Here is a 57,671-nt window from a genome sequence, read left to right on the forward strand (position 1 = left end):
CTCCAGTACCGGAAATACTTCAAAATCATCTTCATCGAGCGTGCGCAACAATTCCATATCCCAAAATTCCAGAACGGTCAATGGAGTGGTCCGGTATTTGTTCATGAGTATTCCCAGATGTCCGTACATCTCAATGGCACAGAGCACCCGCTGGGCTTCGAGGGCATTTGAATAGCCCGTAATAGATGCATCGCCTCCTTGTTGCAATAACCGGGCACCATCTATCACGTTATAAAAAGATTGAACGGTATTACCTAAAGCGATTAAAGTAGGATCACCGACATAAGTTGCCAGCTTTTCATACAAAGTTTTTACCGCAATGATTCGCGTTTCATAAGTTCCTTTTTGGAAAGGCATTCGGCGGTCGGGAAAAATATTTTTTTCCTGTTCGCTGCCTTTGGGATAGGTAGCAAAGACCGGCCCCTCCCATATATTCAGGTTCACATTGAGCAGACTGAACAGATTGGTGATACTCAGCGTCTGGCTTTCGTGGCTGCCCTCAGATCCTTGCCAATTTGAATAGAGTTGGACGAACGCCAGATGTATCGGTTCATAGGCGGCTCTCAATGCCTCAATATCAGGATCGCTGGGGGCCAACTGCACTAAGCGGCCATAGTGATCGTTGTCAAGGCTCAACATTTTTTTAAAGTTTCCCTTGGTTTGATTATTAAACTGGTTTTGCAGATAGTGCCAAGGATATTTATTTGATACGCCCATAATGGATTGATTTATTGGTGATTAAATATTCTTTACTATACTGTTTCCAAGCCTGTGCTTTCTTTTCCTGTTTCGAAATTTAATAAGCAGCTTCCGATTTGTCCGTCCCCATCACCTCCTGCGCCAAGCAGGAACTAATCTGACCGTTCATATTACTTCTTGCGTCAAGCATCAAGCCATCTGACCGTTCATATTAGCTCATGTGCCAAGCATAAAATAATCCGACCATCCATATTGCTTCATGCGCTAAGCACGGAACGATTTGACCGTCCACATCGCTTCATGCGTGGAGCATAGAACGGCTTGCTCGTCTAAGTTTGATGATGCTGATTTCCGCTTAATCATTTTCCAAAGAACTTTGATAGTGCGAAAATATAGAGCAGGTGGGAGAAAGAGAAGAACTAAAGTTCGGATTTTGGTTCCAAATCTGGCTCTGGCTTCACTTTAATTTCGTGTAGCCAGGGAGCCATCTCGCAGAGGCGTTTACATTCACGGGCATTGAACAGCGGCTGCCCCCGGAAGCATCCCTCTTTGTCAAAACCCATGTGCAGTGCTTCATAACTCAACATAGGGGTGGTCTTAATGCCTAATTTGTTTCGAACCGCAAGCCGGAGCTTTTTACCGGCCTTTGGTTTCTTGCTGATAAAATCGCCGACCATTTCGTCGGGCATAGCGAATATAGACATCGCGATGATTTTGGCATCTTCTTCATATATCACCACTTGCGGTGTTACCACAAAAAAAATCTGCTCCATGTGTCAAACTTTGCGTTGCATAAAATTAAAATAGATTTATGAAATGGCAAAATTGAGGGAGGGCGAATGCTGAGTTTGGAATGCTGAGTGCTGAATGGAATACAGAGGGGGGCTATTTCATTCAGCACTCAGCACTCCCAATTCAGAATTACCAATATCTTTACAGACAAGACATCACGATATGAAAAGAGCGCTACTTCTATTTCTCCTGTTAAGTTTATTTTGCTTTGGCTATTCGCAATCATCTTGCTTTTCTATAGATATAGGAAGTGATACTACGTTGCCTTGTGGAAGCAATTGTGTCTCACTTTCAGTGTCAGGGGCTATTCCGCGCGCTACAGATTCATACTCGGTAAGTCAAATCGCCTATCAACCATTTCCTTATGACACAGGCACAGAAGTTTTGATCAATATTGACGACTGGTGGTCTTCCACCATTCCGATTTCTTTTCCTTTCTGCTTTTTTGATAAAACCTATACTCATCTTCTAGTAAGTTCAAATGGGGCTATCTCTTTTGACACTTCGTATGCCAACCAGTATGCAACCTACGTGATAAATGACTCAGTTCCTTCATCAGGTATCCCAGAAGGCTACCGAAATTCTGTCATGGGGCCTTTTCAGGATATAGATCCGCACTATCAGGGTCATTATTACCACAACGTTATTGGCACCGCGCCTTGTAGGAAGTTTGTGTTTTCATGTTTCGATATCCCCTATTTCGGAGATCCGAATAGCGGGACCAATGGATTTTGTTCCAGCGCTATGTTTGCAACGAATCAAATCGTGTTGCATGAGGGAACTAATATCATTGATATAAACATTGCAAATAAGGACACTTGTCCAAATTGGAATGGAGGGGTCGCAATAGAAGGCATAATCGGGCAGAATGGTACAAAAGGATACGCTGTTCCGGGCAGGAACTATCCGTCTTCCTGGACCGCCCAAAATGATGCGTGGCGCTTTGCCCCGGCAGGTAATTATTCAGGCACCATATCGTGGTATCAGAACGATGTTATTATGAGTGGCAGCGGTCCTTTTACGCTGTGTTCACTACCTCCACAAACAAAATTTTCCGTTCAGGGTACTTTTCTTACTTGTACGGGCGATCAGATTGTTTTAGAAGATTCTTTCAAGGTTACATTGTCTGGAACGCTAACCATCGGGCCCGATAGTTTAAAGCATGTGTCCTGTTATGGGGGAAGCAACGGAGGAGTAAAAATGAAATTGGAAGGTGGCATCCCACCGGTTGCGTATGGATGGAATACCGGAGATACTTCACTACAGCTTCAAAACCTTATGTCGGGCATTTACATTTTTACGGCCACCGACGGAAGTGCTTGTGTACTGAGCAAGACAGTAGTGATTGAAGAACCGGATTCTATGAGGGTCTATATGTCTAAAACAAACACTTTGCCTGGGCTGTCAACCGGAAGCATTTCGGTGGATAGTATTCATGGGGGCACTCCACCCTATAATATCAGCATTAATTATTGTTTTCAATGTCCGAATCCTTTTGAGGATTTGCCTTCGGGAACTTATACCATTGTAATAGCTGATAGTATTGGATGCATAAAATCAACCACAATAACCCTTTCCGAAATATCAGGGATTGAAGATTTGGACGATGAAGCTATCAGCATCTACCCCAATCCATCTTCCATGAATAATATCAAATTATCAATTACCAATGAGCTTGTTGGAAGTTTGATGGAAGTGTATGATGTGAATGGAATGCAGGTGTTTCAAACAACAATCAACCAACAACAAACAACGATCTCTCCGGCCTTATCTGCCGGAGTGTATTTCATCCGTATTCATTCCGAAAGAGCGAGCGTGGTGAAGCGGTGGGTGAGGCTTTGAAAGTGCTGAATGGAATACAAGTACAGTTTCACGCAGAGGCCGCAAAGAAGATACCACGCAGAGGACTCAAAAGGAATATGGCTAACCTCTTTGCGCGCTTTGCGATGGCCTTCGCGCTCTTTGCGTGAAACGGTATTCAGCATTAGCAATACAGCATTCTACATATCTTTAAGTAAAAGACATTACGATACAAAGAAGGCTGGTATATACACAGAAGATAAAGACCACTATTTTCGCCCCGATGAAAGCAACCGTGATAACTATTGGCGATGAAATCCTCATCGGTCAGATTGTAGATACCAACAGCGCCTGGATTGGGCAACGATTTAATGAACTGGGAGTGAAGATCCATGAAATCATATCCTGCGGCGATAACAAGGAACAAATTATAGATGCGCTGAACCGCGCCAGGCGCTCTTCACAACTCGTTCTAATGACCGGCGGTCTGGGCCCCACGCGCGATGATATTACCAAGGACACTTTGGTGGAATACTTCGATACAGAACTGGTGTTGGATAATGATTTGTGGGAGCAGATAAAAGAAATCTTCGCGAAGCGAGGTAAACAGGTTTTGGAACTGAACCGTTCGCAGGCCATGATTCCCAAAAACTGCACCATGCTCCCCAACCAGAAAGGAACGGCACCGGGCATGTGGTTTGAACAGGATGGTGTGATTTTCTTGTCTGTACCCGGCGTGCCTCACGAGATGAAGCACGTCATGGAAAACCAGGTGTTTCCACGATTGAAGGAACGATTTTCGTTTCCCAGCATTGCCCATGCTTCTATTATGACCGCCGGTGCCGGCGAATCCATTCTGGCAGATATGCTGACAGAGTTTGAGGATCAACTTCCAACGCATATCAAACTCGCCTATCTTCCCAATCTGGGCGTTGTGCGACTTCGTTTATCTGCCTTTGGAGGAACAATTGATTTGAAGCAAGAAGTGCAGGAGCAGAAAGAAAAGATGAAGGCCGCCTTGGGCAGTCTGGTCTATTGCGATGGGGAAGAATCATTAGAAGTTACGATGGGCAAGATGCTGTTAAACGAAAAAGCTACCGTTTCCTGTGCCGAAAGTTGCACCGGTGGCTATGTGTCGCATCTGTTTACCTCTGTGCCCGGCAGTTCCAAATATTTTGAAGGCGGCGTGGTCTCCTACTCTTATGAGGTGAAAGAAAAACTGTTGGGGGTGAAAAACGCTACGCTGAATTCGGTGGGTGCTGTCAGCGAAGAGTGTGTGCGCGAAATGCTGACCGGAATATTAAAGGCCACCGGCACCACTTATGGTATTTCTATCAGCGGCATCGCCGGGCCGGATGGCGGAACCGCCGACAAACCCGTAGGTACAGTTTGGATAGCCGTTGGAAATAAAGATAGAATGGTGGCCAAGATGTTCCACTATTTCCCCGCCCGCGCGGAAAACATCCGTATGTTTAGCTACGCAGCACTCAATATGTTGCGCTTGTTTATGATGGAGAAGTTGAAATGATTTTAGTATTTTAGAGTCGTAAAACTTAAGCCATGCTGAAAAAAGAATACAAAAACCTGAGCATAGAAGAAAAGCTAACCTTAGTAGAAGAATTATGGGAAGACATCACGGACAACTTGCCTTCAGGGTTGACTGATGAACAAAAACAGATGTTAGATGAGCGGGAAAAACAATTGATGGATAAATCAGTGAAACTGCTGACATGGGAGGAAGTGAAAAGAAAGTTAAAACATAAAAGACAGGCATGAAAAGGATCTTGCTTTTGCCTGAAGCCTACCTTGATTTAGAAGAAGCAAAGAACTATTATGACGAGCAAAAAGAAGGATTGGGAACCGAATTTATATTGGCGGTACAGAATAGTCTCCATGAAATTTCTATTCACCCACTTCAATTTCAGGTAATTTATAAAAACGACAGGAAATGTAATCTCCATCGTTTTCCTTATGCCGTGATATATAAAGTTAGAAAAAATGATATCGCTATGAAGGCAGTGGCTCATTTAATGCGACATCCGAGGTCATGAAAGCGTAGAAAAGCATAGTAAGTGTTTGATTTAATTCAATTTTCTCCCCAATCCCTTTATTTTTGCCCCCTCTAAAAAGAAAGAATGGCGCAGTTTGAATTAATCATGCCTAAGATGGGTGAAAGTATCACCGAGGCAACTATTTTGAAATGGCTAAAGAAAGAAGGCGACAGCGTGAAGCTGGATGAGGCCGTTCTGGAAATAGCCACCGATAAGGTGGATTCTGAGGTACCTTCGCCGGTAGCGGGAACAATTTCTAAGTTACTATATAAAGAAGGCGACGTGGTAGCCGTAGGCAAAGCAGTAGCCATGATGGAGACCGAAGCCGTTGGCGTGCAAAGCTCCAACCCTGTTGTTGCATCTTCAAAACCGGAAGCAACATCGGTAAAGTCTGAAGTCCGAAATCCGAAATCCGAGACCTATACCACTCCTGTCAATGTGTCTTCTGACCGTTTCTATTCTCCATTAGTTTTAAATATTGCGCGACAGGAGGGAATTTCGATGTCAGAACTAGAACGCCTACCCGGCACCGGTGCCGAAGGACGGGTGACGAAGAAGGATATACTGACTTTTGTTCAGAATCCTACAGATCAACCTCAAGTCCAAGAAGCAGCGGTTCAGCAAGCATCTGTTGTGGAACAACCTAAGATTGAAAGCACTCCTGTTGTTGCTGCCAAATCCTACAGCGGCAACGTAGAAATCATCGAGATGGATCGCATGCGCAAACTCATCGCCGAAAATATGGTGAGGAGCAAGCAAACTTCGGCTCACGTCACCTCTTTTGTAGAAGCCGATGTGACCAATGTGGTTTTATGGAGAAACAAGATGAAGAAGAAGTTCCACGACATCTACAAAGAGAACCTGACCTTCACTCCTATCTTCATTGAGGCAGTTTGTCGCGCTATCCGCGATCTCCCTATGATTAACTGCTCGATAGACGGAACTAATATTGTTCTAAAAAAAGACATCAATATCGGTATGGCGGCGGCCCTGCCTTCCGGCAATTTGATTGTGCCGGTTATCAAGAATGCCGATATGCTGAATATCACGGGCATCGCGCGTCAGGTGAACGACCTCGCCGCCCGCGCCCGAATCAACAAGTTGAAACCTCATGAAATTGAAGGGGGGACTTACACCCTTACTAATGTGGGCACCTTTGGCAATGTGATGGGCACGCCGGTTATTCTGCAACCACAGGTGGCTATCATGGCAACCGGAGCGATTAAAAAGAAACCGGTGGTGATTGAAACCCCCGAAGGCGATACCATCGGTATTCGCCACATGATGTTTCTATCTCACTCTTACGACCACCGAATCGTGGATGGCGCGCTTGGCGGCACCTTCGTGCGAAGGGTGGCTGATTATTTAGAGAAATGGGATGTGAACCGAGATATCTAGTTGTTCCCTATTGATTTAGGGTAGCCTTACGGCAGTTCTTGATTCAGGAAGCAAGTACCTGAATTCACCAATTGATTCTGAAAGTATATTGGTTGAAGTGATCTGAGCTACGCTCCCATCCTAATTGGCCGGAGCCTGGCCAGTCGGCTCTTGGCTAGGCGGAGTAGATGGCTGACCACTTGGCTGAACAGAACCTTGTCCGGCTGGTGGTGTCGCTGTTGGAGCAAATGGCTGACTCATTTGCATCTGCTCAATCTCAGACTTTGGAAGTTGTTCCTTTTTCAATACCGCTTTCTTATCAATGAAGAAAGTGGTGGATAGACAAAGTACCATAAGAGCAATAGCAAAACCCCATGTTAGTTTTTCTACAACATCGGTAGAACGACGTGCGCCCAGCAATTGCTGACTAACTCCACCGAATGAAGAACTTAAGCCTCCACCTTTGGGGTTCTGAATCAAAACCACGGCAGTTAAAAGGATACAAGCAACAATAATAAGGATGGTGACGAGGATATACATAATCAGAAAATGTTTTTCAAGTAATTAATTCGGGCGGCAAATAAATCACTTTTTTCGGGATATTTTAATATCAGCATCTCATAAGCACGTATAGCCCTAGAATATTTTTTCTGCATTTCATAAACCTTTGCCATGGTTTCGGTCACTATATCCGGGTCTATTTCATTTTCATTTAGCAAAGCGACCCGTTCCGGCTTTTTACGCTTTTGAACCTGCTCTTTGATATACTCCTCCAAACCTTTTGAATAATGCGTTTCTTCTTCCACTAGTTTATGGAGGTAATCAGAAGCCCCCCCTTGTTGAATAATTTGGTCTAATTCTTCCTCTTCGGTTTCCTGAAGGTCTTCTTGTTCCGATTTTATTTCTTCCACAGAAATATCTGTTTCCGAAAATGCTTTTAGCCACTCTTCAAAAGTATGAGGTTCGCCTGTAGCAAATATTTCCTCTTCCACCTGAATTTGAATTTCAGGCGATTCTTCATCCGGACTAATATTATGGGATGTTGCTCAACTGCCTCAGCCGGTATATCATCCGAAACAGCAATTTCTGCTTCGGTAAAAATCTTCTCTTCTACTTCTTCCGTGAAAACCTTTTCTTCCGCTTCTTCTGTATAAATCTCCTCTTCTATTTCTTCTGTGTTAACCCTTTCCTCTGCTTCTTCCGTGCGAGATTCTTCATGGAGCGATACCGCTATATTCCAGTCCGGTTCAGATGGCCAAGTGCTTGTTTCCTGATTAGAAAATATATGGTACAACAATTCTCTATCCTGAGCATATAAAACGGCTAACTGAAGTTGTTCGTCAAATTTCGAGTTCTTTTCATCCTGATATTTCTTGGCAAGCAACAGGTGTGCCTGGTGGAAATAGGGATACTGTTGCACCATGTTTTCCAATTCAACGGTGGAATATTGATGAAGTACCTTAGAGAAATTGTCTGTATGGATATGCGGTAACATACGAGGCGTCCGTTTCCGGCTAAATTAAAATTTTGAACACAAGCTTCGCCGATATTACCACTTCACTAAGGCTTTTTGAAAAATATCGTCCACCAATTGTGTGTTAATCGTAGAGATCAACTGGTCTTCTATCGAACTAATATTTTCGGAAGATGAATATTGCGCAAAACGAGAAAAGTTCTCGGTCCAAGTATCTTTTGCATCCTTAGTATTGACAAACTCTACCTGGACTGAAATAGTCAGCTTATTTAATCCACTGGTCGCTCCGGCTATAGGCGCATCGCTCGAAAACGTATAGCCTACAATAGCTCCCTTGAATTGCAGATCGCCATCTATAGAGGTCAGTTTTAAATTGGCCTCTGTTTGAAATTTATACTTCAACCGATCGGTGAACAATTGAGGCAAAGAAGCCGGGCCGTTATTCGATCTGTTCTGAAACATCTCCACAGAGAAGGTTCGTATATCTGGTGGGATATTGGCTCCGCTAAATGAATACACTTTACAACCTTCCGATAGCGTAATGACTGAAACCACGAAAAGGCCCAAAAGCAAACGATTGCACTTCATGCTTTATTCCAGATCTAGTTTATAGTCCTTGATCTTTCGGTAAAGCGTGCGCTCGGATATTCCTAAATCTGCCGCTGCATCTTTCCTTTTGTTCTTATGTTTTTTCATCGCCCGGATAATTAGTTGTTTCATATTATCATCAATAGATAATGATTCATCTACCGTTTCGGTGTCCGTATATTCTTTTTCATCCGTGTAGATTACCGGTTGTTTCGTTGCTGAAGCGGACAATACGATTGGCTTCTCTCCCACTGTTGCTGAAACAGTAGAGGGGGTTTGACGCATGGTAACTCCGTCCATCTGCTCTTTGGTCACGTTGTAAACAAATTGTTTCAGATCGTTCAAATCCGTTTTCAAATCAAAAATCAGTTTGTATAGTATCTCTCTCTCCGTGAAACTACTTCCGCCGCTATCATAGCGTGTTTCTGCCAATGCCGGTAAGCGACTATCGGTAATATCCGGAACTATCTTTACCAATTCTTTAGCGCTCACATCTTTGTCTGCTGCCAGAATGGATATCTGCTCGGCCACATTCTTCAACTGTCGCACGTTTCCGGGCCAAGGATATTTCAAGATCAATTCCTTGGCATCTTCGGTCAGTTTGATTGTAGGTATCCGGTTCTTTTCAGAAAAGTCAGAAGTGAATTTTCGGAACAACAACAATATGTCTTCATCGCGGCTGCGGAGAGGCGGAATGTAAATAGGAACCGTAGAGAGCCGGTAATATAAATCTTCGCGAAACTTTCCAGCGCGAACGGCCTCCTGCAGGTTGACGTTGGAAGCCGCCACCACACGCACATCCGTCTTTAATACTTTGGAAGAGCCCACCCGAAGATACTCTCCCGATTCCAACACCCGCAGCAAACGAGATTGGGTGCCATGAGGCAGTTCAGCTATTTCATCCAGAAAAATAGTGCCGCCGTTCACGGTTTCAAAATATCCTTTGCGCGCCTCCTGAGCGCCTGTGAAGGAGCCTTTCTCATGACCAAACAATTCTGAATCAATCGTACCTTCGGGAATAGCGCCACAGTTGACGGCAATAAAAGGGTTATGCTTTCGGGCACCCAACTGATGAATGATGTGTGAGAAAATCTCTTTCCCTACGCCGCTTTCGCCGCTGATTAGGACGGTGAGGTCCGTAGCGGCCACCTTTTCTGCAATACTGATGGCATGATTAAGCGCCGATGAATTGCCGATGATACCAAACCTGTTTTTAATGCTTTGTATTTCCATCCTTAAATTTTCAATTAACCACTTGCCCGGTTAAGGTGCCTGATGTGCAGTCATTAACAAATACATTCACATAGCCACCCGGTTTCAGATCTCCTTTCGGAAAAACGATGACCTTGTTCTGAGAGTTCCTACCAAACAAATCTTGATCGCTTCTCGCTGATACTCCTTCTACCAGCACCTCAAAGGTTTTCCCTACGTCCTGCTGATTATGAATCAGCGCCAACTTGCGATGCAGATCTACTATCTCTTGCAAGCGCCGCTTCTTCGTTTCTTCCGGAACGTCGTCTGTATATTTTTTTGCGGCCAAGGTGCCTGGTCTTTCTGAATAGGTAAACATATAGGCCATTGAATAACCAACTTGTTCCATCAAGCGGAGCGTGTCGCGGTGTTCTTCTTCGGTTTCGGAGCAGAAGCCGGCGATGAGGTCGGTAGAGATAGCTGCTTGAGGGACGATGCGCTTCACCGCTTCGATGCGTTGCAAATACCATTCGCGGTCGTAGGTACGATTCATCATTTCCAGTACGCGTGAATTGCCCGATTGAACCGGCAGGTGAATATACTTGCAGATGTTGGGATACTTCGCCATTGTATGCAACACATCATCGGTCATGTCTTTGGGGTGCGAGGTGCTGAAGCGGACGCGCAGGAGCGGCGAAATCTGAGCCACCATTTCCATCAACTTGGCAAAATTGACAACACCTTCCTCATACTTCGCTTCCTGCAATTTCTTGCCTACCAGTTGGGGGTTTTCAGAAAACCGATATGAATCTACGTTCTGGCCTAACAAAGTGATTTCGCGATAACCATTTTGAAATAAATCGCGGGCTTCGGCCAGAATACTCCGGTAGTCGCGGCTGCGCTCTCTGCCTCTGGTAAATGGGACGACGCAGAAGGAACACATATTGTCGCAACCGCGCATAATGCTGACGAAGGCCGTTACGCCATTATTATGGAGCCGCACCGGACTGATTTCGGCATAGGTCTCTTCGCGCGAGAGCAGTACGTTTACCGCCTTTTGACCGGCACCGGCTTCCTGAATCAAGGCGGGCAAAGACCGATAGGCATCTGGCCCGGCCACAATGTCTATTAGTTTTTCTTCTTCTAGAAATTTCTCTTTCAACCTTTCAGCCATGCAGCCCAGCACGCCGATCAGCGCTCCCTTGCGACGTTTCTTCACTCCGCCCAGATGTTGGAGCCGGTAGCGAACCCGCTGCTCGGCGTTGTCGCGAATGGCACAGGTGTTTATCAAAATCAAATCGGCATCGTTAAACTCGGAGGTGGCATCATAGCCCTCTTGATGCAAGATGGCGGCCACTACTTCGCTATCGGCAAAGTTCATCTGGCATCCATAACTTTCGATATAAAACTTCTTCCCGTTTCTGGGTGTGGTAGCCGTGCGATTCAGGCTCAGCGCTTCGCCTTGACGCTCTTCATCCATAGTTTTTGGGTGAAGTGGAAGAATTTCTTCGTTTTGGTATCGGTCTTTGTCCATCATTTTGGGAGGGCAAATGTAAGGAATTGATGGACAAAATAGCTTTTGAGACTGCCTCGGCTTTGGGTGGTGGGAGCGGTCGGACCGCTCCTATTCGCCCGGCTGCCGCCATCATTCTCTTTGTTTATCTGATTAAAAAGGCAATCTTCGCGGCATGGCGCTCTGGGTTATACTTGCAATTATTCTTCTGGGGCTTGTCCTTATCTTTCTCGAAATCTTCTTGATTCCCGGAACCACCCTTTTTGGGATATTGGGCGGTGTGGCGGTCATTGTGGGAGTAATTTTGATTTATACCAATTATGGAAGCAAATGGGGCAATATTTCTGTATTGGTGAGCGTTGTTTTTGTTGCGGCGGCTATATTTGGTGGGTTTAAGTTGATTGAATCGAACAAAATGGCGATGAAAGCAGAAATTACGGGCAAGGTGAATGAACTGAATCAAAACGAGTTTCAGCTTGGCGAAAAAGGAACCACCGTTTCTGAGCTTCGTCCTAATGGAAAAGCAGTCATTAATGGTAATAAAACAGAAGTGTATTCTCTGGGTGACTATATTGCCCGCGGCACTGAAATAGAAATCACTAAAATTACGCACGATAAAATTTTTGTCAAACCTTTAAATACTTAAATCATGGAATTACCGGTATATGTCCTAGCGGGCATCATCATCTTTGCCATTCTTATTTTGTTTTGGCTGTTGCCTATTCCACTGTGGCTCTCGGCCAAATTTGCGAATGTGCATGTCAGTTTGGTGCAGCTTCTTTTTATGCGCTTTCGCCGCGTGCCGCCCTCTCTCATTGTCAATGCGATGGTTACGGCGACCAAAGCTGGCATCCCGATTGAGAGAGATTTGCTTGAAGCACATTTTCTAGCGGGTGGTAATATCAATAAGGTAGTCCGCGCGCTGATCAGTGCCGATAAAGCGAATATTGAGTTGGATTTCAAAGCAGCGACGGCGATTGATTTGGCCGGTCGTGATGTGTTTGAAGCTGTTCAACTTTCTGTTAATCCTAAAGTGATTGAAAGCCCTGCGGTGACTGCGGTAGCAAAAGATGGTATTCAGTTGATTACCAAAGCTCGGGTTACGGTCCGCGCCAATATCAAGCAGTTGGTAGGTGGTGCCGGCGAAGAAACTATTTTAGCGCGGGTCGGTGAAGGAATCGTTACCTCTATCGGTTCAGCTACTTCCCACAAGTCGGTGATGGAAAATCCTGATACGATTTCAAAAGTCGTGTTGGCCAAAGGTCTGGATTCTGGAACGGCCTTTGAAATTCTTTCGATTGACATTATGGATATTGACATCGGCAAAAACATCGGTGCCAGTTTGCAGATGGATCAGGCGAACGCCGACAAAAATATTGCACAGGCAAGAGCCGAAGAACGTCGTGCGATGGCCATAGCCTTGGAGCAGGAAATGAAAGCCAAGGCACAGGAAGCCAGAGCAAAAGTGATTGAAGCTGAAGCTCTAATTCCGATGGCGATGGCCGAAGCTTTCCGCAGTGGAAATCTGGGCATTATGGATTATTATAAGATGCAGAATATTCAGGCCGACACGACGATGAGAGATAATATCGCCAAAGGACCTGGTGATAAGAAATAAATTAGTTAGCCATTAGCAGATGGCAGCAAATGCAATACTGCCATCTGCTAACCGCCAACCGTCAATTAAAAAACTATGGAATTAAAAGAACAATTTCAGTCTGCGCAAGAGCGTGTAAAGTCTCTTACTCAGAAACCAGCTAACGATGAATTGCTAGAGCTTTATGCGCTATACAAGCAAGCCACCGAAGGCGATAACACGGGAGAAGAACCTAATGCTTTTGATTTTAAGGCAAAATTCAAATGGAACACTTGGAACTCCAAAAAAGGACTGAGCAGTGAAGATGCCATGCAGCAGTATGTGGCGCTAGTTGAAACGCTCATCGGTAAATATAGTAATTCTTAAAGGGTTGAGATTATCTCGGAAATAATATATTTGCGCCTCCTAAAAAAGCACCCGTAGCTTAACTGGATAGAGCATCTGACTACGGATCAGAAGGTTAGGGGTTCGACTCCCTTCGGGTGCACATAGACTAACAAGGGTTTCAGCATTTCTACTGAAACCCTTTTTTATTTTTAGCATACAAATCTTGGGATTGGGTTCAATTCTGCGAGGCGGTATTCGACAAGTAACGGATTCGGAAAATTTGGCTTTTAGTCACATTTCTGGAATCGCATATTACTGGAGCAACCTGCTCGCAGCTTAACGCACCGAATCCCCATGATGAAAAAAACCCTCAATTATCGCTTTTCGAAATGCAGTAAATAGGTTCTATCGTTAATCGAGTGATAAGAGGTTTAAGGAGAAAGCGTATTACCTATCTTTACTCATTGATTTATCCTAAATAACGCTATAGTTCTCCGTATAAAAAAACAGATAAAATAACTAACCCCCCCTGTGCTAATGCTTATGACCTAATCTATGCAAACCATTTCTACTGTTTCACTATAATCACCATCGCCCAAAAAATTCGACATACATGCGGAAATAATATCGCTCTTTAGGTTGGAGAAAAGTGAATTTTTCGTTTTTCTTATATCCGGTAATGTTGATCGAATGATTGTCAGAATGAGCAGCCAAATACCATTCACCTCCTTCGCGACTGGTACTGATTTCGATTACATAAACCGTATAATCATTCACTCGTTCCCATTCTAAACGAATCTTTGCTGATCGAAGCGCCTTCACCTTTTTAATCACTACAGAGGCACATAAAGAGGAGGCATTACGAGCCTTACGAGTCGTAAATCCGGCACTCATAATTTTCTCTGCATCGCCATCGCTTTTCTTTTGGATGTCGTAACCCAGAAGCCTGATTAGTTCAATGGCTTCTTTGTTTACCTCATTACGTTTTTTGATAATCAGGTGATCACCGCTTTTGGCACTATCAATCAAGCCCTCCAACTGGTTGGCCTTTGCCATTAGTACGGCAATAGCTGGTGATACCACAGGAAAATGAATATTTCCGGTCAGCATCAAAATGTGCATTCGCAAACGAGCCAGCACCTTTTCAGCCGAGGTCAGTTGACGGAAATTATAGGTAAGGGTCACTAATATGAATATAGGGCTGGAAGCAAACCAAACAGGTTTATAGGGTGGACGTAAATAATAAGTGTTGCAATGATTTTTTCGTCCGCGTTTCAGTTTGAGCGAACGGTTAATATGCTTTTTCATAACGATTAAATTTACGCTAAATACACTTCAAATATTGCATGGGTTTTGTCATTTAATTGTCATTTTTTGATGATGCAGTTGCATTACAGAAAAGGCGAGGTCATCAAACAAGCGGTATCACAATGAAAAGCAGTCCCTTCTTTTCGTTTATCCTCCACAGATATATACCAAGGATGCCAATGATAAATAGCAACGATGCCATTGCTATTTACCAACGGTGTCATTTTTAATTAGCAGGAGAGTCATTACTAAGTAGAAATAGTGTTTATGCTAATTAGTATCGGGGGGCTTGCTAATTAACATAGGGCCTATTGCTATATAGCAATAGGTGAGTTGGTAATTAGTATCACATGCATTGTTATATAGCATAAGGGTCGTTGCTAATTAGCAACGAGGGCATTGATATTTATCAATGAAGCCTTGTATAATGTTGTTTGGGATTTCTGAATGTTGAATGAAATGGAGGATGTCACTCAGCATTCAAGTCTCATCACGATTTTCGACTTTATCTGCTACCCTGTTTAGTCCGAGAAGTATAGATTAGAGATAAACTATCTCAACCTCCAGTTTGGCAAATGCGCGAACCATAGCGCTGACACCACAATATTTGTCTTGCGAAAGATTGACGGCTTTCCGGAACTTATCCTGGTCATCGGAATTATTCAGGCGAATGGAATATATAAGGCGGACTGTGTGGTAGGTTCTCGGATGTTGCTCGGTCATCTCTCCGCCCACCTTCATGCTGAAGTCTGTGAAACCCACGCGCATTTTGTTCAGAATATCTACCACATCTATACCGGTGCAACCGGCCAGAGAAGTGAGAATCAGGGCCTTGGGACGAACACCGGTAGAACTATCGCGTGCATCGCCATCAATGGCAATAGTCCTGCCGTTTTGCAAGGCATCAAACTTCAAATCGCCTTTCCATTTCACTTCAATTTCCTGTACAGCAGCCATATTTTGCGAGATTTATTTTTTAAGATAGGCTTTCATCGGTTCCCAGTAATATTGTTTCCATCCATCGGCAAGAGCTGCCGCTTTGTGTTCAGGTATATCAGTTTGGGTGAAAGTTAATTTAGTACCTGAAGGTGATTTTTCAAAAACAAAAGTGCAAGCAGAGAAATGATCATCGGGCCATCCGTCCTCTGCAAAGTGCCAGGCCTGCACAATCTTCTTCCCTTCTTCCAATTCTATATTATAGCCATGACAGTAGCCATCAAATATGTCAAACTTACCGCCCGGTTTTCTGCTCATCTTAATCTTTCCTCCGGTGATTGCTCCATGTTTTTTAGTATCCATAATCATTTCATAAACTTCCTTTGGCGAAGCTTTGAAAGAAACGGTTTGTTGAATATTTTTTGTCTTCATAGAGAATGTGTTTAAAGTTTCTTAACATCAATATACATCAATTCGTCATTCACCTTCAGTTGCGTATCCTTTTTCAGTTTAATAGAGGTGGTTTGCCATTCATCGCTACCGTTGATTCTTTTTTCTTGCCCCGCCGAATAAGAAATCACAAAAGGCATTCTGAAGTTTTTTACATCAACTTGCCAACGGTAACTCAGTTCATATTCTCCATGCTTTGTCTTTTTGAGCTTGTATTCCAAAACAGGAATGTTTGCTTGTTTCAAATATTGCTCAAAAACAGGGGCTAAATTGATACCTGACTTTTTGCTGATGTAGTTTGTTATCTCCTGATAATCTGTCGTCTTATATTTAAACGCTGTGTCGCTGATTCCCTTAACAATACTCCACCACAGTCCATCTTTGTTAATGATATGACGAATGGTGTTCAGCATTAACATTCCTTTAGCATACATATCGCCGTCGCCCTCTTCGTTCACTCCATAGATGCCTACTACAGGGTTTTTGTTTCCAACGGAAGTTTTTTTTGCATTAATGTATCTCATGGCCGTGTCCTTGCCAAAAAGACATTCTACATAAATGGCTTCAGAATAGGTACAGAAACCTTCATGAATCCACATATCTGCTATGTCTTTACAACTCACCGAATTGCCCCACCATTCATGACCCGATTCATGGATGATGATATAATCAAAGTCTAAGCCGATTCGCGAAAAATCTCTTCCGGCATAACCGGTGAGGTATTTATTGCCGTATGCAATGGCTCCCTGATGCTCCATGCCCAGATAGGGAGTTTCGACTAAAGCATAGCCATCATTCCAAAAGGGATATTTCCCAAGATATTTTTCATAGCAACTCATCATGGGCTTCACTTGCTTAAATTGTTGTTGTGCTTTTTCAAGATTGTAAGACAAGACATAATAGTCCAAGTCTAACTTTTCACCGTCGGCTGCCACATACTGGTCAGCAAAATGAACGTAGTCTCCAATGTTTAGTGTTACATTATAACTATTGATAGGATAGCTCACTTTCCAATGAAAAGTAGTCGTGTTATCCCCTCTCATATTTACATTCTCTTCTACCCCATTAGAAATACATTGCAGACCCGAAGGAACGGTACAGATAATTCGCATGCTATCCGGTTCATCGCTCAAATGATCTTTCATTGGCCACCAAGAACTAGCACCCATCCCTTCGCAGGACACACCAACCCAAACTTTTCCGTTGTTATCATACGTCCAGGTAAATCCGCCATCCCAAGGCGGACGCTTAGCTACAATTGGCTTGCCTTGGTAATACACGGTGATTTCGCGGGTAGAACCAGATGGTACTTCGTTTTCAAAATATACGAAGACCGCATTGAACTCTCTTTTATACTTCAATTCCTTTCCTTCGGAAATAATTTGAATGATGTTCATGTTTTCAAACAAATCAATCTGCATGACACGAAAATTATTCATCGCCTTGAACACAATTTTATTACTTCCACTGATTGAATGTTCTCCGGTATCTACTTTGATATTCAGCTCGTAATAGTTCACATCGAAACAGGTTCGTTCCGGACGAAGTGAACCTCTCAAGGTATCTGCCCTAGTGAATGTTTTCTTTTGCTCTCCTAATGCCTGGGCTGAGGTGGTAAACGTTAATAGTATAAAAAGAAAAGAAAAGAGAACGGGTTTTATCTGCATCATTGTAGTGGGTTTAAGCGTACGAATTTCAAATAATTTTTCCAGAACTTCGTCAAAGTATTAGCTATTTAACCTTATATATGGATTTGAGACTCGTACTTTCCTTTGCCGTCCCGGTAGCTTTTATATTGCTGATTGACTATTATGCCTTTCAATCGGTGAAGACTGCGTTTCAGCACTTATCTTTTAAAGGATATCTTTTTGCAGGCTATTGGACCATCACCATTTTAGCCGTTTTATCCATCCTGACCTACCGGACTATTGGCTATAAGTTTTTACCGCACGGTGTGGGCACCTTTATCGGAGCTTTTGTTGCCATCAGCGTTTTGAGTAAAGTAGTGATGATTCTTTTTCTCTTAGGAGAAGACATGAGCCGAATAGTTCGATTTGCAATTTCAAAATTTTCAGCCTCGCCTTCTTCCTCAACTGACATAATTACCCGTAGCCAATTTCTTAATCGTTTGGCAATTATGACTGCTGCTGTACCCTTCGGCACTCTGCTTTACGGCATTATTGCCAACGCCTACAACTATCAACTTCACAGAGTGAAGATCAGGTTTACTAACTTACCCGAAGCATTTAACGGGTTTCGGATTGTTCAACTTTCTGATATTCATACGGGCAGTTTTACCCGCACCGAACCAATTCAAAAAGCCGTCGAGACTATTAACAGACTAAATGCAGATGTCATCCTTTTTACCGGTGACCTAGTTAACAATACTGCAGATGAAATGGAAGGCTACCTTTCTATTTTTAGTAAACTTCAAGCTAGGCTAGGTGTATATTCATCTACCGGCAATCATGATTATGGAGATTATGCACAGTGGTCTTCTAAAGAAGCCAAAGAAGAAAACTTCAGCCGGTTCATTGATGTTCATCGAAAGTTGGGGTGGAAGTTGCTGATGAATGAACATCATGTTTTTGAAAAGAACGGGGATAAGATTGCCCTAATCGGACTCGAAAACTGGGGTGCCGGGCGATGGTCGAAATACGGAAAGTTTGAAAAAGCTTATCGCGGCACGGAAGAAATTCCATTCAAAATTATGATGAGCCATGATCCCTCCAATTGGGATGCTAAAATTCGCCCCAACTTTCCAGACATTGATTTAACTCTCAGCGGGCATACACACGGGGCACAGTTCGGCATTGAAAGTAAATGGTTGAAATGGAGTCCTTCCCAATGGGTATATAAACAATGGGCCGGTTTATATCAGGAAGGTACACAGTATTTATATGTTAACCGGGGATTCGGTTTTATTGGCTATCCAGGTAGAATAGGCATCCTTCCCGAAATAACCGAAATAACTTTGGTGAAAGCATAATCAATTATTGCTTCTGACCAATATCATAGTTCAACTTTGGATGCAACTCTGTATATTTACAGGACTTAAAAGATTATTATGGTTTACAGACAATTTTATTCTGAATTAGGGAAGTTGCTTTATGCTGTTGCAGATGTAGATGGGGTGATTACTCAGAAAGAAAAAAAGGCGCTGAAAGAGATGGTGCGTGCTGAACTCGTCCCCGAAGAAGAACACACTGACAAGTTCGGAACCGATGTTGCCTTCTACGCTGAAATCGAGTTTGACATTCTCGAAGATTCTATGATTGAAGCAGAAGATGCCTTTGAATCATTTATCCAGTTTATAGAAAATCATCACAGTGCTATCAACCAAAATATGCGTGACGTGATATTGAAAATCGCGGTTCGTTTGGCCGATGCTTACCACAAGACCAACAAAAAGGAAAAGGCCCTTTTAGAAAAACTGGAACGCAAACTCAAAGCGCTTCCGGTAGGGAAATAATTAGAAACATTTTCTTCATTCCGCGAACCGGTAAGTAAGGGTAAAAGGCACCCTCTTCCATCCAATTCCATTTTTATTCCTTCGGATAATAAAATAGATACTAACTGTCCCTAAAAAGGCATTTTTAGATACCGCAGCCGCTGAATTGTTAAAAAATGGGGGCAAAACGCGAAAAACGCGCTGATATTAGGTTGACATAAGCTCATTCTAGGTTGGAATAAGTTCATTCAGAACTGGCATGAGCTCATTCGTGGCTGGGATGATCTCACCCAAAGCTGACATGCGTTCATTCCAAGCGGGTATAAGCTCACTTTGAGTCGGAATGAACTCATTCATACCTCAAGTGAGTTCATTGTGGGGAGGAAATAGTGCATTCTTAACTTGAACGCAGACTTGCTAATGCGACATAAGTTTTAAAAAGTTGAGAATTCCATCATCATCTGTTTGACTGTTTTTAAAGCAACCATCCATGAAAGTGTGCCTCGCGGCTACAGGTCGAATTACATCTCCCTCTCAATCGCATTATAAATTGCTCTCACCACCCGAACCAGATTGCTGATGACGAAATAAAAAAGCGTAATGGATATTAGCATCATCCGATACTCTTTCATCTCCACGTTCCAGATACTGATACCGGTTAACCACTTAGCAGAAAGAAAAAGGATAATCACAACGAGGACATATAAATAGTATGACGGAATGGTGTAGCGCAAATAACTTTTGTAAGTAATAGAAATAACCGTGTTGATAATCGTATAGAATATCAATGCAATCAGCGCGGCGAAAAAATCTTCACCTGATATTTTCTGCAACAGGTGGCAAATCGTCATGCCGCCCCAGCCAATTACAACGGATGCGATTGCCTGTATGACTGGGGTAGCACGCTTGTGAATAAGAGTAAAATCTACTTCAGCCATGACGGCAAAGCTATACTTAATATATGTAAGCAACCCATACGAAGGTTAAATTGTCTACATTATAAATGTCATTGTTGAAAAAGTAAGTTATTATGAGTATCTTCATGCTTGGGTTAGGGTTACTTTTACATGTCATTTGTAATGTATTTTCTTTGATTAAAAACAATTTATGCGGAAATCTGTAATTGCTCTTTTTGTTCTATTCAGTTGTTATTTAGGTTTTGGACAAGTTGTTCCACCAGAAGGGTTTAATTATCAGGCCGTTGCCAGATATGCTAGTGGAAGCGAGATTGTCAACCAACGTATTGGTGTGCGGATTTCCATTAACGACGGAAGCAATCCTTATTATAAAGAGACCCATAAAGTAACAACCAATCAGTTTGGCTTATTTACATTAAAGATAGGACGAGGCACTCCTGAATTCGGCATTTTTGGAGCCATTAATTTTGATATAGCTCCTGCAAAATGGTTGTTAGTTGAGATTGATACTAGTGGTACGGGTGCATCGTGGGTAAACATGGGACTATCAGAGTTGCTTAGTGTGCCCTATGCGTTAGTTGCTAAAAAAGCATTGAATCCTGGTCCTACCGGCCCAACCGGTGCTGCTGGAGTTACCGGAGCGACAGGGTCAGTGGGTGCAACTGGTCCTACTGGAGCAAAAATTGATAGTATTACCTATAATCAAGATGGCACTGTGAATGTTTATTATGACGGAAATCCTATCCCATCAGTTTCTACCGTTTCATTGAGAGGTGCTACAGGAGAAACCGGACCACAGGGTGAAATAGGGCTTACTGGTCCAACCGGAGATATTGGTGGTGGTGTGAATAGCATCGTTGATAACGGAGATGGAACCGCAACAATAGTTTATGGTCCAACCGGCGCGTCGGGAAGTGCAATGATAACTCTACCTACTGGTCCTACCGGGCCTACTGGTGAAGTGGGTCCAACTGGTCCTATTGGGCCAATTGGAGAAACAGGTCCAGTTGGCCCCGATGGGCCGACAGGTCCTATTGGGCCATTAGGTCCCACCGGTCCTGGAATTACTCAAATAACAGACAATGGAGATGGCACTTTGGATATTGCGTATGGTTCCGTCCCAGTTACCATCACCACTTCTTCACTTTATGGTCCAACTGGTCCAACTGGACCTATTCGCCAGGTCGGCCCAGTTGGACCTGATGGCCCCATTGGACCGACGGGTGTAACAGGAATTACGGGTCCTTCAGGAGAAATCGGTCCAACCGGGGTTACCGGATTTACAGGAGCTACTGGCATAACCGGGCCTATAGGGGTTACTGGGCCATCTGGTGACACAGGGCCTACTGGAGCTACTGGCCCTACCGGAAATACCGGAATCACTGGAGCGACCGGGGTTACTGGGCCTACTGGTGATGTCGGCCCTACTGGACCTACTGGTGCAACAGGAAATATAGGTGCAACTGGAGTTACCGGCCCATCTGGTACCGGGCCAACGGGTTCAACTGGGTTTACGGGGAATACGGGCGCGTCTGGTCCTACAGGCGCTACGGGACCTTCTGGACCTACCGGTCCTTCTGGCGCGACAGGCGTTACTGGGCCTTCCGGACCTACTGGCGCCACTGGACCTTCCGGCACAACTGGACCTACAGGTCTAAGTGGAGTTGCCGGTCCAACTGGAGCTACTGGGAATACAGGTGTTGCGGGTCCATCAGGCGCCACCGGCCCAGCTGGCCCTACAGGTGCAGGCGTTGCGGGCCCTACTGGCCCCACCGGAGTTACTGGTCCTGTGGGACCGTCGGGAGGTATGTCTAATGGAAGCGCAGCAGGAAATACAACCTACTGGAATGGGACTAGTTGGGTTGTGAATAGCAATAATATTTTTAATAATGGAGGAAATATTGGCATCGGTATAGTAGCCCCACCAAATACCAAACTGGATATTGGTGGTGATTTTGCTTACAGAACGGATGCTATATTTATTAACACTGCGATCAAAAATCCTTTATCAATAACCGGTGGAACTGCAAAGTATAGTTCCTACAAAATCACTTCTATTGGGGTTCCTTTATACATCTTCTCTATAGATGGTGGTGTAGATGGTAAAATATTGACTCTTTATAACGCCAGTGGCCAATTAATGACTTTTAAAAATCAGGATGGAACAGCTACAGCCGCAAATAGAATTATAACAGGTTCTGGAAGTGATTTGGCAATACCTGGTTCCGGCGCTTCTATCACCTTACAATATAATGGCGCTGATAGCAGATGGGTTGTTGTTGGGTTTAGTAGTGGCACTTATGCCGGAGTTGGAGGATGGCAAACCACGGGGAACCTAGGTACCGATAGTAATAATTTTATAGGAACTCTAGATGCAAAAGACCTTATGTTTAGGACTAATAATACTGAACGAATGAGGCTAATTAGCAGTAGTATTAGAAATCCAAGAGGTGCCTTAATGATAGGAACTGACTATTTCCCTACACCAAATACGCCATACGCGGCTGGAGCCATATTAGATGTGGGTGGTGTAATCAATTCAAATCTTTATCCGTATTGTAATATTTTTAAGACTTATACTTCTATCATAAAGGCTGGGCAAATTGTCAAAATGACGGCTTTCCCAGGTGTAGTAGATGCAATGCCGGCTAATTGTACAGGTAATGACATGGTTGGAGTGGCTGCCACCACTGAGGCACCTGCAAAATATTTCTTAGTAGCTACTGGTGGAGTCGTTTCGGTGCTTGTAGATGGACCAGTTACCGTTGGGCATTTTGCAAAAATAAGCTGCGATCCTTCGCGTCCTGTGTACGCTACAGATGATGGACTGACTGGCTCCAAAGCATCTTTTGGTATCTTTACTGAAAGTGGAGCTGCTCTAACTCAGGTAAGGATGGTTTTCAAGAGAGCATCCAACTAAGCAATCCTTAACTTCTTTTATAAAGCCCCAAAATTGGGGCTTTATAATTTATATCCTTTGAAATCTTCTGCTATTTTCGATTAAATATCTGGGCATGAAAAAACAATTCTTCTTTCTCTTTCCACTTACATTAATAATCCCTCTGAGCATCTTCGCTCAAGACACCTTCTCAATAGTAGCTGTTGATTCCGTTACGGGCGAAGTTGGTAGTGCTGGCGCTACCTGCCTGCAAGCCCCCAATCCCGCTGAAGGCGCATTATTTATCAGTGATGTAATTCCTGGTTTGGGGGCCATGCATACTCAGGCTCTGTGGGAATCGTATAATCAGCAAAACGGGCATACCTACATGATTAGCGGCTATATGCCAGAGGAAATACTTCATGAAGTGAATATTTCTGACATTGGTGCTGATTCTACCATTCGTCAATATGGCATAGCCTTGTTTGATGCAAACGGAAGCCCCCGCACCGCTGCCTATACCGGAGTAAACTGCTATGATTATAAGGGACAAATTGTTGGATATAATTATGCTATTCAAGGAAACATTATTATCAACCATGCCCTATTAGATTCAATTGAAAGTGGTTTTCTAAACACTCCGGGTAGTTTGGCCGATAAACTGATGGCCGCTATGCAGGGAGCAAATATTCCCGGTGCCGATATCCGTTGTTTATCCGAAGGGGTCCCTTCCAAATCTGCATTTCTTCGCGTGGCAAAACCTACCGATCATCCAGATTCATTATCGCTACATTTGGTGGTCAAATCCCGTCCTGATGGGATGAGCCCCATTGACTCTCTTCAAACCTTATTTAATGAATGGAAAACTACTCATCCAAGCAGTATTGAAACAACCAGCGATGTCAACGCGCGTATCTGGCCAAACCCCGCTTCTTCTAAAATCAATATTCAGTTTCCATCTTTTGAAAGTCGGATGGTCAGTGTAACTGATATGATTGGACGAACTATGGAAGAAAAAAATTGCACTGGCTTTTGCAATATCTCATTGACTACTTATCCCAAAGGCATGTATTTTATCCGAACCGGAAATTCAGCTTATAAATTCATTGTCCGGTAAATGAAAATCATCACCACTGGTGATCAAAGCCACACAATCTATTCCGAGGAATTTCAGGACACTTATCATTCCACGCATGGCGCCATCCGCGAATCAAAACACGTGTATATTCAACAAGGTTTTGATTATCGCATCGCTGATTGCAAAGAAAAGACAGACAACGTTACCCTTCGAATATTGGAGGTGGGTTTTGGAACCGGATTGAATGTCCTGTTAACCTTATTGGAAACCGATAGGCAGAAAGTATCCGTTAACTATACTACATTGGAATCGTCTCCCTTGTCTCTCGAAACTATTCATGGGCTTAACTATGCCGATCTCCTTGGTTGCGATTGTTATCAATCCTATCAAACATTACATCTCTGCGCATGGAATGAACCCCATCCAATAAAGAATCACTTCACCTTCACAAAAACTCGTTGTTCCGTTCTGGAATATACAGCGCCGGACGAAACATTCGACATCATTTATTTCGATGCATTCTCTCCCACCACGCAACCGGAACTATGGACGGACAAAATGATGAGAAAAATGTTTGCCTTCACTGCACCTAAAGGAATCTTAGTGTCTTATTGTTCTAAGGTCTCCTTCCAGAAATCACTTCAATCGGCGGGATTTCGAATAGAAAAAATTCCCGGACCACCCGGAAAGCGAGAAATGATAAGGGCTCATAAAGTGTAACAGTAGCTAGGTTTCTTTTTTCAATTATATTTCGCACCCTAAGATCAAGAAACAATAAGAATTTAATAATCAGAATAGATATGGGGCAATACCTTGTTAAAGTTATAGATGCGCAGTTTATCACTCATGATGTGAAGCGTTTCGTGGTAGAAAAACCCGACGGATATGTCTTCGTTCCAGGCCAGGCCGCTGAGATAGCTATCAACGTTGAAGGCTGGAAGAAGAAAAAACGCCCCTTTACCTTCACCGGTTTAAATAAATGGGATTATCTCGAGTTTCTGATCAAGATTTATTCAGAACGGAGCGGGGTGACGGATATGTTAGGAGGCATCAACGCAGGTGACGAACTAATTCTAGGAGAACCTTTCGGTGCTATTACTTACCACGGTCCCGGAGTTTTTATTGCCGGAGGCGCAGGAATCACACCCTTTGTCGCCATTTTTAGAGAATTGCAACGAAGTAAACAACTGGCCGGCAACTTGCTCATTCTTTCCAACAAAACATCCGAAGATGTTATTCTGGGGCAAGAGCTATCTGAAATGTTGCGCGAAAACTTTATCAATGTTTATACCCGCGAAAATGTGATTGGCTTTCTCGACCGACGTATTGACCGCAATTTTTTGATTGAGCATATCGTCAACTTCAGTCAACACTTTTATTTGTGTGGCCCATCTAAATTTGTGCAAGACATGAAAGACATTCTACTAAAACTTGGTGCCGAACTACAATCGCTGGTGATTGAAGATTAATCAATAAACCACCTGTTCCGGTTTGTTCTTCAGTATTTCTTCAATCTTTTGCATCACTTCATCCGTCAATTTCGGAACCACCTCTAGACATTTCAGGTTTTCTTGAAGTTGTGAAACCTTGGTAGCCCCAAGAATCACCGTAGAAACATTTTTATTTTTCAAACACCAAGCCAAGGCAAGCTGTGCCAAAGGGACACCCATTTCTGCGGCAAATACACTCAACTTCTTAACGGTCTCCACCTTTTCCGGCTGTTCGAGGTTTCGCTCTTTCAACCATTGCATCAATTCAAACCTATTGTGATCTCCCGCCGTTCCATCTGTATATTTACCGGTCAGGAAGCCGGAAGACAATGGACTCCATATTGTACTTCCCATCCCAAAATTTTCAAACAAGGGGATATAATCCCGTTCAAACATTTTGCGATGAAGCATGTTGTATTGAGGCTGTTCCATAGTCGGGGCAATCAGGTGATGCTTCGCAGACCAGTAGTGCGCCTCCGTGATTTGCTGCGCTGTCCATTCACTAGTTCCCCAGTAGAAAAATTTTCCCTGAAGATATAATTGATGCATCGTCCACACCACTTCCTCAATCGGCGTGTTGATGTCTGGCCGATGACAGAAATATAAATCAAGATATTCTACTTGTAGTCTTCTCAATGCCGCATGGCAGGCTTCCACCAAATGTTTCCGCATCAAACCTTTTTGGTTTGGTTTGTGGTTGGTCACCCGCGGCCAGAATACTTTGGAAGAAACCATCCAAGTATCCCGATCCCAGTTTAGCTTTTTCAGAATGTTGCCCATCACTATTTCGCTCTTGCCTTGGGCATATACTTCGGCATTATCAAAAAAGTTCACCCCGGCTTCGTAGGCCGTTATCATTAATTTTTCCGCAACATCATCCGGTATCTGATATCCAAAGGTTACCCAACTTCCTAAAGAAAGTTCACTGATTTGCAATCCCGATTTGCCGAGTCTTCTGTATTCCATATTGATTATTATTCAGAGGCATGAAAATAGATTTTTCTTGTGTAGTAGTAATTGTCGGTGTGCTTATACAGGAATGCCATAGAATAAACCACAAAAGTTTTAAAACATTTTGTGGTCTTTCAATTCACTCAGCACTTCAAAGTCTCACGAACCTCTTCACCACGCTTGCCCGCTCTGAAAGGATACGGATGAAGTAAACACCCTTTGAAAGAGGGAGATCAAACTGCGAGCTTTGAGCCATTAGCTTTGAAACAAATACAATCCGCCCGTTGACATCATATACTTCCATCGAACTTCCAACAAGGTTATTGGTAATTGATAATTGGACATTGTTTATTGAAGAAGGATTCGGATAAATGTTCACCGATTCATCCAGTTCATTGATTGCTGTAATCGCGAAAGGAACTTCGCTTGAAGTAGCGCGACAGCCATTAGAATCCACGATTGCCACCGCATAATATCCCGTTGCCTTAGCAATATACGTTTGAGCATTGGCCCCGCTAAGGAGATTTCCATTAAAGTACCATTGATAGGATACCGCGCTGAAAGAAGACAGCGTGTCTCTATTGACAGAAACAGAGACTGTCGGCACCGGATAAACAGAAACTTCCTGACGATCGGAAGAAGCTGAACATCCATTCGCATCGGTTGTCGTCAGCCAATAGGCTCCGGCGGTTTTGGCTTGAATGCAAGTACTTGTGTCACCGGTATTCCAGATATAGGAAAGAAAATTACCGGAGGAACACAACTGTATCGAATCTCCCGAACGCATTAAGGTATCAAGATGGGGAACCAGTATAGATGCGCTATCCGGTGAATAGACTGAGATGTAGTTTACTTTTCGAAGGGTGTCGGCACCAAAACTATTGCGCGCAATTAAGATGACATCGTAAATACCCGATACGCTATAACAAACATTTTGCGGTGTCTGATTGGTATCGGTTAATCTATCTGCACCGGGAAATTCCCAATGCCAGGAAATAGAAGCGGAACTTTGATTGCTGAAATCAATACAACCAGTAGTACAAAAAGCTGTATCGCTTGCCGAAAAGTCTGCATGAGGAAGCTGCGAAACAAATACCGGACCATGAAGTTTGCAAACAAAAATTTCTTCATCATCCAAACTGTTGGTGGTTGTCAAATAATAAGTTCCAACAGAATCTGGATCAAAGTCGGCGGTGGATACATATGGCAACGCCAATAGAAAAACCCTTGATGACCATGCTCGGACCGCCGATGTCGCGCGCCCAAAGAAAATTGGCCGATGAATCCCATTTACAAATAAAAACGTCTGTGCTACTTTGCGAGTTTAGATTAAAGGTGTCAATCCCCGGATCAAAATCTGCTCCGCCATAATAAAAGTTACCGGTAGTATAAACATTGCCCGAAGCATCTACAGCAATGTCCTGCCCTACATCATCGCCATTCAGCACGCCAATTTGATTCGCCCATGAAAGCGCTCCTGTGCTGTCGAAGCGACAGATGAAAATATCTTTATAAAACTGTGAGGTGCTGAGATTGCGCACCGCCACACCGGGGTCGAAATCAACCGTTCCGGTGAAGTAGCCAGTGAGGTAAGCATAGCCATTTCTATCTACAGCAATCTTGCTCCCCAAATCTCTCTTCGTGCCACCCATCCGGTGCGCCCATTCAAAATCACCATTGCGATTCAACTTACAAATAAAAATATCGAAATCGCCCGCAGTGCTGAGATTATAAACCGCCGGTCCCGGATCGAAATCTGCTTTGCCATACCATATAGCTCCGGTGGTATATACATTGCCCTGAGCATCCACGGCAATACCGGTGCCGTCCACTTGGTCGGTGACGATAGCTTCGCCGCCAAACTGTTTCGCCCAAATCAAATTTCCATCAGCATCCAGTTTGCAGACAAACACGTCGCGATAGCCCAAAGGCGTGAGCATAACCACCCCCGACCCCGGGTCAAAGTCGGTGGCGGAAAGAAAGCTGCCCGTTATATATATGTAGCCGCTGTCGTCAATCGCTATATCGTTTCCGTCATTATAGTTCGTTCCGCCAAACTTCTTTGCCCAAACAAAATCACCTGCACTATCCAACTTGCTGAGAAACACATCGCTCACGCCAGCCGAATTCAGGTAAAAAGTTCCCGGCCCAGGGTTCATATCTGCATTGCCCCAAAAGTTTCCTATGGTATAAACATTGCCGCCTTTATCTAGTGCGATGCCTCGCCATACATCCGAAGGGGCGGAACTACTCGCAGTGCCACCCATCCGCCCAGCCCAAACAAACGAAGGTTGAGAAACAACCATAGTAACGGCTGAACAAAAAATGACAGATAGGAGTATTGCTCTTTTCATGTAGTAAACTTTGTTCGTAAAGATATTTTTAAATGAGGAATCGGGAGTGCTGAGTGACGAATGACTTTGTGTTGCTATATAGCTCCATACATCTGGACATATATCGTCAACGTTGGCGTACTCATCCTAAATCTCTGGACATATACCGTCAACGTTGGCGTACTCATCCCAATTCTCTGGACATATACCGTCAACGTTGGCGTACTCATCCTAAATCTCTGGACAATACCGTCAACGTTGGCGACACCGTCAACGTTGACGACATATATCGTCAACGTTGGCGTACCCATCCCAAATCTCTGGCCATATACCGTCAACGTTGGCATACTCATCCCATTTCTCTGGACATATACCGTCAACGTTGGGGATAGGGTTCTAGAAGCAAATCATCCTATCGCCACCGTTGGCCGATGGCATCCCCAACTCTATCACATATATCACCAACGTTGGCAGTATTGCCACAAACACTTGCAAACCATCTGCCGAACGGGTGAAAGCCTTCTAAGTCTTTGAGGTTTTGAAGGTTTGCTTCAGAGGAGGATAAGCAGCCACATCTCTCCACTCCACTCCATCAAATGTATTTGGAGAAGCGACGAGGCAGCGGCAAATTTCTCATCACCAAATTCTTGATTCAAATGAATTGCCTTTGTAATCATCCAAACAAAATGCGCCTAAGTGTTGGCAACCATTTATAGGATACGGGACTAAGTTTAATTTAGCAAAATGAAAATATCGTGTACCCGACTTCAAAACTTTAGCGCGCTGTGTTTATTTCTCCTGTTGTTTGGCTTTGTCCAATATGGCGAGGCGCAGATAAGCTATGCTTCCACCAACTTTGCCTCTGCGGGAGATACGTTTCTTTTGAGCCGCGCAAAATTGGACAGCTTGGGTTCGGCCAACTTCGCGCAGACCGGTGCTAATTTCAATTGGAACTATAGTGCGCTTCGTCCGTTGCTTCAAAGCACCGACCGATATATAGGCGCGGCGACCACCGGATACCGGGCTTCGTTTGTCGCTTCTTGTATAGCCGGTGGCGGAGGGGTGGTGGCCTGCAATACTCAATGGAACAATCTGGTAAATCTGGGTCATCGTAGTTTGGATTCGATTCAGTTAGGAACCTTCTCTTTTAGCGACGTGGTGCAGCACTATAATAAAACCGGCGCGTTGCTTCCGGCAAATGTTTTGGGAATGACTTTGGGTCTGAATGGGATAAATATTCCGATGACCGTTCCGTACCAACGTCCGGACAGCATCCTGCGTTTTCCGTTGACCTATAACAAGCGCGATAGTTGTATCAGTAAATATTCTATTGACCTGACTGCTCAAGGGGTCCGTTTCATTTATAAGGCGACGGCTAAGCGAGTGAACCACATAGAAGGTTGGGGACCATTGACCACTCCTTATAAAAACTACGCCTCTACGTTGAAATTAAAATCTACCATCACCAATACCGATACTGTTATCGTGAATGGAACAGCGATACCGGTACCGGTGGTGGTAAAGATAGAGTATAGCTGGTTTGAACTAAATAATAAACGTCCGGTGATGAAAGTGTTAGGTTCGGTGGCTTCCGGCGCTACGGTATATAGCCATATAGAATATATAGATACGGCTCGTTGTTTAAATCCTGTAGCGGCATCTAATAAAACTCCTTTGGTTCCTTATCTGAACACCACCACCGGTAGTGTTTCGGTGGACTTCAACAATATGTCTATCAATGCCAGCCAATACCAGTGGAACTTTGGTGATGCCGCCAGTGGAGCACTCAATACTTCGACATCGAGCGATCCCAGCCATTCATATACAATCGCAGGAACCTATTCGGTACAATTGATTAGTTGCAACAATAAATGTCAGCCCTTTCAATGTGATACGGTGACTATTCCTTTAACTATTCTGGACTCTACGAACGTGGTCGCGAACTTTTCATATTATCCATTGCAGCCTTGTGCGGGTGATACGGTAAAATTCAATAATCAATCGCTGAACGCTACCAATTATCAATGGAACTTTGGCGATAATACCAGCTCAGTTCAAACAAATCCTGAAAAGGCCTACAGCAATCCGGGGACTTATGACGTGACCTTAATTGCCATCAACGGTACTTCTCGCGATACATTGAAACAACAAATAGCCGTTCTTGGTGTCCCCGCTGCTGCATTTACTCCCGCCGGTAATTTTAATTTTTGTAAGAACGATTCGGTTTATCTAAATGCATCAGGTGGTAATTACTATCAGTGGTCGGACGGTTCGGTCAGCCCTATACTCAAAGTGAAGGCAACGGGAATTTATTTTGTCAAGGCGTTCAATAATTGTGGGGTAAGTACCTCAGCATCGGACACCATCAAAGCGTTTCCTTATGTAACACCAACCATTGCTATCAATTCAAATGAGGGCACGACGGTATGCGCGGGCAACTCTACCACTTTTATAACCTTTGCTCCCTACGCAGGCCCTAATCCGATTTATCAATGGAAACGAAACTCGGTGAACGTGGGCACCAATGCCTCTACCTATACTCATACCGGATTGCTTGATAACGACACCATTATCTGCTTGTTGACGTCCAACTATCAGTGCCAGTTGTCTTCCAATGCCACGAGCAATAAAATTATCATGACCGTGTTGCCTTATCAAACTCCGGCGGTGAGTATTTCAGCATCCCAATCCAATATTTGCACGGGTACTAATGTTACTTTCTATGCGTATCCTATGAACGGTGGACTGGTACCGTCTTACCAATGGAAATTGAACAATAATAATGTAGGAACCAATTCATCTTCCTATGCTTCCAATACCTTAGCTAATAGCGATGTGGTGAAATGTAAGATTACGAGTAATTATCAATGCTTGAACCGCGACACGGCCATTAGTCCGGGAGTAACGATGACGGTGAATCAGGCAACTCCATCGGTCACCATTACTGCCAATCCCGCCGGACCGGTGTGTCCGAATACGAGTGTTACGTTTACTGCTACTCCTACCAATGGAGGTGCGGCACCGACCTTTCAATGGAGGAGAAACCTGACCAATGTAGGCACCAGTTCACTAACTTATATGAATGCGGCGTTACTTAATAACGATACCATTCGCGTTATTATGACCAGCAATGCCTCTTGCGCTATTCCGACTACTGCGACCAGCAACGTGATTAAAATGGTGGTGGGAAATAATCTGTTGCCGAGTATTGCAATTACTCCTACTCCCGGAGATAGTATTTGCAGCGGAACGGATGTCACCTTTACTGCTCAGGGCACCGTAACCGGTACGAATCCTGTTTTCAAATGGAAAGTCAACTCGATTGACACCGGCGCATCTCTGAATACATTTTCTTCAGCCGTTTTGGAGGATTCTGCTGTGGTTACCTGCGTCATGGTTAGTAACGCTGCGTGCGCTACCCCGACCACTGTTACTTCTAATTCCGTCCGAATGAAAGTGAAACCTGTGTTGGAGCCATCTATTTCTATCCGCACGGATACCAATACGATTTGCGAAGGAACCTCTGTACTATTTACAAGCAGCACCATCCACCCGGGAGACCATCCGGTCTATCAATGGAAAATAAATAATCAAAGTGCAAATGATAGTTCAGATAGTTTTCAAACCACCTCATTAATCAATGGAGATATAGTTAGTTGTGAACTGACCAGTAATGCTACTTGCGCCATTCCGATGGCAGTAGAAAGTTCAGGAGATACTATGACCGTTCTATCCAAGCCGATTTCGACAATCACAATTACCGGTTCTACCTCTTTCTGCGAAGGCCTGCAAGCTGAGTTAAGCGCACCGGCAGGATTAATATATGAATGGAATACAGGCGATACGACACAAACAATTGTTGTAGATAGTTCTGGTGAATTTACAGTGAAGGTGACGGACAGCAATCTTTGCCAGACTATTTCAGATACGGCTCTAATAACTAAATATCCTCTACCTGCGATACCAATCATCCACCGAACGGATGACACCTTGTATTCGACTCAGGCATCTGCGTATCAATGGTTTAGAAATGATACGGTGCTGGCAGAAGATACGAGCCGTCAATACCTTTTGTTGAACGATGGAAATTATAGAGTAGAAATCACGGACAGCACCGGATGCACCAATCAATCGGATAATTTTTCTGTGATCGGTTTAAAGATTTCTCAAACCGAATCAGAAATTAGTATCGGCCTCTACCCAAACCCCAACAACGGACAGTTTGTCATGACTTTAATGGATGCTACACCAAAACATATCCTATTCACCGATGTCACAGGAAGAAAGATAGCAGATCAAAAAACTAATACCGCCATAGCGCATTTCGATTTTAGCGAACTACCTTATGGCTTATATTTTGCCGAGGTGAAATGGGGCGATTCAAGAAAGATACTTCGTTTTAGTATTCAGTAAAATCTCAGATTAGACAGCAGCCGAGATAATCGAGCGTTTAACTTTTTAATACTTTATCACCAATCGTTTTGTTATGAATTCATTTTGGACACGTGTTATTTCTCAAATCGCCCTGCACAAAAAGCAGTTGCAAGGCGATGAGCAAGAAACCCTGACCAAAAGAGAATTAGTCAAAGGGTATAGGATCTTGCGTATTATGCTAGTGCGCACCCTTAAGGATTTCATTTTAATTACTCTAGGTATATTTTCAGCAGCCTTCGGGCTAGAGAGTTTTCTAATACCCAATCAATTTATAGATGGCGGGGCAACCGGTATTTCTTTATTAATAGCCCTCTTAACTCCTATTCCATTATCAGTGCTGCTGATAGTAGTCAATGCGCCTTTCATACTTTTAGGATATCAGGTATTTAGCCGTGATTTTGCTATTAAGACAGCATTGGCGATTACCGGATTAGCATTGGTGGTGAGCTTTGTACCCATGCCTGAGATAACGCACGACAAGTTGTTAGTAGCAGTTTTTGGTGGCTTTTTCCTAGGCGCAGGAATCGGACTGTCGGTGAGAGGTGGCGCTGTCATTGACGGGACCGAAGTTCTTGCTATCCATCTGAGTAGAAAGTTGAGCACCACTATAGGCGACATCATAACCGTTATCAATATTTTCATCTTCTCCGCTGTGGCTTATTTCTTAAATATTGAGACCGCGCTTTATTCAATGATCACCTACCTTGCAGCATCTAGAACACTTGATTTTGTTGTTGAAGGAATTGAAGAATACACCGGTGTTACTATCATCTCTACCTATTATAATGAAATCAGACAAATGATTATCGAAAAACTTGGAAGAGGTGTTACTATTTATAAAGGCGAGTCTGGTTTTGGGAAAACGGGTGAATCACGAAATGCGAACATTATATACACAGTGGTTACCCGTTTGGAACTCAATCGGTTGAATACAGAATTGGAAAAAATAGATGCGAATGCCTTTGTGGTTATGAGCAGCGTGAAGGATACCAAAGGCGGTATGATTAAGAAAAGAGCACTGAAGCATTGAGATAGAGTCCCCAAAGTTAGGATGCCTCATTGCAGAAAATTGATTTTTGCTTTGATGATCGTGAAGATATTAGTAATCATTTGGGGTTAATCGAAAAAGGATTGTAAAAAGTATGGAGAGAGTCTAATTGCAATCCTTGTATTTTCTATTTTAGACGCGTCAAATCTATATCAATTGGCAGTAAAATATTTCTCAAATCACTTAAATTTAAAAGAATGAAGCACTTAAACTTGAATTTTAATCAACGGGAGAATTATTTGTTTCCCCAGTTTTTCATTAAAAAGGGAAGAGCACTTCTTCTCAGTCTATCTGCACTGATTTGTATCTTATATGTAAATGGACAAATTGTTTCTGAGGTTTCGGGAGGAAATTGGAGCGCCACCACCACTTGGGTTGGAGGAGTGGTACCCACCTCGACAGATAATGTAGTTATTGTGAATGGCTCTTTGGTAACCGTTGATAATACCGCTGCAACTTGCGCTAATCTGACAGTTGGTCAAGGTTCCAGCGGTAAATTGACTTACATCGGAGGAACGACTGCCGCTACCTTAACGGTGAATGGAGATATGACTATTGCCACCGGCGGTGTTCTTGATGCAGGAGTCGGGACGGGTACCAACTCTAAGAAACTTAACTTGGGCGGCAATACCAATGCCGGCAACCTGGCAGGGAACTTGGTGATTAATGGAACTTTAGACATGGGCACCACCAGCGAGCCGGCCACTTCAGCGCCTTCTGGTTTGATTACTTTTTTTGGGGCAAACAATGCAATGGTATCGGGTACCCCAATTCTTTGTCGCTTTAATGCAATTGCCGTGAATAAGGGGACCAGTTCTTTATCTCAGGTTGATGTTCAAGTGGTATTTTCTATGCGGGCACCAGGAAATACTGGAGGAACACCCAGATTAATCATTACTTCGGGAACATTCAAAATCTCCAGTGCCTCTACTATTACACCCTATTACTCCAGCGAAATCATCTGCGCTACGGCCGGTCGCCTGTGGCTCAATAATGCCGGAGCAAGCATTGGCTCTGTGGGAGGATCAACTAATGCAGTTACAGTTCTTGGCGAACTAAAAATTGATGCCGGAAGTTTTAACTATGGAACCGGTGGAGATATTTTCACTGTAAATGGAACCTTATCAATTGGCGGTGGAAGTCTTTCCATAAACGGAAGAGTAATTTTCGGGAATACATCCGTATTCAATATGACTGCAGGCAGCTTCAATTTAGATCCACAAAACACCGTAAACCTAAGTGGATCTAGTCATATAATCCAATTTGGCACTATCGTAGGAGGCACTCCAAATGTTGCCTTTACTGGGGGAACCATGACCATTGTAAATCCTCACTCTTCATCTTCCACTACAGGTATAGCTTTTATGGTTATGGCTACATCGGGTACATATAATGTTGCAGGAAGCACTATACGATTTGGAGATGGTGTAAGTACAAAATCGGGTAGCCTTGATGGCTTTGAAATAAACACCGCTAGCGCCGCACTTGGGAACGTTATTGTAAATAATACCCCATCTAATCCCACTAATCGTTTTGTCAGGTTATCAGGTAATTCAACTATTGCAGGCACCTTAACGATAAACAACGCACAAAGTGAATTCAAACTTACGGGTTATACACTGAATCTAAAAGGTGCCTTTTTAAACAACGGGACCTTTACCGGGAATGAATTAAACTCTCACTTAATCTTAAGTAGTACAAATGCACAAACCTTTACGGTTGGAAATTATACAGGTTCATCCCTAACCCAATTAACCATAAATAATGGCTCAGGTGTGACCTTAGGAGGAGCGCTGAATACAGGGATATTAAATATGACACTTGGAAAGCTCTATACCACCAGTGCTAATCTTATATCCGTAACAGGCACAACCGCTGCTAGTATTACTGGCGGATCTTCTGGGTCATTTGTTAATGGCCCCTATTTCCAGATCGCTACCTACCGCTCTAATAACCGGATCCACCTACTCTTTTCCAGTCGGTAAGTCTACTTTTCAATTGTTTGAATTAGTAAATCCGACAACATCTGCCACTGGCTCAGTAACCGTGGAAGTTTTTGATGCTAACTCAAACGGCACTGCAGGTTTTGGATTAAGTTCTATCAACACAAACAGATATTGGACAGCAACTCCAAGTACTGCATTTATTAAGACTACATCAATCAGACTTACAGAGGGCACCCTTTCTGGGGCAAACAGAATTGGACAATCTACAACCGTTTCGGGAAGTTATTCCAGTAGAGGTGGCGGCTCTGTTTCGCCTGTTCTTTCTGGAAATGTGGGTACTATGCTTGGTGCTTTTGTGCTAGGTGGCGCCAATATTAATCTTAGTGCTGGAACATACACGGTTGGGACATCAGGTCAGTTAATCAAACTGACGGATGTTGCAGCGATACTTAATAATAGCACTTTAACCGGTCATGTAATTTTTGAAATGCAATCAGACTACGACGGAACTACTGGAGAGGTTTTTCCGATTATGTTTAAACAATTTGGCACTTCAGGAGGCAACTGGACAGCAACGATCAGACCTGCGGCTGGTTCTCCGGCAATAACCACTTCTGGTGATCAAGTAACTACTGGAGCTACTATTGGATTAATTTCTTTTGATAGTTCTGCGACAAATATCATTTTTGATGGAAGAGCAGGAGGAACCGGGTCAAGCATAGGATGGACTTTTAGAAACACCCGGACGGCAGGGGTTGTCGGTGCTACTTTCCGATTTATCAATGGTGCCAATAATATCTCGTTAAATTATCTTCAAATTGAAGGACAGAATACTACTACTTCAAGTGGAACTATTTTATTTACGACTGCTACCGGTGGAATAACAGGGAATAGTTTTAATACCATTAGTAATTGCATTATTCGAGATCGTTCTGACGGCTTAGGTACCGCAACGCCTGCTAATTGTATTTATTCAGTCGGAACTGTCGGGAAGGTGAATAGCGACAATAATATCAGCAATAACAGCATATTTAACTTTACTTCTGCAGGAGTTTATGTGAGTGGGAGTACTAATGGCGACAATTGGGTCGTAACAGGTAATAGTCTTTATTCAACCTTGGCTCCGACTACTAGCCAAACAGGCATTTACCTTTCTCCGGGAACTACCGCAGGCAACTATACTGTTAGTAACAATTATATCGGAGGGAAAGATGTGATGGCAGGAGGCAATGCATGGGCAAATAGCAACAACGGGTCTTTTATTGGTATTTATCTTAGTCTCAGTGGTATTGCAGCGTCTTCAGTTCAAGGAAACGTAATACAAAATATTCAGCTTTCTGGCACGAGTGGTTCTAATTTTACTGGTATCCATGTTGAAAATGGGAAGGTGAATATTGGAACGGTAACCGGCAATACGATTGGTAGTGGTACAGAGGCTAATAGTATCCGTGTATTTGGAACAAGCGTCACTCGAGGAATTTATTCATCTCCAGCCAGTGCCACGGATAAAGTAGAGATAGCAAACAATACCATCGCAAATATGACCTCCTCTAACAACGGTGCCGGCGTTTATATTACTGGCATTTACGCAGATGCGGGCATAAACAATATACACGACAACACCATATCTAACCTAACTACTAACAGCAGTAATACCGGAGTGACAAACACCGCGTCGGTCACCGGCATTGTTGATATAGCCAGTGGCACCTCTCAAAACATCATTAACAATCATATTCACTCCTTGTCCAATACTTTTCTGGTAGCTAGTGTCAGTGTCATAGGAATCTATTTTGGCACCTCATCTACCTCTCAACCATACAATGTATCTAGGAACTTCATTCACAATTTTTCTACTTCATCTCAGGTAATGACCAGCCAGCAAATTGGAATCCATGCGGCATCCAATTCCAAAGCTCTGGTTTCAAACAATATGGTCAGTTTAGGATATAATGCGGCAGGCACCCCTGAAACCTTATCGCATACACTTATAGGCCTGAATAAAACAGGAAGTGGCAGTTACAATATTTATCATAATTCACTTTATATTGGTGGTACAGGTGTCGGTACAGACACAACAAGAACATACGCTTTCCGAAAAATTGCGGCAGGAGCAGATACCGTTTTGAATAATATTTTTGTCAACGAACGGAGTAATGCAACTACCGGAGGCAAGCATTATGCCATTTCCCTTACAAACAAAACAGGCTTAGTACAAAACAACAATGTCTTCCATACAAATGGAAACGGAACAATATTTGGATTCGACGCAGTAACTGATCGCGCAGATTTAGCTGCCTGGAACACGGCAAATCCATTTTTTGATTTAACCAGTTTTACAGCGAACCCTAATTTCATCATGCCATCTGGTAACGCTGCTACAACAGACTTACATATCAAGCCAAGTATCGGAAATAAAATAGAGTCCGGAGCATTGATTATCCCAGGGTTTATAGATGATTATGATGCAGCAGGTAGCCGTGCGGCCTACCCATTGTTAGACCAAACCAACGGTGGAGGAACCGCGCCAGATATAGGTGCAGATGAAGGAGATATCATCCCCACTGATTTTAGCGCTCCTGAGATCACCTATTCTCCTATCATATCCTCCTGCAACGTGACAGATCGTTCACTGGTCGCTACCATATCTAAAACAAACGGACAGCCTTTCCCAACCACTGGTTCTTTTGTTCCGAGAATATATTACAAGAAGGGGAATAACTCATACTTCTCTAAGCCGGGAACACTCGTCACCGGCAATGGTTTTTTCAGCACTTGGAACTTTACTATAGTCAATGCAGACATGGGAGGTGTTGTCAATGGTGATTCTATTTATTATTACATCATTGCTCAAGACAGTTCCAATACCCCTGACATTAGCTCAGAACCTGCTGGAGTGGTGGCTTCCACAGTAAATAATATTGTTACTCCGCCAACTGCCTACGTATATGCTGTTGGTTCTATTCCCACTCCTACAATCACTCAGACAGGAGACACATTGGCTTCATCTACTGGCGCAACGTATCAGTGGTACAGAGATAACAATATCATCAACGGTGCTACCTCACAAACATATATTGCTACACTATCTGGTTCATATACAGTTTTAGTAGGCGACGGAAGCGGTTGTTCTGCTACTTCATCTCCATTTGATTTGATTTTTACAGATATTCAGTATTCAACGGATATTCATAGTGTTCTGCTTTACCCTAATCCTGCAACAGATGGCTTAGTCAATCTGGTGGTGCCAACTTCTATGATAGATTCCGAATACCAGATTTATAGTGTCAATGGTAATTTGATAAAGAAGGGTATAATTGAAAATACAAAAAGTGAAATTCATATTTCTCATTTGTCCTCTGGTATATATTTATCAAACTGTTGACTCTAACTATAAGTTTACTGAAAGAATAGTGCTTGAATCTTTCTTATAGAAATCCCGCTTCTAAACAGAGGCGGGATTTTTTTATGTCTGATAAACCCTAATTAGTCAGTCCTTAAAAAGTCATTTCCATCAATTCAAAGATATTGGGTGCACTGGGAAGGTAAATAAGCGATTCAAAAAATCGAACAAAAAGTAAGATCACCTTTCAAAACCTGATTGATGACTCGTTTGAAGTTATAAGCTGCCGCTGCTAACATCACATTTATTTGGTCTCCGACTATTCCCTTGTAAAAGTTTCTTCCTAACCGATAGTTTTGTTTCAAATGACCAATAGTGGGTTCGATGGCTGCTCTTCGTTGTAAATCTTCTTTTCGCTTTTTGTTTCTGATAAGCGTTTTGTTTTATCAGCAGTGTTCTTGGCTGAACGATTTGGGTTGCGCCGACTTGTCTCACTCCATAGTATCCTAAATCTACTATGGCCTTTCGCGGAACTTTGTTGTGTAGTTTTGATATTGTGCTAAAGTGGGTTTCAGCGTGTGTGCATCTACACATTCTTTTCAATGTTGAGTGCTGCTACAATCACTCCGCTGTTTCGTGTCCGGGGTATGGATACTTTGCTTCCGAACTCATATTTCTTATGTTCTTTCCCTTTGCTCATACATTGCACATGCGGCTCATGTAAACTGTGGATCTTGTGTTGGTCGCCTCGCTTTTGTGCCAATATTTTTTGAAGAGTTCAAACAGGGATGCGTACTCCGCTAATTGTTCTGTGGTGAGTTTGCGCTCTAAGTCCCGCATAATCGTCCCGCAATAGTTTTTATTTTCTTCGTGGCTTTACGTGCTTTCTTTTGTTGTTGTTTGCGATGAAAGCGAAGCAGGTACCGAAGCTTCTTCACCGTGCGACTATACGATTGGCGCAAGTCCACTTCTTCTTTGTTTGCTATGCTTTGACATTTGGCAATTATCTTCTGATGCAGTTTGCTGTCGGTGGGAAATGTGATGTTTTTTTCCTGCACCGTCGTGTCAATCGTCACTTCCTCTTCCGCTCCGTCTTTTCCATTCACCCGGATACTTTCTTTTAAAATCAACTCTACTCCTTCTGCTCCGATGCGGTGGCGAAGTGAACCAACTCGATGCTTCACAGGGCGAACCGTTGGCAAAACTCTTTTCTCCGCAGAAATATTGATAATAAAACATTCTCGCTCCATTGCTCCACTACGCTTTCATCACTGAGATTGCGAACGTGTTTTAGAATGAGCAAGCCCACCATCAGGCGAATCGGTTTGCCGGGACGACCCATCTTGTCGCTGTAATGTTTGAGAAATGCGTCTTCAAACTGTTTCCAGTTGATACGGTTCGAAAGAACATACAACGGATGCTGATGATTGAGTTGTTCTTCGAAGCTGCTGTAGAAACTGAGTTGGGATTCGTTCGTGGCTTTCGGCTTCATATGGAATCTGCAAGATTTTCAACAAAGTTCGTTCACTTCTTGCAATCCAACGCTCTCTTTTTTCAACTCCAAACCTTGATATGTCTATATCTCAGTGGTTTTTAAGGGCGGACTAATTAAAACAACCGTGCAACAATGGGACGGCCAAACATCTTTATATGGAGGTTTTTAAAGTATCTTTTCAGGCCTAAAGATTTATTTTTATCACAGAAACATCATTCATATTATGTACACAGAAACATTATTGTCCAAGTCCGATTACCTTATAGAACTAGAGGAAAAACATGGCGCGCATAATTATCATCCGCTACCTGTTGTACTGGAAAAAGGAAGAGGCGTATATCTCTGGGATGTGGAAGGCAAGCGCTATTTAGACTTCCTTTCTGCCTATTCGGCGGTGAACCAAGGTCATTGCCATCCCTTGATTATTGATGTACTCAAAAAGCAAGCGGAGAAATTAACTCTCACCTCTCGTGCATTTCATAACAATGTATTAGGTGAATATGAAAAGTATATCACCGAATATTTCGGATACGATAAGGTATTACCAATGAATAGCGGAGTGGAGGCTGTAGAAACCGCCATCAAACTGGCGCGCCGCTGGGCCTATCAAGTGAAAAAGGTTAAGGCTAAAAAGGCCAAGATTATTGTCCCCGAAGGAAATTTTCACGGAAGAACTTTGTTGGCTATTTCGGCTTCTACCGACCCTTCGAGTTATGAAGGATTCGGCCCCTTTGTTCCCAATTTCGTAGTTATTCCATACAATGATTTGAAAGCGCTCGCCAAAGCACTAGAGGATAAAGACGTCGCAGGATTTTTGGTGGAACCAATTCAGGGTGAAGCCGGTGTGGTGGTGCCCGATGAAAACTATCTGACAAAGGCAAAGTACCTATGTGAAAAAGCTGGCGTACTGTTTATTGCCGATGAAGTACAGACCGGCTTAGGAAGAACCGGCAAAATGTTGGCTTGCGATTGGGAAGAAGTACGCCCCGATATTCTGATTCTGGGAAAAGCTTTAAGCGGTGGAACACTTCCCGTGTCCGCAGTACTCTGTGATGATCCGGTGATGTTGACCATTAAACCTGGCGAGCATGGCTCTACTTATGGTGGAAACCCTTTGGCTTGTAAAGTGGCAATGGCATCTCTTCAAGTAATCAAGGATGATAATCTGGTTTACAACTCGTTCTACCTCGGCAAGTATATCCGACAGGAATTATCCAAGATTAAACACCCGCTCATCAGCAATATTCGTGGCAAAGGTTTGCTCAATGCCATTGTATTGAAACCTGGAAAGAAAGACAACGGATGGGAACTTTGTGTGAAATTTATGGAGAACGGGCTTCTTGCTAAACCTACGCATGATTACATCATACGGCTGGCTCCTCCCCTGTGTATTTCAAAAGAACAGGTAGACGACAGCGTTGAGATTATCCGAAAAGGCTTTAAAGAGTTTAAAGGATAAGAATCAATTCCTTCCTGCCAGAAGATACATGACTGCCATGCGGATGGCTACCCCATTTTCAACTTGTTGTAGAATAATAGATTGCTTTGAATCGGCAACGTCACTATTCAATTCCACTCCCCTATTAATCGGTCCGGGGTGCATGATGGTGATTTCCTTCTTAATAGAATCTAATAGCTCCCGATTCACACCATAGAAAAGTGCATACTCGCGCAGAGAAGGGATATACTTAATATCCATCCGCTCTAACTGAATACGAAGAATGTTGGCCACATCGCACCACTCCAGCGCCTTGCGCAAATTTGGTTCATAGGTCACGCCCATTTCCTCTATGTACCTAGGAATGAGCGTGGGAGGCCCGCAAACTTTCACCTTTGCACCCATCTTGAGCATCAATGGAATATCTGAACCGGCAACTCTCGAATGTTTAATATCTCCGATAAGCAGAAAATTCAATCCTTTAAATTCCTTGAACTGTTCTCTTACTGAATAGCCGTCAAGCAATCCCTGTGTAGGATGTTCATGAGTGCCGTCACCGGCATTGATAATATTAGCTGAAATGTTTTGAGCCAGAAAGTTAGCCGCCCCTGAGCTAGAGTGACGAATCACCACCATATCCACTTTCATTGCCAAAATGTTTCGGACGGTGTCGAGAAGTGTCTCTCCTTTTTTTACGGATGAACCGGAAGAGGAAACATTGATAGTATCTGCGCTTAGTCTTTTCTCTGCCAATTCAAAAGAGATTCGAGTGCGGGTAGAGTCTTCAAAAAAAAGATTGGCAATAGTGATGTCGCGAAGGGAAGGGACTTTCTTAATTGGTCGCTGAAGAACCTCTTTAAAATTATCTGCGGTTTGAAAAATGAGTTCAATATCTGATTTCTGAAGGTATTTAAGTCCGGTTAAATGTTTCTGGCTCAGCGCACTCATTGAACTTTTCTTTTTTGTTTTTAATTTTTGTCTTCCACAATCCACACCTTATCTGCACCATCAGATTCCTTCCATTCTACTATAACCTTTTCTGCAGCTATGGAATCAATCACCCGGCCTACATATTTTGCCTGAATAGGCAAATGCCGGTGTAACCTCCGATCAATCAGCACCAACAACTCAACATCTTCCGGGCGACCATAATCAAGAATAGCGTCCAGTGCCGAACGAATCGTTCTCCCGGTATATAATACATCATCCACCAAAATAATGTTTCTGCCTTCCAAAGAAAATGGCACATCGGTTTCATCCGCAATCATTGGTTTTCCCTTTTTACGGAAATCGTCGCGATAGAAAGTAATATCCAGTTTGCCACAATCAATGCTCTTGACTTTCAATATCTGCAACAGCTTCTTATGGATACGGTCTGCTAGAAATACTCCTCGTGGCTGCACTCCTATGATAGAAGACGCTGAGAAATCTTTGTGTACTTCAATTAACTGATGGCAGAGACGGGTAATCGTGAGATCGAACTGCTTGCTGTCAAGAATGATGCGGGGCTGCATATTTTTTTGCATGGCAAACGTACACTTTTTAAAGGGTATAATCAAATCTCGATTAGCATTGGCGGAGAATTAAACGAGTCGTTATATAAAAAAAACGATACCGTAGAAAACTTTCATTGACAAATATGTGCATTTCCATTGGTGAATGTGCATAACATATTCTCATAGAACTGCATCAAGATAAGATTTCATTCGTATTTTTCCACTCAATTAAACCAAATTAAAAATGGCAACTAAAAAAGCGAAAGCAAAAGCGCCTGCTAAAAAAGCGGCAAAACCAACAAAAGCCGTAAAGGCAACAGTAAAACGCAAACCTAATGCTGCGTTTATGAAACCAATGACTCCTAGCCCTGCACTAGCTGCGGTTGTAGGAAGCAAAGCAATTCCTCGCACAGAAGTGACGAAGAAAGTTTGGGAATATATCAAGAAGAACAAACTTCAAGATCCTAAACAAAAAAGAAACATCCTTGCTGACCCTGCCCTTAAAGCAGTGTTCGGTGGGAAGGCAATGGTGACTATGTTTGAGATGGCAAAGCACATCAACAAGCATTTGTCATAACCAAAGCTCGTTTCTTAATAAAAATGCCTTCCAGAAATAGGAGGGCATTTTTATTTTAGTTCATCCCCAATAATTATTTTGAAAGAATCACTCGCTCTATCTGGTTGCTTCCGAATGAATAGGGCAAAGAGGCCAAAGAAGAAATTGGCTTGGTCAGCATGACATTCGCTTTTTTCCCCACCGTAATGCTTCCTAAACTTTCTTCAACCCCCATCGCATAAGCCGCGTTGAGAGTAGCCGCGTTGATCGCTTCTTCGGGTGTCATCTTCATTTGTGTGCAGGCAAGGCTAATCACCATGTTCATATTTCCCGAAGGGGCAGAGCCTGGATTATAATCCGTGCCCAGCGCAAGTGGCAATCCTGCATCCATTAGTTTTCTGGCGGGTGTAAAAGGAATATTCAAAAACATAGAACAAGCCGGCAAGGCTGTAGGCATGGTTTCTGTATTCTTTAAAACAGAAATATCCTCTGCCGAAATAAGTTCCAGATGATCTACGCTTAAGGCATGGTTCCTTACAGCCGCCTCTACTCCGCCGATGATGTTAAACTGGTTGACATGAATCTTAGCGCGCAAACCATGTTTTGCTCCGGCTTCTAATATTTTCTCCGTTTCATCTCTACTGAAATAATTTTTTTCGCAAAAAACATCTATGAAGTCTGCCAGTCCTTCCGCCTTGATTTGTGGCAAGAGAACGTGAATCAACAAATTCAGATAGCCCTGATGATTGTTTTGATATTCTTGCGGATAGGCATGTGCGCCCAAAAAAGTAGCTTTGATTTGTAGCGGAGATTTTTCTTTCAACTTTTTAATCACCCGCAACATTTTGAGTTCTCCTTCCACCGACAAACCATAACCACTCTTTATTTCTACTGCACCGGTACCGGTGGCAATTATCTCTTCCAACCTTTTCCAAGCTGATTCAAACAATTCTTCTTCAGAAGTGGCAGCCAATTGTCGCGCCGAATTGAGAATACCTCCTCCCCTCTTGGCAATCTCTTCATAGCTTAATCCTTTAATTCTATCTACAAATTCCTTTTCTCTGGATTGGGGATAAACAATATGCGTGTGTGGGTCGCACCAACAAGGCAAAACCAAACGACCGGTACCATCAATGACCTCCTCTGCCATATCCGGGGCTTCTTCATCTTTTCCGAAAGCAATAATTTTCCCATCATCTATCAAAAGAAAGGCTCCTGCTATAGAAGGAAGCACCGCCATCTCACGACCTTTCACCATACGGGTCTCCGCTTCGCGGATTCCTGCCAGACATTTAATATTGCGGATGAGTTTGGATTTCATTCAACAATCTTAATGAATTTAATCTGCTATCGCTTGAAGTAGCGGTTTCGTTTAGTTTAATAAAACGTTTGGCACGGAGACAGGGAGAAAGAAGGAGAAAATTGTAGCCTCCCAAAAATGCGGAATTATATACTATGATTATTGGTGACCTTCATTATATTTATTTTCCAGTGGATGAAAAATAACAGCAAGGGCGAAAGCAGGATACACTCGCTTCAAAAATCAACAAAGGTGCGGGTATCCATACCAAATTGGGGATACAAGCATGTTTTGAATGAAAGTATATCGGGTATCCGTAAGTTGGCCGTCACCCTAAAAAGACTATTGAGCAAACAAAATCAGTTGACAATTAACTGACCAAAACGGAGAATAAGAAAAATGAAAATCGTAAATTTGCTTGACTCAAAAATTTAATATAAAATAGAGATGACAGAAAGAAGCGCAAAACCATTTTTGAAATGGGCAGGTGGTAAAACGCAGCTCATTAACGACATTGAAAAGGCTTTACCAAAAGATGTTTACAAAGACAACTTCACTTACATAGAGCCATTTGCAGGTAGTGGAGCAGTTTTGTTTTGGATGCTGAACAACTTTACAAACCTTAAAAATGCGGTAATAAACGACATCAATGAAGATTTAATAAACACTTACAAAACCATAGCTTCAAGGCCAAAAGAACTGATTTCAATTCTTGAAACATTACAGAACGAGTTTCACGAACTGGAAGGCAATGACGAAGCAAAAAAGGAATATTACTATCAAAAAAGAAATTCATTCAACAAAAGAAAAGATGAACAAAGCGGACAAGCCGCTTTGTTCATCTTTCTCAATCGGACTTGTTTCAACGGGCTTTACAGAGTGAATCGCAAAAATGAATACAACGTGCCAATGGGCAGTTACAAGCGACCTACTATTTGCGACAAGGAAAATATTTTGGCAGTTAGTCAAGCTCTTCAAAAAGTTAAAATAATCCATGGAGATTATGAAAAAACGTTGAATTGGACTGATAAAAATACTTTGTTTTATTTCGATCCACCCTACAAACCATTAAGCGAAACCTCTAGTTTCAACTCATACTCAAAAGATGAGTTTAACGACCAAGAACAAATTAGGTTGAGAGATTTTTGCAGCAAACTTGACGCATTAAATCATACATGGATTTTAAGCAATTCAGACGTTAAAGGAAAAGACGAAAATGACAACTTTTTTGACGACTTGTATTCTGAATTCAACATTCAAAGAGTAGATGCGAGAAGAAGCATAAATGCAAATCCACTGAAAAGAGGAAACCTAAAAGAATTACTAATTACAAATAAAACCAATAGTCAAGAGTATGTCAGAGCAATTTAAAGTCTTTTTATCTCAACTTAGTGAGACAAATGCAACTCTTGATTACTTCACCAACTTCGGAAAAATAGTTGGCAACATCAACGTAATTTCAATCAAATTAAACCAACTAAACTATTTAATTGGGAAGGAAGATTTAGGCAAAGCTATTGAGGAACTGTATCAGGAGAACCCAAAAGTTTTTGAGGTTTTGGATATTCTAATTGCAGTTAGAAAGAAGGACAACAAAAAAGTCATTAATAGTTTAGGCGATATTGTTTTTCTTGAAACATATTTTGTTTCTCCTAAAAGCATTTCAGAATACATTGAAGGAACTGGTTTAGCCGATGTTTTCAGAAATAAAAATATTACCAATCTTGTGGATTATGTATTTGGAATTGAAGTTGGTTTAGATACTAACGCGAGAAAAAACAGAGGCGGAGATAATATGTCAAAAGCTGTTTCTTTAATATTTGACAACGCAAAAGTGTTTTACAAAAAAGAAGTGAGCAATACTGTTTATCCCGAAATAATAAGTTTAGGTGCTGATGTAAAACGCTTTGACTTCGTAATAAAAACGAATAAGAAAACTTACCTCGTAGAAACAAACTATTACAATGGAGGTGGCTCAAAATTAAATGAGACAGCAAGATCCTATTCTGATGTTGCACCTAAAATTAATCAATACGCCAACTACGAATTTGTTTGGATTACAGACGGACAAGGTTGGCATTCAGCAAAAAATAAATTGGAAGAAGCATTCAGCATTATCCCAAGTTTATACAATTTAACCTCACTTACCCTTTTTGTTGAAAACATAAAAGCAGAAGGGATAATTTCATTTTAATGCTTAATCCATTCTACAAATCTGAAGGCAAAGATTTCTATCTTCTTCACGGAGACACGATGAACTTACTCCCAAAATTTGAACATAAGTTTGATATGGTGTTTGCTGACCCACCTTATTTTTTATCCAACAACGGCTTGTCAATTCAAAGCGGAAAAATTGTAAGCGTTAATAAAGGCAAGTGGGACAAATCAGAGGGAACGGAATACTTAAATGAGTTTAATCGCAAATGGATTTCGTTGGTTCGTGACAAGATGAAACAGGATGCAACAATTTGGATAAGCGGAACGATGCACAACATTTTTTCGGTTGGGCAAATCCTAAATGAATTAGGTTTTAAAATTCTAAATGTTGTTACTTGGGAAAAGACTAATCCACCACCGAATTTTTCTTGCAGATATTTCACCTATTCAACAGAACAAATTATTTGGGCAAGGAAAACAGAAAAGACAGCTCATTATTTTAATTACGATTTAATGAAACAGTTAAATAACGATAAGCAAATGAAAGATGTTTGGAAACTTTCGGCAATTGCACCTTGGGAAAAAACCTGCGGTAAACACCCGACACAAAAACCACTTTCAGTTTTGACACGTTTAATTTTAGCTTCTACAAAACCTAACGCTTGGATACTTGACCCATTTGCAGGAAGTAGCACGACAGGCATTGCAGCCAACTTATCTAACAGACGCTTTTTAGGAATAGACCAAGAAGAAGATTTTTTGACAATCAGCAAAAACAGAAAACTTGAAATTGAAAACAACAAAACTGCAACAAGATATCGTGAAAAAATTGGTGGTTTCAAAGACAAGAAGGCGCTTGATTTATTTTTAGCGGAAGAATCCCAAACAGATTATAAAACAGAATTGAATTTATAAATGACTAATAATGAAACTTGCATTCATGGTGGCGTATCTCCAGTACATCTTTTAGCTAACCTGCATCATAGTCAAGCAGGAAGTGGCAGACACCGTTGCCCCACTTGTGCTTATGAACAAGGATTTAATATTGGCAGTAGCACCAATAGGAAATCTTATCAAGAGTATTGCAAATCATTGACTGATTCCGAGCAATGCCAAGATGGCTCAATAGCACCAACATATATTTTATCAAGCTTAGGTGATAATCAAGGGGGAACTGGACGACATAAATGCACTAATTGTGCTTTCAAACAAGGATATGAAGTAGGAATTTTGGAGAGCAACCTAACTGAAATTAGTCTTGAATTAGTTCCCGCCCCAACAAATGATTTTCAAAATACAAACACAAACTCTTCACCAATATCAACAACAAACTTTATTGAAAATGAGATTAGAAATAAACACTTAGGCCATTTAGGAGAGCTATTTATTTTGAAAAATGAAATTGCTTTTTTGACACAGAATGGAAAAGAAGATTTAGCAAAGAATGTTCAACATGTGTCAATTAAAATTGGAGACGGTTTGGGTTACGACATTTTATCTTTTGACATTGAAGGCAATGAGAAAAAGATAGAAGTTAAAACAACAAGAAGTAACATTACAAGACCATTTTACCTAACTAGAAACGAACTTGAAATATCCGTTAAGAATCCTAATAATTATTGCTTATACAGATTGTTTGACTTTGATGCGAATTTAAACAAAGGAAAGTGCTACATAATAAAAGGAGACTTGTCAAATTCATTAAATTTAGACGCATTATTATTCATTGCTTATCCAAAATATAATGACATATAAGACCAACGCATTTCCTTAACAGTGGTTAATGATTAACGTCCCATAAAAATAAATTAACCGTGAGTCACCAAGCACTACATAAGCGATTGGTAAACCAAACACCAAGCCCACCAAAGGCAAATCTCCCCCATTTTCAATTACACCACCCAAAAACCTAACCTTTCCAGCCAAACGAAAAGTTTAGGCCAAAATGTAATCGTTTGGGTAGTGATTCTTTTAGTTTGGAGGTCGAAACTATTAGTTTGGGAGGTCAAACGATAAGTTTGGCTAGTGATTCTTTTAGTTTGAGGGTCGAACCTATTAGTTTGGGCAGTGATTCTAATAGTTTGGGATGCGAACCTATTAGTTTGGACAGTGATTCTTTTAGTTTGGGATGTGAAACTATTAGTTTGGACAGTGATTCTTTTAGTTTGGAGGTCGAAACTAAAAGTTTGGCTTACCAAACTATTAACTTGACGGGAGTCTGTTCACTAAACCGTGTCAAAAAACAAGTTTAATACAGCTATCAGAAAAAAGTCGCAAGCGATATTCCTATCTATTTGTCCGTATTTTTCATCAAATTTCCTCGTCTTTTCCCTTGATTATAAGCAGAAAACATTTTCTCATAAAAAAATGGCGCTGTCCGAAAACGAACAGCGCCATTAATAAGGGAGCAGAAATTAATATCAGCGAATCAGCAACTTACCGGTGTTTGTGTTATTTCCATCTGTAAGGCGGAAAAGATAAACCCCCTCTAACAGAGTTTGAGAGATAGTATTTACCGCACCGGACTGCATGCGCTGTTTCAGTACCACTTGACCATTCATGTTTATCAGTTCCATGAAAGGCTGTTTCATAGTAGAATTCTGTAGGTCAACTACTACCTGTCCTTGGTTAGAAAATACCTTTACGGTACCAGCTAACTCCCCGATACCGTTCGGTTCCTGCGCTATAATCACCACTTCCTGAGAGGTAATTTCATCTAGGTAGCTGTTGGTCATTTTGCAAATCACATAATAGATATTTGCCGAAGCGAAGTTTGGCACGTATGCAGCGTTGGTCTGCACCGGATTAAAGTCTGCATATCCAGTACCTGATACTACTGTGTACATCCATTGGTAGGTGCAAGGCTGAGTAGCACTGGCGGTAATCGTGTCGCCATATACGCCGACCGTTACCCATTGTGTATCCGTAGGACTAACAGCCAGTTCGAAAGGAATAATCTCTAAATCGGCACCGTTATCTGTACCGGTGATAGCCGGGTCGGTGCTTATTACCCGAATACGATAAGCACTGCCTGCTGCTGCGCTGTTTGGTATCGTAGCAGGGATAGTTCCGATAGCTGAACTGTCGAGTGTTCCGATCTCAGTGGGATTGCTGAAACTGCCGTTTTCATCAGAAAGCTGCGCTTTGAAAACATTGGCACTATTGAATACCGCGTCAGAAGTAAAATCCACATTTACTTGGACATGAGCACTTGCCGAGATCAGGAAAGGTGAGCCGCTGATAGTTGAAGTAGAAATAACCGTTCCATTCTGTACGTCTATTTCTATTTCGTTACTGATTACAGTATCGTTGTATTGATTTACTGAAAGGCAAACTACATAATAGGTACCCGGCGTTGCAAAATTTGGAGTATAAGAAATACCTGTTTCTATAGTTCCGAAACTCGTATAAACGCCGCCGCTGGTCATAGAATATTTCCACTCCTGCGTAGCCGATTGAGAGGCGGTAACCGTGATTGCGGTCCCGCTGGTGTTGCGCATAATCGTTTGAGTAGCCGTAGGTGCTACTGAGTTATGAAACTGATCTACAATCAGGTTCGTGCCGTTATCAGTGCCAAATACTGATGGATTATCTGCAATGACACGAATACGATAGCCCGTTCCTGCCGGAGTGCTGGCCGGGATTGTAGCAGAAATATTTCCTGAGCCGGTAGCGGTGATGGAACCTATATTAGTAGCCGAAGCAAAAGAACCATTCGCGTCAGACAGTTGAGCGCTGAAAATGTTTCCTGCGTTAAAAGCACTGCTAGTGGTATAAGGAACTGAAATAGAAGCATCGGTGGCATGAGGACTAAACTCGAAAGGTGAACCGATAATCGCTCCGGTACTCAAGGTAACCGAGCTAACCGATATCAGCACTTCATTGCTTGTTGCCGTCAAACCATTGATTACACTTTCGCAGATGATATAGTAGTTGCCTGCACTACTAAAATTAGGAGTGTAAGTAGTTCCTGTTTCCACCACTCCAAAACTCGCATACCCGCTTCCACTGGTGGTCGAGAATTTCCATTCGCGTGATGTACCTACCGGTGATTCGGTAACCGTCAACAGACTACCGTTGGAGTTGATTAATATATTTTGAGCAGAAGCCGGTGCTATACCGTTCGCTACTACATTTATCTGCACCTCATTACTGGCTACAGTTAAAGAACCGGGGTAAGAAGATACGCAAACCACATAGTAGGTTCCCGCGGTGCTGAAATTCGGGGTGTAGGTAGTTCCTGTTTCAGCAGTTCCAAAACTAGTGTAGCCGCTTCCGCTGGTCGTGGTGTATTTCCATTCACGAGAGATAGCCGTTGGCGTTTCTGTAACCGTTAGCAGGGTGCCGTTTGTGTTGGTTAATATATTTTGAGTAGTTGTTGGTGCTATGCTGTTGGTCACTACGTTTATCTGTACTTCGTTACTAATCACGGTCAATGAACCGGGGAAAGAAGACACACAAACTACATAGTAGGTTCCCGCGGTGCTGAAGTTAGGGGTATATGTAGTTCCTGTTTCAGCCACTCCAAAACTTGTATAGCCACTTCCGCTGGTGGTAGTGTATTTCCATTCACGCGAAGTAGCCGTTGGCGTTTCTGTAACCGTCAGCAGGGTGCCGTTGGTGTTGGTTAAGATATTTTGAGTAGTAGTTGGCGCTATGCTGTTGGTCACTACGTTTATCTGTACCTCATTACTGGTTACAGCTAAAGAACTAGGGAAAGAAGATACACAAACTACATAGTAGGTTCCCGCGGTGCTGAAATTCGGAGTGTAGGTAGTTCCTGTTTCAGCAGTTCCAAAACTAGTGTAGCCGCTTCCGCTGGTCGTGGTGTATTTCCATTCACGAGAGATAGCCGTTGGTGTTTCTGTAACCGTAAGTAGAGTGCCATTTGTGTTGGTTAATATATTTTGAGTAGTTGTTGGTGCTATGCTGTTAGTCACTACGTTTATCTGCACTTCGTTACTGGTTACAGTATCGTTGTATTGATTTACTGAGAGACATGCTACATAATAGGTGCCCGGCGTTGCAAAATTCGGCGTGTAAGAAATACCTGTTTCTATAGTTCCAAAACTCATATAAACACCGCCGCTGGTGGTGGAATATTTCCATTCTTGTGTAGCCGTTTGAGAAGCGGTAACCGTGATTGCGGTTCCGTTGGTGTTTAGCATAATCGTTTGAGTAGCTGAAGGTGCTACCGAGTTATGAAACTGATCCACAATCAGATCCGTGCCGTTATCAGTGCCAAATACCGATGGATTATCTGCAATGACACGAATACGATAGCGCGTTCCTGCTGGAGTGCTGGAAGGGATTGTAGCAGAAATATCTCCTGAACTAGTAGCGGTGACGGATCCTATATTAGTAGCCGAAGCAAAAGAACCATTCGCGTCGGACAGTTGAGCGCTGAAAATGTTCCCACCGTTAAAAGCGCTGCTAGTGGTATAAGGAACTGATATGGAAGCATCGGTGGCATGAGGACTGAACTCGAAAGGTGAACCGGCAATTGTTCCGGTACTCAAGGTAACCGAGCTAACCGATATCAGCACTTCATTGCTAATTGCCGTCAAACCATTGATTACACTTTCGCAGATGATATAGTAATTGCCTGCACCATTGAAATTAGGGGTGTAGGTAGTTCCCGTTTCAGCCACTCCAAAACTAGTATATCCGCTTCCACTGGTGGTCGAGAATTTCCATTCGCGTGATGTGCCTGCTGGTGATTCCGTAACTGTAAGTAAGTTGCCATTGCTGTTGATTAATATACTTTGAGCAGAAGCCGGTGCTATGCTATTAGCCACCGCGTTTATCTGAACTTCATTACTGGTTACAGTTAAAGAACCGGGGAAAGAAGATACACAAACTACATAGTAGGTTCCCGCGGTGCTGAAGTTAGGGGTATATGTAGTTCCTGTTTCAGCAATTCCAAAACTAGTATAACTGCTTCCGCTGGTGGTAGTGTATTTCCACTCACGAGAAACAGCTGTTGGAGTTTCTGTAACCGTCAGCAGGCTACCGTTGGTGTTGGTTAATATATTTTGAGTAGTAGTTGGCGCTATACTGTTGGTCACTACGTTTATCTGTACTTCATTACTGGTTACAGTTAAAGAACCGGGGAAAGAAGATACACAAACTACATAGTAAGTACCCGCTGTGCTAAAGTTAGGGGTATATGTAGTTCCTGTTTCAGCAGTTCCAAAACTAGTATAACCGCTTCCGCTGGTCGTAGTGTATTTCCATTCACGCGAAGTAGCTGTTGGAGTTTCTGTAACCGTCAGCAGGTTACCGTTTGTGTTGGTTAATATGTTTTGAGCGGTTGCTGGCGCTATGCTATTAGTCACTACGTTTATCTGCACTTCATTACTGGTTACAGTTAAAGAACCGGGGAAAGAAGATACACAAACTACATAGTAGGTACCCGCTGTGCTAAAGTTAGGAGTATATGTAGTTCCTGTTTCAGCAGTTCCAAAACTAGTATATCCGCTTCCGCTGGTTGTAGTGTATTTCCATTCGCGCGAAGTTGCTGTTGGAGTTTCTGTAACCGTCAGCAGGTTACCGTTTGTGTTGATTAATATGTTTTGAGCGGTTGCTGGCGCTATGCTGTTGGTCACTACGTTTATCTGCACTTCGTTACTGGTTACAGTTAATGAACCGGGGAAAGAAGATACACAAACTACATAGTAGGTTCCCGCGGTGCTGAAGTTAGGGGTATATGTAGTTCCTGTTTCAGCAGTTCCAAAACTAGTGTAGCCGCTTCCGCTGGTAGTGGTGTATTTCCATTCACGCGAAGTTGCCGTTGGTGTTTCTGTAACCGTCAGCAGGCTACCGTTGGTGTTGGTTAATATATTTTGAGTAGTTGTTGGCGCTATGCTGTTGGTCACTACGTTTATCTGTACCTCATTACTGGTTACAGCTAAAGAACTAGGGAAAGAAGATACACAAACTACATAGTAGGTTCCCGCGGTGCTGAAATTCGGAGTGTAGGTAGTTCCTGTTTCAGCAGTTCCAAAACTAGTATATCCGCTTCCGCTGGTTGTAGTGTATTTCCATTCGCGCGAAGTTGCTGTTGGAGTTTCTGTAACCGTCAGCAGGCTACCGTTGGTGTTGGTTAATATATTTTGAGTAGTAGTTGGCGCTATGCTGTTAGTCACTACGTTTATCTGTACTTCATTACTGGTTACAGTTAAAGAACCGGGAAAGAAGATACACAAACTACATAGTAAGTACCCGCTGTGCTAAAGTTAGGGGTATATGTAGTTCCTGTTTCAGCAGTTCCAAAACTAGTGTAGCCGCTTCCGCTGGTAGTGGTGTATTTCCATTCACGCGAAGTTGCCGTTGGTGTTTCTGTAACCGTCAGCAGGCTACCGTTGGTGTTGGTTAATATATTTTGAGTAGTTGTTGGCGCTATGCTGTTGGTCACTACGTTTATCTGTACCTCATTACTGGTTACAGCTAAAGAACTAGGGAAAGAAGATACACAAACTACATAGTAGGTTCCCGCGGTGCTGAAATTCGGAGTGTAGGTAGTTCCTGTTTCAGCAGTTCCAAAACTAGTATATCCGCTTCCGCTGGTTGTAGTGTATTTCCATTCGCGCGAAGTTGCTGTTGGAGTTTCTGTAACCGTCAGCAGGTTACCGTTTGTGTTGATTAATATGTTTTGAGCGGTTGCTGGCGCTATGCTGTTGGTCACTACGTTTATCTGCACTTCGTTACTGGTTACAGTTAATGAACCGGGGAAAGAAGACACACAAACTACATAGTAGGTTCCCGCTGTGCTGAAGTTGGGTGTGTATGTAGTCCCTGTTTCAGCAGTTCCGAAACTAGTGTAACCGCTTCCGCTGGTCGTGGTGTATTTCCATTCACGCGAAGTAGCCGTTGGAGTCTCAGAAACCGAAATTGGGTTGCCGTTCGTACTAGTCAATAAATTCTGAATAGCAGATGGAGCAATAGAATTGCTGCAAGGCACAATAGTGATATTAGAACCATTGTCGGAAGCGATTAAAGCCGGATTGCTGCTGACCACTCTAATACGATAACCCGTTCCGGCTGCCGTTCCCGCTGGAATAGTGGCATTGATACTTCCAGAAGAGGTAGCGCTCACCGATCCGATAATTACCGGCGAAGCAAAAGAGCCGGAAGCATTACTTAATTGAGCAGTCACTGTATTCCCTGCATTAAAAGTACCGGTAAGTCCAAAAGGTACCGTCACCGATGCCCCTGCGGAAGCAGATACATAATAGGTCAGCGGGCTGATTGTGTTCGTAGCAATCGAAGGGTTATAAATAGCCTCGAAATCATCTATCCAAAAAGCGCTGCCCGATACTCCACCCGTCTGGCTGGCGCTGCTGGTACAAGCTATCAGAATATATTCCGGTGTCCGGTTATCTACATAAACGAGTGGAAAAGACGCTCTGGTCCAACTGCCGACCGTTGCGGTTGAACCGGCCCACTGTCCACGTGCTATAATGTTTACCGTGCTGTCCAAATGATTGCCATTCACCGGGGTTTCGGGTGTATAGGCATTGCCCACATGAAGGCGAGCCTCTACTCCCGGATAATCTGAGCCCGAGGGAGTATAACGATACCAGAAAACCAGACTATCCGGTCTTCCTGTAAATGTCATTCGGTAATCGGAGTTTGATGGAATAGTGTGGATATATCCTTCTGTCTTTGAAAAAGAAGGTGCCTCCACCTTTCCGGTGGTCATGGAGCCATTCACTACAATTCCAAAAACGTTGCCGGTCAATATCTTGGCACAAGCCGTTCCTCCGTGAGGGTTGGTCGTATCTTTGAAGCAAGTTTGCGGTCCCGTGGCGGCATTGCCTCCTCCGGTCTTGTTTGAATTCCATTGGGTAGGCTCAACAGTGGCACCAGAACCAGTCCAGGTTTCCATATTACCATTCGTAATGGTCGTTTGGGCAAACAGACATAGGCAAGCAACACTTGCCAATACACTCATTGTAAACTTTTTCATTTGCTATTTTTTTGTGGTCAAATACTATGCGAACTTAGAAAATCTCAAAACATATCCTCCCAAACAAAAAAGCCCCCTGTTTATAGGAGGCTTTTTTGGTGAAAGCTTTAGAAAGTGATCTGGATTGGATTCGAACCAATGACCCACAGCTTAGAAGGCTGTTGCTCTATCCAACTGAGCTACCAGACCCTGAATTTCAGCGGCGCAAATATGCTTAAATCAACCGATAATTCAACCGCTATTTTGAAGATATAAGTATTTATGGAAGGCAAGTAAACAAAACTGA

The 57,671-nt window shown here is 42.8% G+C and carries 50 protein-coding genes and 2 tRNA genes (1 of these 52 only partly in view); 27 read left to right on the top strand and 25 right to left on the bottom strand.

What is annotated here, in order from left to right; all coding sequences use genetic code 11:
* Together IPP77_01000 and IPP77_01005 are read right to left on the bottom strand one after the other, a co-directional pair.
* Positions 1 to 717, bottom strand: partial view of a hypothetical protein gene (locus IPP77_01000; GenBank protein ID MBL0308311.1) — the 5' portion only. 279 nt of this gene lie to the left of the window's left edge; only the first 717 of its 996 coding nucleotides appear in the window; the start codon lies at positions 715 to 717; its stop codon lies off the left edge, out of view.
* A 401-nt stretch (positions 718 to 1,118) separates the two neighbouring features.
* On the bottom strand, positions 1,119 to 1,472 hold the full coding sequence (locus IPP77_01005) for a hypothetical protein (GenBank protein ID MBL0308312.1): 354 nt from the start codon (positions 1,470 to 1,472) through the stop codon (positions 1,119 to 1,121).
* A gap of 181 nt (positions 1,473 to 1,653) precedes the next feature.
* Between IPP77_01005 and IPP77_01010 the strand changes: the two genes are divergently transcribed.
* From IPP77_01010 to IPP77_01030, 5 genes are all read left to right on the top strand, one after another.
* On the top strand, positions 1,654 to 3,333 hold the full coding sequence (locus tag IPP77_01010; protein MBL0308313.1) for a T9SS type A sorting domain-containing protein: 1,680 nt from the start codon (positions 1,654 to 1,656) through the stop codon (positions 3,331 to 3,333).
* 241 nt (positions 3,334 to 3,574) lie between these two features.
* Complete coding sequence (locus IPP77_01015) at positions 3,575 to 4,819, top strand: competence/damage-inducible protein A (protein ID MBL0308314.1); 1,245 nt, start codon at positions 3,575 to 3,577, stop codon at positions 4,817 to 4,819.
* Between the two features lie 35 nt (positions 4,820 to 4,854).
* Positions 4,855 to 5,067: an addiction module protein gene (locus IPP77_01020; protein ID MBL0308315.1), complete on the top strand. Its 213-nt coding sequence runs from the start codon at positions 4,855 to 4,857 to the stop codon at positions 5,065 to 5,067.
* Complete coding sequence (locus IPP77_01025; protein MBL0308316.1) at positions 5,064 to 5,342, top strand: type II toxin-antitoxin system RelE/ParE family toxin; 279 nt, start codon at positions 5,064 to 5,066, stop codon at positions 5,340 to 5,342. Before IPP77_01020 ends, IPP77_01025 begins: the two co-directional genes overlap by 4 nt.
* 84 nt (positions 5,343 to 5,426) lie before the next feature.
* Positions 5,427 to 6,740 (top strand): 2-oxo acid dehydrogenase subunit E2, encoded by a 1,314-nt coding sequence (locus IPP77_01030; GenBank protein MBL0308317.1) that lies wholly within the window; start codon positions 5,427 to 5,429, stop codon positions 6,738 to 6,740.
* Positions 6,741 to 6,860: 120 nt separating this feature from the next.
* Here IPP77_01030 and secG read toward each other — a convergent pair whose 3' ends face one another.
* Genes secG through miaB form a run of 6 tightly spaced genes read right to left on the bottom strand, consistent with a single transcriptional unit; the run spans position 6,861 to position 11,452 of the window.
* Positions 6,861 to 7,259, bottom strand: coding sequence for a preprotein translocase subunit SecG (gene secG / locus IPP77_01035; GenBank protein ID MBL0308318.1), 399 nt, complete (start codon positions 7,257 to 7,259; stop codon positions 6,861 to 6,863).
* 2 nt (positions 7,260 to 7,261) lie between these two features.
* On the bottom strand, positions 7,262 to 7,711 hold the full coding sequence (locus IPP77_01040; GenBank protein MBL0308319.1) for a hypothetical protein: 450 nt from the start codon (positions 7,709 to 7,711) through the stop codon (positions 7,262 to 7,264).
* The gene (locus IPP77_01045; protein MBL0308320.1) at positions 7,657 to 8,214 is read right to left on the bottom strand and encodes a hypothetical protein; all 558 of its coding nucleotides are present in this window, start codon (positions 8,212 to 8,214) and stop codon (positions 7,657 to 7,659) included. The genes IPP77_01040 and IPP77_01045 overlap by 55 nt, the downstream gene beginning before the upstream one ends.
* Before the next feature lie 54 nt (positions 8,215 to 8,268).
* Positions 8,269 to 8,781, bottom strand: a complete 513-nt coding sequence (locus IPP77_01050) for an LptE family protein (protein MBL0308321.1) — start codon at positions 8,779 to 8,781, stop codon at positions 8,269 to 8,271.
* Between the two features lie 3 nt (positions 8,782 to 8,784).
* Positions 8,785 to 10,014 carry a sigma-54-dependent Fis family transcriptional regulator gene (locus IPP77_01055; protein MBL0308322.1) on the bottom strand — a complete coding sequence of 410 codons (1,230 nt, stop codon included), beginning with the start codon at positions 10,012 to 10,014 and terminating at the stop codon, positions 8,785 to 8,787.
* Between the two features lie 10 nt (positions 10,015 to 10,024).
* On the bottom strand, positions 10,025 to 11,452 hold the full coding sequence (miaB, locus tag IPP77_01060) for a tRNA (N6-isopentenyl adenosine(37)-C2)-methylthiotransferase MiaB (GenBank protein ID MBL0308323.1): 1,428 nt from the start codon (positions 11,450 to 11,452) through the stop codon (positions 10,025 to 10,027).
* Positions 11,453 to 11,660: 208 nt separating this feature from the next.
* Between miaB and IPP77_01065 the strand changes: the two genes are divergently transcribed.
* The 4 genes from IPP77_01065 (at position 11,661) to IPP77_01080 (ending at position 13,569) form a co-directional block, all read left to right on the top strand.
* On the top strand, positions 11,661 to 12,131 hold the full coding sequence (locus IPP77_01065) for a hypothetical protein (GenBank protein MBL0308324.1): 471 nt from the start codon (positions 11,661 to 11,663) through the stop codon (positions 12,129 to 12,131).
* Between the two features lie 3 nt (positions 12,132 to 12,134).
* Positions 12,135 to 13,103, top strand: coding sequence for a flotillin-like protein FloA (gene floA, locus IPP77_01070; GenBank protein MBL0308325.1), 969 nt, complete (start codon positions 12,135 to 12,137; stop codon positions 13,101 to 13,103).
* 75 nt (positions 13,104 to 13,178) lie between these two features.
* Complete coding sequence (locus tag IPP77_01075) at positions 13,179 to 13,448, top strand: acyl-CoA-binding protein (GenBank protein MBL0308326.1); 270 nt, start codon at positions 13,179 to 13,181, stop codon at positions 13,446 to 13,448.
* A 47-nt stretch (positions 13,449 to 13,495) separates the two neighbouring features.
* A tRNA-Arg gene (locus IPP77_01080) sits at positions 13,496 to 13,569 on the top strand.
* Positions 13,570 to 13,994: 425 nt separating this feature from the next.
* Here IPP77_01080 and IPP77_01085 read toward each other — a convergent pair.
* The 4 genes from IPP77_01085 to IPP77_01100 all read right to left on the bottom strand — a co-directional run bounded on the left by IPP77_01085 (position 13,995) and on the right by IPP77_01100 (position 17,764).
* A complete protein-coding gene (locus IPP77_01085) occupies positions 13,995 to 14,717 on the bottom strand; it encodes a hypothetical protein (protein MBL0308327.1) in 723 nt (240 codons plus the stop codon).
* Between the two features lie 540 nt (positions 14,718 to 15,257).
* Positions 15,258 to 15,674: an OsmC family protein gene (locus IPP77_01090; protein ID MBL0308328.1), complete on the bottom strand. Its 417-nt coding sequence runs from the start codon at positions 15,672 to 15,674 to the stop codon at positions 15,258 to 15,260.
* A 12-nt stretch (positions 15,675 to 15,686) separates the two neighbouring features.
* A complete protein-coding gene (locus IPP77_01095; GenBank protein ID MBL0308329.1) occupies positions 15,687 to 16,085 on the bottom strand; it encodes an SRPBCC domain-containing protein in 399 nt (132 codons plus the stop codon).
* Positions 16,086 to 16,096: 11 nt separating this feature from the next.
* Positions 16,097 to 17,764, bottom strand: coding sequence for a M1 family metallopeptidase (locus IPP77_01100; protein MBL0308330.1), 1,668 nt, complete (start codon positions 17,762 to 17,764; stop codon positions 16,097 to 16,099).
* 86 nt (positions 17,765 to 17,850) lie between these two features.
* On the opposite strand from IPP77_01100, the gene IPP77_01105 reads away from it, so the two are divergent.
* Positions 17,851 to 19,092, top strand: a complete 1,242-nt coding sequence (locus tag IPP77_01105) for a metallophosphoesterase (GenBank protein MBL0308331.1) — start codon at positions 17,851 to 17,853, stop codon at positions 19,090 to 19,092.
* A gap of 78 nt (positions 19,093 to 19,170) precedes the next feature.
* The gene (locus IPP77_01110; protein MBL0308332.1) at positions 19,171 to 19,575 is read left to right on the top strand and encodes a hypothetical protein; all 405 of its coding nucleotides are present in this window, start codon (positions 19,171 to 19,173) and stop codon (positions 19,573 to 19,575) included.
* Between the two features lie 500 nt (positions 19,576 to 20,075).
* On the opposite strand, the gene IPP77_01115 is transcribed toward IPP77_01110, so the two are convergent.
* The gene (locus IPP77_01115; protein ID MBL0308333.1) at positions 20,076 to 20,525 is read right to left on the bottom strand and encodes a hypothetical protein; all 450 of its coding nucleotides are present in this window, start codon (positions 20,523 to 20,525) and stop codon (positions 20,076 to 20,078) included.
* Positions 20,526 to 21,009: 484 nt separating this feature from the next.
* On the opposite strand from IPP77_01115, the gene IPP77_01120 reads away from it, so the two are divergent.
* The 4 genes from IPP77_01120 to IPP77_01135 all read left to right on the top strand — a co-directional run bounded on the left by IPP77_01120 (position 21,010) and on the right by IPP77_01135 (position 25,896).
* Positions 21,010 to 23,391, top strand: a complete 2,382-nt coding sequence (locus IPP77_01120; protein ID MBL0308334.1) for a hypothetical protein — start codon at positions 21,010 to 21,012, stop codon at positions 23,389 to 23,391.
* A gap of 94 nt (positions 23,392 to 23,485) precedes the next feature.
* Entirely contained in the window at positions 23,486 to 24,466 is a 981-nt protein-coding gene (locus tag IPP77_01125; protein ID MBL0308335.1) for a DUF1028 domain-containing protein, read from the top strand.
* Positions 24,467 to 25,147 carry a tRNA (5-methylaminomethyl-2-thiouridine)(34)-methyltransferase MnmD gene (gene mnmD / locus IPP77_01130; protein ID MBL0308336.1) on the top strand — a complete coding sequence of 227 codons (681 nt, stop codon included), beginning with the start codon at positions 24,467 to 24,469 and terminating at the stop codon, positions 25,145 to 25,147. It abuts the gene before it with no gap.
* A gap of 80 nt (positions 25,148 to 25,227) precedes the next feature.
* Entirely contained in the window at positions 25,228 to 25,896 is a 669-nt protein-coding gene (locus IPP77_01135; protein MBL0308337.1) for a flavodoxin reductase, read from the top strand.
* Here IPP77_01135 and IPP77_01140 read toward each other — a convergent pair whose 3' ends face one another.
* From IPP77_01140 to IPP77_01150, 3 genes are all read right to left on the bottom strand, one after another.
* Positions 25,897 to 26,883, bottom strand: coding sequence for an aldo/keto reductase (locus IPP77_01140; protein ID MBL0308338.1), 987 nt, complete (start codon positions 26,881 to 26,883; stop codon positions 25,897 to 25,899). It abuts the gene before it with no gap.
* 136 nt (positions 26,884 to 27,019) lie between these two features.
* On the bottom strand, positions 27,020 to 28,078 hold the full coding sequence (locus IPP77_01145) for a T9SS type A sorting domain-containing protein (GenBank protein ID MBL0308339.1): 1,059 nt from the start codon (positions 28,076 to 28,078) through the stop codon (positions 27,020 to 27,022).
* Positions 28,050 to 29,222, bottom strand: a complete 1,173-nt coding sequence (locus tag IPP77_01150) for an SBBP repeat-containing protein (GenBank protein ID MBL0308340.1) — start codon at positions 29,220 to 29,222, stop codon at positions 28,050 to 28,052. The genes IPP77_01145 and IPP77_01150 overlap by 29 nt, the downstream gene beginning before the upstream one ends.
* 66 nt (positions 29,223 to 29,288) lie before the next feature.
* Between IPP77_01150 and IPP77_01155 the strand changes: the two genes are divergently transcribed.
* The 5 genes from IPP77_01155 to IPP77_01175 all read left to right on the top strand — a co-directional run bounded on the left by IPP77_01155 (position 29,289) and on the right by IPP77_01175 (position 40,014).
* Positions 29,289 to 29,735: a hypothetical protein gene (locus tag IPP77_01155; GenBank protein MBL0308341.1), complete on the top strand. Its 447-nt coding sequence runs from the start codon at positions 29,289 to 29,291 to the stop codon at positions 29,733 to 29,735.
* 210 nt (positions 29,736 to 29,945) lie between these two features.
* Positions 29,946 to 33,614 (top strand): PKD domain-containing protein, encoded by a 3,669-nt coding sequence (locus IPP77_01160; protein MBL0308342.1) that lies wholly within the window; start codon positions 29,946 to 29,948, stop codon positions 33,612 to 33,614.
* 73 nt (positions 33,615 to 33,687) lie between these two features.
* Positions 33,688 to 34,665, top strand: coding sequence for a YitT family protein (locus IPP77_01165; GenBank protein ID MBL0308343.1), 978 nt, complete (start codon positions 33,688 to 33,690; stop codon positions 34,663 to 34,665).
* 215 nt (positions 34,666 to 34,880) lie between these two features.
* On the top strand, positions 34,881 to 36,668 hold the full coding sequence (locus tag IPP77_01170; GenBank protein ID MBL0308344.1) for a hypothetical protein: 1,788 nt from the start codon (positions 34,881 to 34,883) through the stop codon (positions 36,666 to 36,668).
* Positions 36,669 to 36,681: 13 nt separating this feature from the next.
* On the top strand, positions 36,682 to 40,014 hold the full coding sequence (locus IPP77_01175; GenBank protein MBL0308345.1) for a T9SS type A sorting domain-containing protein: 3,333 nt from the start codon (positions 36,682 to 36,684) through the stop codon (positions 40,012 to 40,014).
* Between the two features lie 173 nt (positions 40,015 to 40,187).
* Here IPP77_01175 and IPP77_01180 read toward each other — a convergent pair whose 3' ends face one another.
* From IPP77_01180 to IPP77_01190, 3 genes are all read right to left on the bottom strand, one after another.
* Positions 40,188 to 40,403, bottom strand: coding sequence for a transposase (locus tag IPP77_01180; protein ID MBL0308346.1), 216 nt, complete (start codon positions 40,401 to 40,403; stop codon positions 40,188 to 40,190).
* 396 nt (positions 40,404 to 40,799) lie between these two features.
* Entirely contained in the window at positions 40,800 to 41,156 is a 357-nt protein-coding gene (locus IPP77_01185; GenBank protein MBL0308347.1) for a hypothetical protein, read from the bottom strand.
* On the bottom strand, positions 41,153 to 41,464 hold the full coding sequence (locus IPP77_01190; protein MBL0308348.1) for a transposase: 312 nt from the start codon (positions 41,462 to 41,464) through the stop codon (positions 41,153 to 41,155). Before IPP77_01190 ends, IPP77_01185 begins: the two co-directional genes overlap by 4 nt.
* Positions 41,465 to 41,690: 226 nt before the next feature.
* On the opposite strand from IPP77_01190, the gene rocD reads away from it, so the two are divergent.
* A complete protein-coding gene (rocD, locus tag IPP77_01195) occupies positions 41,691 to 42,926 on the top strand; it encodes an ornithine--oxo-acid transaminase (protein ID MBL0308349.1) in 1,236 nt (411 codons plus the stop codon).
* Between the two features lie 3 nt (positions 42,927 to 42,929).
* Here rocD and IPP77_01200 read toward each other — a convergent pair whose 3' ends face one another.
* A complete protein-coding gene (locus tag IPP77_01200; GenBank protein ID MBL0308350.1) occupies positions 42,930 to 43,853 on the bottom strand; it encodes an aspartate carbamoyltransferase catalytic subunit in 924 nt (307 codons plus the stop codon).
* 20 nt (positions 43,854 to 43,873) lie between these two features.
* Entirely contained in the window at positions 43,874 to 44,419 is a 546-nt protein-coding gene (pyrR, locus tag IPP77_01205) for a bifunctional pyr operon transcriptional regulator/uracil phosphoribosyltransferase PyrR (protein MBL0308351.1), read from the bottom strand.
* A 226-nt stretch (positions 44,420 to 44,645) separates the two neighbouring features.
* Between pyrR and IPP77_01210 the strand changes: the two genes are divergently transcribed.
* Positions 44,646 to 44,978: a hypothetical protein gene (locus tag IPP77_01210; protein ID MBL0308352.1), complete on the top strand. Its 333-nt coding sequence runs from the start codon at positions 44,646 to 44,648 to the stop codon at positions 44,976 to 44,978.
* A 73-nt stretch (positions 44,979 to 45,051) separates the two neighbouring features.
* Here IPP77_01210 and IPP77_01215 read toward each other — a convergent pair whose 3' ends face one another.
* Positions 45,052 to 46,278, bottom strand: a complete 1,227-nt coding sequence (locus IPP77_01215) for an imidazolonepropionase (protein MBL0308353.1) — start codon at positions 46,276 to 46,278, stop codon at positions 45,052 to 45,054.
* A 174-nt stretch (positions 46,279 to 46,452) separates the two neighbouring features.
* Here IPP77_01215 and IPP77_01220 point away from each other — a divergent pair, with 174 nt between their 5' ends.
* The 5 genes from IPP77_01220 to IPP77_01240 all read left to right on the top strand — a co-directional run bounded on the left by IPP77_01220 (position 46,453) and on the right by IPP77_01240 (position 50,169).
* Positions 46,453 to 46,635 (top strand): hypothetical protein, encoded by a 183-nt coding sequence (locus IPP77_01220; GenBank protein ID MBL0308354.1) that lies wholly within the window; start codon positions 46,453 to 46,455, stop codon positions 46,633 to 46,635.
* A 69-nt stretch (positions 46,636 to 46,704) separates the two neighbouring features.
* Positions 46,705 to 47,628: a DNA adenine methylase gene (locus IPP77_01225; protein MBL0308355.1), complete on the top strand. Its 924-nt coding sequence runs from the start codon at positions 46,705 to 46,707 to the stop codon at positions 47,626 to 47,628.
* A complete protein-coding gene (locus IPP77_01230) occupies positions 47,612 to 48,451 on the top strand; it encodes a type II restriction endonuclease (protein ID MBL0308356.1) in 840 nt (279 codons plus the stop codon). The genes IPP77_01225 and IPP77_01230 overlap by 17 nt, the downstream gene beginning before the upstream one ends.
* Positions 48,451 to 49,329, top strand: a complete 879-nt coding sequence (locus IPP77_01235) for a site-specific DNA-methyltransferase (protein ID MBL0308357.1) — start codon at positions 48,451 to 48,453, stop codon at positions 49,327 to 49,329. The genes IPP77_01230 and IPP77_01235 overlap by 1 nt, the downstream gene beginning before the upstream one ends.
* A complete protein-coding gene (locus tag IPP77_01240) occupies positions 49,330 to 50,169 on the top strand; it encodes a DUF3883 domain-containing protein (GenBank protein ID MBL0308358.1) in 840 nt (279 codons plus the stop codon).
* A gap of 665 nt (positions 50,170 to 50,834) precedes the next feature.
* On the opposite strand, the gene IPP77_01245 is transcribed toward IPP77_01240, so the two are convergent.
* From IPP77_01245 to IPP77_01255, 3 genes are all read right to left on the bottom strand, one after another.
* The gene (locus tag IPP77_01245) at positions 50,835 to 55,622 is read right to left on the bottom strand and encodes a T9SS type A sorting domain-containing protein (GenBank protein ID MBL0308359.1); all 4,788 of its coding nucleotides are present in this window, start codon (positions 55,620 to 55,622) and stop codon (positions 50,835 to 50,837) included.
* The gene (locus IPP77_01250; GenBank protein MBL0308360.1) at positions 55,595 to 57,385 is read right to left on the bottom strand and encodes a PCMD domain-containing protein; all 1,791 of its coding nucleotides are present in this window, start codon (positions 57,383 to 57,385) and stop codon (positions 55,595 to 55,597) included. Before IPP77_01250 ends, IPP77_01245 begins: the two co-directional genes overlap by 28 nt.
* Positions 57,386 to 57,500: 115 nt before the next feature.
* A tRNA-Arg gene (locus IPP77_01255) sits at positions 57,501 to 57,574 on the bottom strand.
* Positions 57,575 to 57,671 lie beyond the last annotated feature (97 nt).

The sequence above is a fragment of the Bacteroidota bacterium genome (assembly GCA_016722375.1).
Classification (GTDB): Bacteria; Bacteroidota; Bacteroidia; order Chitinophagales; family LD1; genus Bog-950.

Coding starts and splice junctions, on each gene's coding strand:
- IPP77_01055 (MBL0308322.1), bottom strand. CDS start 10,014: ATGGAAATACAAAGCATTAAAAACAGGTTTGGTATCATCGGCAATTCA.
- IPP77_01200 (MBL0308350.1), bottom strand. CDS start 43,853: ATGAGTGCGCTGAGCCAGAAACATTTAACCGGACTTAAATACCTTCAG.
- IPP77_01250 (MBL0308360.1), bottom strand. CDS start 57,385: ATGAAAAAGTTTACAATGAGTGTATTGGCAAGTGTTGCTTGCCTATGT.
- IPP77_01230 (MBL0308356.1), top strand. CDS start 47,612: ATGTCAGAGCAATTTAAAGTCTTTTTATCTCAACTTAGTGAGACAAAT.
- IPP77_01240 (MBL0308358.1), top strand. CDS start 49,330: ATGACTAATAATGAAACTTGCATTCATGGTGGCGTATCTCCAGTACAT.
- IPP77_01215 (MBL0308353.1), bottom strand. CDS start 46,278: ATGAAATCCAAACTCATCCGCAATATTAAATGTCTGGCAGGAATCCGC.
- IPP77_01190 (MBL0308348.1), bottom strand. CDS start 41,464: ATGAAGCCGAAAGCCACGAACGAATCCCAACTCAGTTTCTACAGCAGC.
- IPP77_01165 (MBL0308343.1), top strand. CDS start 33,688: ATGAATTCATTTTGGACACGTGTTATTTCTCAAATCGCCCTGCACAAA.
- mnmD (MBL0308336.1), top strand. CDS start 24,467: ATGAAAATCATCACCACTGGTGATCAAAGCCACACAATCTATTCCGAG.
- IPP77_01160 (MBL0308342.1), top strand. CDS start 29,946: ATGAAAATATCGTGTACCCGACTTCAAAACTTTAGCGCGCTGTGTTTA.
- miaB (MBL0308323.1), bottom strand. CDS start 11,452: ATGGATGAAGAGCGTCAAGGCGAAGCGCTGAGCCTGAATCGCACGGCT.
- IPP77_01030 (MBL0308317.1), top strand. CDS start 5,427: ATGGCGCAGTTTGAATTAATCATGCCTAAGATGGGTGAAAGTATCACC.
- pyrR (MBL0308351.1), bottom strand. CDS start 44,419: ATGCAGCCCCGCATCATTCTTGACAGCAAGCAGTTCGATCTCACGATT.
- IPP77_01085 (MBL0308327.1), bottom strand. CDS start 14,717: ATGAAAAAGCATATTAACCGTTCGCTCAAACTGAAACGCGGACGAAAA.
- IPP77_01010 (MBL0308313.1), top strand. CDS start 1,654: ATGAAAAGAGCGCTACTTCTATTTCTCCTGTTAAGTTTATTTTGCTTT.
- IPP77_01235 (MBL0308357.1), top strand. CDS start 48,451: ATGCTTAATCCATTCTACAAATCTGAAGGCAAAGATTTCTATCTTCTT.
- IPP77_01015 (MBL0308314.1), top strand. CDS start 3,575: ATGAAAGCAACCGTGATAACTATTGGCGATGAAATCCTCATCGGTCAG.
- IPP77_01225 (MBL0308355.1), top strand. CDS start 46,705: ATGACAGAAAGAAGCGCAAAACCATTTTTGAAATGGGCAGGTGGTAAA.
- IPP77_01045 (MBL0308320.1), bottom strand. CDS start 8,214: ATGTTACCGCATATCCATACAGACAATTTCTCTAAGGTACTTCATCAA.
- IPP77_01125 (MBL0308335.1), top strand. CDS start 23,486: ATGAAAAAACAATTCTTCTTTCTCTTTCCACTTACATTAATAATCCCT.
- IPP77_01150 (MBL0308340.1), bottom strand. CDS start 29,222: ATGAAAAGAGCAATACTCCTATCTGTCATTTTTTGTTCAGCCGTTACT.
- IPP77_01210 (MBL0308352.1), top strand. CDS start 44,646: ATGGCAACTAAAAAAGCGAAAGCAAAAGCGCCTGCTAAAAAAGCGGCA.
- floA (MBL0308325.1), top strand. CDS start 12,135: ATGGAATTACCGGTATATGTCCTAGCGGGCATCATCATCTTTGCCATT.
- IPP77_01220 (MBL0308354.1), top strand. CDS start 46,453: ATGAAAAATAACAGCAAGGGCGAAAGCAGGATACACTCGCTTCAAAAA.
- IPP77_01140 (MBL0308338.1), bottom strand. CDS start 26,883: ATGGAATACAGAAGACTCGGCAAATCGGGATTGCAAATCAGTGAACTT.
- IPP77_01090 (MBL0308328.1), bottom strand. CDS start 15,674: ATGGCTGCTGTACAGGAAATTGAAGTGAAATGGAAAGGCGATTTGAAG.
- IPP77_01110 (MBL0308332.1), top strand. CDS start 19,171: ATGGTTTACAGACAATTTTATTCTGAATTAGGGAAGTTGCTTTATGCT.
- IPP77_01025 (MBL0308316.1), top strand. CDS start 5,064: ATGAAAAGGATCTTGCTTTTGCCTGAAGCCTACCTTGATTTAGAAGAA.
- IPP77_01050 (MBL0308321.1), bottom strand. CDS start 8,781: ATGAAGTGCAATCGTTTGCTTTTGGGCCTTTTCGTGGTTTCAGTCATT.
- IPP77_01120 (MBL0308334.1), top strand. CDS start 21,010: ATGGGACTATCAGAGTTGCTTAGTGTGCCCTATGCGTTAGTTGCTAAA.
- IPP77_01065 (MBL0308324.1), top strand. CDS start 11,661: ATGGCGCTCTGGGTTATACTTGCAATTATTCTTCTGGGGCTTGTCCTT.
- IPP77_01095 (MBL0308329.1), bottom strand. CDS start 16,085: ATGAAGACAAAAAATATTCAACAAACCGTTTCTTTCAAAGCTTCGCCA.
- IPP77_01105 (MBL0308331.1), top strand. CDS start 17,851: ATGGATTTGAGACTCGTACTTTCCTTTGCCGTCCCGGTAGCTTTTATA.
- IPP77_01170 (MBL0308344.1), top strand. CDS start 34,881: ATGAAGCACTTAAACTTGAATTTTAATCAACGGGAGAATTATTTGTTT.
- rocD (MBL0308349.1), top strand. CDS start 41,691: ATGTACACAGAAACATTATTGTCCAAGTCCGATTACCTTATAGAACTA.
- secG (MBL0308318.1), bottom strand. CDS start 7,259: ATGTATATCCTCGTCACCATCCTTATTATTGTTGCTTGTATCCTTTTA.
- IPP77_01135 (MBL0308337.1), top strand. CDS start 25,228: ATGGGGCAATACCTTGTTAAAGTTATAGATGCGCAGTTTATCACTCAT.
- IPP77_01075 (MBL0308326.1), top strand. CDS start 13,179: ATGGAATTAAAAGAACAATTTCAGTCTGCGCAAGAGCGTGTAAAGTCT.
- IPP77_01005 (MBL0308312.1), bottom strand. CDS start 1,472: ATGGAGCAGATTTTTTTTGTGGTAACACCGCAAGTGGTGATATATGAA.